Origin of the sequence: Nonomuraea sp. NPDC050153, assembly GCF_044460125.1 — a bacterium.
Taxonomy (GTDB): domain Bacteria; phylum Actinomycetota; class Actinomycetes; order Streptosporangiales; family Streptosporangiaceae; genus Nonomuraea.
Window position 1 is genome coordinate 1 of the sequence record NZ_JBITJQ010000054.1, and the last position, 53,493, is coordinate 53,493.

The window sequence follows — 53,493 nt, forward strand, 5'->3', positions numbered from 1 at the left end:
CTCCTTCGAGGGTGGTCAGGTCGACCATGGAGATGGCCAGGTCGATGGCCTGGGCCTTGGCCGTGGTCTTGATCGAACGGGTGCCCAGCATCGCCGCCCGCTGGTCCGCGCCGACCCGGTCAACCCCGGGCAGGCCGTGCAGGAAAGCTCGCAACGCGGCGTCGGACGAAGCGACGTCCGCGAGCGAGGTAGTCAGAGTTGACACCATCACAGCATCGCCGACCAGGGCCGTGAGCTCCAAACCGGACCGCCTTAGACCGCCGGTGGCCGGGGCCTAGGTATGCCGTAGGGGTCCGCGTACCAGAGATAAGGCATCCACCCGATGTGGCAGGCGGGGCCTTAGCCCGAGTCTTAAAGGTGTCAGGAAGAAAGCACGAAATTTCAGGAGAAACACCATGCACCCCGAGATCGAGTACGAGCTCATGAAGAACCACGCGAGCGAGCTCCGCAAGGCCGCCGCCGAGCACCGGCGGGTACGCGAGGCCGAGCGGGCCAACAAGTCCGAGCGCCGCTCGGTCTTCGGCAAGCTCCGTTTCTCATGACCATCCCACGAGAGCCCGGCCACCACCTCCCTCGTGGCCGGGCCTCGAAACCCCCGTAAAGGGACCCCCATAAAAGCGTCGAAAGCAACCGATCGGGCATGACATGCTGGATGACATGCGGGGACGTACTGTCAGTCCCGTCTTCGTCGGGCGGGAAGAGGAACTGGCGGCTCTGTCTGAAAGCTTCGACGAGGCACGAAAAGGCAGGGTGACGGCCGTCCTGCTCGGCGGCGAGGCCGGGGTCGGCAAGACCAGGCTCGTCCAGCGCTTCGCCGAGCAGTGCCAGATGTCCGGCGCCCACGTGCTGTTCGGCGGCTGCGTGGAGCTGTCCACGGAGGGCCTGGCGTACGCGCCGTTCACCGCCGCGCTCAGACAGCTCGTCAGGGAGCAGGGCCCCGCCGCCGTCGCCGGGCTGCTGCCGGACGGCGCGGAGCGCGATCTCGCGCGGCTGCTGCCCGAGTTCGGCGAGCCGAGCGGCGACGGCGAGACCGACACCGGCCGCGCCCGGCTCTTCGAGCAGTTCCTCACCCTCCTCGAACGCCTGGCCGTCCCTCGTCCCACCGTCCTCGTCATCGAGGACATCCACTGGGCCGACAGGTCCAGCCGCGACCTCATCGCCTTCCTCAGCCGCAACCTGCACGCCCCGCAGGTGCTGATCGTCATGACCTACCGCTCCGACGACCTGCACCGCCAGCATCCGCTCCGGCCGGTGCTGGCCGAGCTGGGCCGGGTCAACGGCGTCCACCGGCTCGACCTGCCCCGCCTGTCGCGGGACGAGGTCGCCCAGCAGATGGCCGGCATCCTCGGAGAGGTCCCCCAGTACGTCAAGGTCGAGAAGGTCTACGAGCGCAGCGAGGGCATCCCGCTGTTCGTGGAGGCCATGCTGGAGGGCGGCGAGGACTGCACGTTCCCCGAGTCCATGCAGGACCTCATCCTCAACTCCGTCGAGCGGCTGCCCGAGGAGACCCAGCGCCTGCTGCGCGTCGCCGCCGCCGGCGGCATCCGGGTCAGCCACAAGCTGCTGGCCGCCGTGAGCGGCCTGTCCGACGTCGAGCTGGAGACCGCGCTGCGCCCCGCCATCGCGGGCAACGTCCTGCAGATCGCCGACAACCGCGCCTACGTCTTCAGGCACTCGCTCATCCGCGAGGCGGTGCACGACGAGCTGCTGCCCGGTGAGCACCAGCGCCTGCACGCCAGGTACGCCGAGGAGATCTCCAAGGACCGCGGGCTGGTCCCGCCCGGGCGCGCCGCCGTCGAGCTGGCACACCACTGGTACGGCGCCCGCAACGACACCTGGGCCCTGATCTCCGCCTGGGAGGCGGCCCGCAAGTCCTTCACGGCGTTCGCCTACACCGAGGCCGTCCCGCTGCTCGAACGCGTGCTCATGCTCTGGGACCGGGTGCCCGACGCGGCCCAGCTCATCGGCGCCGACCACACCGCCGTGCTCGAACGGGCCTCCGAGGCCGCCAACTCGGGCGGCGACGTGGACAAGGGCATGAAGTTCGTCAAGGCCGCCCTGTCCGAGCTCGACGAGAACGAGCAGCCGGCGCGCGTGGCGCAGCTCATCGTGCGCCGGGCCGCGTTCCTCAACTCCAAGGGCCAGCTCGGCGTCATCGACGATCTCAGGCACGCCCTGCGGCTCGTGCCCGGCGACAGCCTCGACCGGGCGGAGGTCGTCACGCCGCTGAGCCGCCACCTCATGCTGCGCGGCGAGATCGCCGAGGCGAACGAGCTCATCGCCAAGGGCCTGCGCCTGGTCAGGGAGCTCGGCGACCGGTGCCTGGAGGCCGACCTGCTGCTCAACCTGGCCCTCGGTCACTCTCTCGACGGCGAGAACGAGTCCACGATCATCGTCAACGAGCAGGCACTCGAGCTCGGCACCGCGGAGAGCTCGGGCCGGCTGATCACCAGGGCGATCGGCAACAACATCGACGCGCTGATGGACATGGGCCGCCACGACGAGGCGCTGCGCCTGGCCGCGCACGGCTGGGAGCTGGCCAAGAAGTACGGCAGGCTGCGCGGCGGCGGCCTGTTCATCAAGAACAACTGGGCCGAGGTGCTGGAGGCGGTCGGCTGCTGGGACGAGGCCATCGAGATCATCGAGGGTGCGCTCAGCCACGGTCCCGTCCTGCGCCACAAGTACGCCCTGCTGCGCACGCGTGCCGACATCGCGCTGGCGAGGGGCGAGGTGCAACTGGTCGAGGGCATCCTGTCCGAGATCGGCGTGCTGAAGGACCGCCCCGAGGAGTTCGTCCAGGACATCATCAGCAACTCCCGGCTGCACATCGGCTGGCACCTGCTCCGGGGCGAGCCCGGGGCCGCGCTGGCCGTGGCCGAGCGCGTGCTCGCCCATCCGCAGCAGCCGAGCAAGGCCATGCTGAGCTGGCGGCTGCTCGCCCTGCTCCGCGTCGTCTGCGACGCCGCCGCGACCACGGAGCCCGGCAGGGCGGCGGCGGTACGCGAGCAGGCCGCCGAGGTGGCGGCCGAGCTGTCGGTCATCGGGCCGGTCGCGGAGGCGTACCGGCTGTCCTACAGCGGCGACTTCGACGCCGCCGCCGCGGCCTGGGAGCGGCTCAACCGCCCGCACAACCAGGCCAAGGCCCTGCTGCGGGCGGCCCTGGCGGCCGCTCACGGAGGCGACCGCGAGGGGGCGGCGACCCGGCTGCGGGTGGCGCTCCCGCCGGCCGAGGCCCTGCGGGCCACTCCGCTGATCGAGGAGATCGAGACGCTGTCGCGCCGGGTGGGCGGGGTTCAGCCCGCCCAGGAGTCTTCCGAACTGCTGACGCCGCGCGAGCTGGAGGTGCTGCGCCTGGTGACCCAGGGCAGGACCAACAGGGACATCGCGACCGAGCTGTTCATCTCGGCCAAGACGGTGAGCGTGCACGTGTCCAACATCCTGGCCAAGCTCGGCGTCACCACCCGCGGCGAGGCCGCCGCCGCGGCCCACCGCCTGTCGCTGCTGTCCCCGTGATCAGATAAGCGCTTCGGCCAGGAGGACGACGCCGAACACCGCGAACGCCGCCGCGGCGCCATACCGGATGACCTTCTCCGGCAGGTGCCTGCCCATCAGCCGTCCCACCAGGATCGCCAGCGCGTCCGCCGCCACCATGCCGACGGTCGAGCCGATCCAGGTGCCGAACCAGCCGTGCTGCGTCGCCAGCGTGATCGTGGCCAGCATCGTCTTGTCGCCCAGCTCGCTCAGGAAGAACGCCACGGTCACCGCGATCAGGGCGTTCCTGGTGGTGCGCTGGGCCTTCTTCGACTCGTCCTCGGTCAGCTCGTCCCCGCGCAGCGTCCACGCGGCGAACCCGAGGAAGGCCAGCCCCGCCACCACCGAGATGGCCGTCGTCGGCAACGCGTCACCGATCAGCCCGCCCACGGCGACGCTGACCAGGTGCACGACGGCTGTGGCGATCGTGATGCCCGCGAGCACGGGCCAGGTCTTGAAACGGGTCGCGAACGTCATCGCCATGAGCTGGCTCTTGTCGCCGAGTTCGGCCACGAAGATGACGGCGAGACTGATCCAGAACGCTTCCAACGGTCCCCTTCCGCGCGACCGAGCCGGAAGCGGCGACCCGGGGAGTTTCGGGCACGACTTCGGCCCGGCAGCGTCTCATTGCACAACTGCCAGGCCGAAGGTCTCGTCCGCCCGTATGAGGCCCGCGCGACCGGGCGCGAAGAAGCGCCAGTGTGTCGATCACGCGATTGGGACTACTCCCCTTCGGTAATTCCAAATCACCATAACAGCCCGCGAACAGGACCTATTCCCCGAGGGCACACCCGACGAGCACGGGCTCGTTGACCAGCGTGACCCCGAACTTCTCCCGCACCCCGTCCCGGACCTCCCTGGCCAGCGCGAGCAGGTCGCCGGTGGTGCCGGCGCCATCGGGGTTGGTCAGCGCCAGCGTGTGCTTGGTGGAGATGCGTACGGGCCCGCGCGCGTACCCCTTCGGGTAGCCCGCCTGCTCGATCAGCCACGCGGCGGGCACCTTGACCGACCCGTCTGGCTGCTGCCAGCGCGGATGCCCCGGGGCGCGGGAGGCCAGCTCCTCGGCCTCCCCTGGCGTGAGGATCGGATTGGTGAAGAACGAGCCGGCGCTGCGGGTGTCGGGATCGTCCGGGTCGAGCACCATGCCCTTGCCGCGCCGCAGTGCCAGCACCGCCTCGCGGGCCCGCGCGAGCGGCACTTTCCCACCGACCTTGGCCTGGAGCCTGCCGGCCAGCTCCTCGTACGCCAGCGGGCCGGACATTTCCGAAATATCCAGCGCGTACGTCACCGCGAGCACCACGTGCCGCGTCAGGTCGCGCTTGAAGGCGCTGTCACGGTAGGAGAACCCGCACTGCCGTGCCTCCAGATCCACCACCTGCCTGGTGAGGCGGTCGTAGGCACGCACGCACCGGATGGTCTGGGACACCTCCTGGCCGTACGCGCCGACGTTCTGGATGGGGGTCGAGCCGACCAGGCCGGGGATGCCCGACATGCACTCGATGCCCGACCAGCCCTCGACCACGGCGCGGGCGACCAGCGAATCCCAGTCCTCCCCCGCCTCGACCGTGAGCAGCACCTGCTCGCCGTCGCGCGAGACCGCCACGCCCTGGGTCGAGACCTTGACGACCAGCCCGTCGAACCCCTCGTCGGACACCACGACGTTGCTGCCCCCGCCGAGAACCAGCGTGGACAGCCCCTTCACGTCGGCCTCGGCCACCAGGGACACGAGGTGCTCCGCCGTGGTCGCTTCGGCGAAGTCACGGGCAGGGCCGCCTAGGCGCAGCGTGGTGTACGGCGCGAGCATCTCCATGGGGCACTAGCTTATGAGGTGCCCAGTATGCGCAGCACGCGGTCGAAGTTCCGCCGCGACTCCCGTACGTCGTAGCCGGGGTGGCGATCCCAGCCGCGGCACGGGCGGCGGCCCCTCCGGGACGACCAGCTCTCCGCACTCGTCGCGCTGCTTCGTTCATGGGCGTCACGCGTACCAGAGAGCCGCCCGAACTATCACCCGGCAGGCCGGCCCCTCAGGAGAGCTGGACCACCGCGCGGGCCTTGGACAGCACCTTCTGGTCGCCCGACCTGGCGGTGAGCCCGATGACCACCCGCTTGTCCTCCAGCTTCTCCTCCACGACCCCGCTGACCGAGACCGTCGCCCCGTGGTCGTCGTCGGGGACGACCACCATCGACGAGAACCGCACCCCGAAGTCCAGCACCGCCCCCGGGTCCCCGGCCCAGTCCGTGACGAACCGCCCGGCCTGCGCCATCGTGAACATCCCGTGCGCGATCACGTCGGGCAGCCCCACCATCTTGGCGAACCGCTCGTTCCAGTGGATCTGGTTGAAGTCCCCGGAAGCCCCGGCGTACATCACCAGGTTGAGCCTGCGCACGTTGTAGTCGGCCTCCGGGATCTCCTGCCCGACCTCGACCTCGTCGTACTTCACCGTGGCGGTCATCTCAGCCGGCCCCTCCGCGCTCGACGATCGTGTTGTAGGTGACGCAGACCGGCTCGCCGTCGACGGTCGTCACGTCGCTCCTGACCGTCAGCAGCTCGTTCCGCCCGGCCGTGCGAATGTCGGTGATCGTCGCGGTCGTGACGAGCCGGTCCCCGGCGCAGACCGGCCGGACGTACTCGAAGCGCTGCTCGCCGTGGACGACCATGGCGAGGTTCAGCCCGAGGTCGGGATCGACGAGCGCCTCACCGCCGCTCTGCAGGCTGAACACGATGGGGAACGTGGGTGGCGCGATCACATCGGGGTATCCGGCGGCCTGGGCGGCCTCCTTGTCCCGGTAGAGCGGGTTGTTGTCACCGATCGCGGTGGCGAACTCCCTGATCTTCACCCGGCTGACCTCGTACGGCGCGTTGGACGGATAGGTCCTGCCCACGAAGTCTCGGTTCAAGGCCATCAGTGCTCCCTCGCGTGTCACCAGCCGAGCGCTGCTGAGGCCGACGGTAACAGAACAAGGTTCGGCTGTCGCCGGTGATTATCTTGATTTTGCCCCGCGAACTTTCCCGGCACACGGGCCTCTCAAAACCCCGTCCATAGACCCGGCATGCGGCACGGGGACGCGGCAGAGCGCTCCAGGACCCGAACCAGGCCGACCGACCCCCGCCACGACACCCGTTCGCGCGGCGGACCCGTCCGGACGGCGACAGCGAGGCGCTTACCGGTGCCTCAGGAGTGCGACGGACACGGGCGCGAAGAGAGAAGCCCGGGATCCTCTGAGGTCTGTGCGAAGCCCTGTGCAGAACGCGACGAACCGGCGCCCTGTGACAGGACGCCGGTTGCGCGATATGACGAAATGTGGGGCCAGAAGCCCCTGCCCGGTTACCCGGAGACCTAGCGGGTCTCGCGGTGCGCGCGGTGGCAGCGGCAGTTGGGGCAGTACTTCTTCAGCTCAAGCCGATCCGGGTCGTTGCGCCGGTTCTTCCGCGTGATGTAGTTGCGGTGCTTGCACTCCTGGCAGGCCAGCGTGATCTTCGGCCTAACGTCGGTGGCAGCCACTTGGGAGTGCCTTTCTACGTTCGGGACATGGACACGCCCGTACCCAGGCCTGTTGACCTGGGGATGGGCAGTAGCGGAGGCCGGACTTGAACCGGCGACACAACGATTATGAGCCGTTTGCTCTGCCTGACTGAGCTACTCCGCCTTTGAGCCGGTAACGACCCCGGCCCGTAGAGGATACCCGAAGCAGCGAGCACATTCGTAACTCGCCCAATCGGGTGGGGTGCTACCCAGTATGCCTCAGGAACCCCCGACAACCGAAATCCATTACCAATCGGCGATGCTCGCCCCCGAACAGCCGACTCCACATGAAGATCAAGCAGTGGAGGAGGCAAGCGTAGCAGCGACCGGCGCGCGGCGCGCAATCCCTTGAGAGCGCCCGGATCACGTCGTGGCGCACAGGCCTCACCCGCCCCCATGACCGCGCGGTCCCCGGGCACGTACCTTGTGAACATGACCTTCGTGGGCACTCCCCGGCCGCGTCCGCGCTGGTACCACGCGCACACGGATCTCGAGGACTTTGCGATCGTGAGCTACCGGGTGGACGCCGACGCGCTCGCCCGGCACCTGCCCGAAGGTTTCGCCCCCATGGAGACGACGTTCGGCGACGGCCCCGGAGCCCTGGTCTCCGCCGTCGCCTTCCGCGACCGGGACTTCCACTTCCGCTTCCTGCCGCAGGTGGCGATCGACTGCGGGCAGATCAACTACCGGGCCTACGTCACCGCGTACGGCCAGGCGGGCGTCTGGTTCTTCGGCACCCGCCTGGACCACCCCGTCGTGGCGATCCCGCAGCACCTGTGGGGCATGCCATGGCGCCGCGACCACATCCGCGTCGAGGCCGACTGGCTCAGCACCCCGGCCCACTGGCGCCTGTCGTCCACCGACGCCCGCTGCGAGGCGGTCGAGCTCCCCCGGCCCCCGATGCCGCTGGACGGCTTCCCGGACGATTCACACTGGCTGGAGCGACTCACCCACCCGACCCAGGGCTGGTACCAGCGCCGGGACGGAAGGGTGGGCGTCTACAGCATCTGGCACCCGATCATGCGCCCCCGGCACCTGGAGGCCACCTTCGCCCGGTTCCCCTTCTTCGAACGCCTGGGCCTGATCACGCCGGACACACCCCCGCACTCGGTCCTGGCCCAGGCCCGCATCCCCTTCGACATCCACACCCCACCCCACCGCTTGCACCCGGAGCCGCAGGCCCAGCGCGCCACCGAAGCGTGAGACGGCCCTCCAACGGCGAGCACGCCTCCGCCGGGTGGTTGCGGGGCGGCGGTTTGTGGGTTGTGGTGGAAATGCGAAACGCCCGGCCCCGCTACCTGGCGGGTCGGGCGTTGTGGTTGATCAGAGCAAGAGCCCCCAAACGGAATCGAACCGTTGACCTTCTCCTTACCATGGAGACGCTCTGCCGACTGAGCTATAGGGGCCTGTCCGGCGCTGCGGACAGGTGTAACCATACACGGCACTCACCGATGATGCGAACTCGTTCGGGCCTCCGCGCGCTCCTCCATCCGCCGCCGCACCGGCAGTTCGATGACTTCGCACAGATCCGCCAGGTCGACGTGTCGGGCCACCTCCACCACAGAGGTGCAGTCGGCGACCACCCACCCGTGCCGGCACACCCGCAGCAGCTGCCGACCGCCGCTCACCACGCCTACGACCTCGTAGCCGTCGAGGCCGACCCATCGCCTGTCCATAGCGGCACAGAGTAGCCTCCGGGTCTCTCAATTTTTGCCACGCCACAGGCGTTACAGGCCATACCGAATCAGTTCAGAGCCGATAGAAGCCCGCGAAGTCCTTACGCCGGGCGATGTCGTCCACGCGCACCATGGCGCCGGTCTCGGGGGCGTTCATCATCTTTCCGTTGCCGAGATAAATGCCCACATGGTGGGTTTTGACGGCTTTTTTCGTGACTTTTCCGAAGAAAACCAGGTCCCCCGGCATGGCCACCTGAACCCGCCGCATCCGCCGCACATGATCATTGGTGTTCCCCGGCCCCAGCACATCCGACCCGCTCGCCAGCGCGTACACCCACCGCGCGAACCCCGAGCAGTCGAGCCCGCGCGTCCGGGCGGCCGGGCAGGGCCTGATCTTCCCCCGGTAGCCCTGGCAGGTGCCGGTCGACGGGCCGGGCTCCTCAGCGTGGCCGCCTCCCCATGAGTAGACGATCCTGCGCTGCTCGATCTCGTACGCGATCCGCACGACGTTCGCCGGCACGTACAGCCCGAGCGGCACGGAGGCCGTGGCGACCAGCAGGAGCAGCGCCGCCACCCCTGCCGCCAACCGCCACCGCCGCCTCATCCTGCCCGCCCCCCGACAAGCTCTATGGCCCTCTGGAGCCATCCTGCCTTATGGCGGTTTGTGGTGCTTTGTGACTCCGAGCGCCCGAGCGCTCCCGCCCAGGCGTCAGCGGGACTTGAGGGTCATTTTCACAGAGCCCACCGCGACGTACAGCCCGACCGTGCCCTTCGACCTGGACGGCTTCGTGGTGATCGTGAACGTCTTCTTCTGCCCCCGCGCCAGCTCCCCGACCCGGCACACCACCGCCGTGCCGCTGAACGTGCACCCGGGCGCCTTCACCACGCGCTGCCCGCCGAACGCCCGCCCCGACACCTTGACGTCCTTGACGGGGTGCGGGCCGGTGTTCGAGACGGTGACCGTGTACGCCTTCCTGCTCCTGGCCGCGCCCGAGACCGTCACCTCGGCCGGCGGGTTGGCCAGCTCCTTGAGCTGGGACTCGGAGCCGTTGAACGAGTTCTGCCCGCCGGCCAGCGTGCCCTTCTCCGCAGACTGCCAGAAGGTGTGCCGCTTCCAGCTCTTCGGCAGCTCACCGGGGTCGTCGCCCCAGCGGGCGATCCAGAGCGGGTTCGACTTGAACTTGTCGGAGTTCCCCGTGCAGGTCCGCCACCAGCTCGTGGTGGTGTAGATGATCGCGCGGCGGCCGGTCGCCTCGTGGTACTTGGTGGTGAAGTCCTTGAGCCAGGTGACCATGTCCTCGACGGACAGGTCATAGCAGTTGTTCTTGCCGTTCTTGTCCTTGTACGGGTTGTCCTCGATATCGAGCACTCCGGGCAGCGTTTGACCATCGCTGATCCAGTTGCCGCCGTTCTGCAGGAAATAGTCGGCCTGGGCCGTCCCATCGGATTCGTGCGGTTGCGCAAAGTGATACGCGCCCCGGATCAGCCCCGCTCCGGCGGCACCGCCGTACTGCGCGTCAAAAACCGGGTTACGGTAGTTCGTACCCTCGGTGGCGTGCACGAACGCGAACTTCCCGCCTCCTGAGGCCACACTTTCCCAGTCGATCTCGCCCGTCCAGTTACTGACGTCGACTCCGGCGACGCCGTCGGCCGCCTCCGCGACTCCGCCCATACCTAAGGCAGCAATTGCCGCAATTACCCACAGACTTTTCACGCGGGAATCATTGCGGAGCCTGACACAACCCCGCAAGTCCCGAAATATCGACTGCTTTTGAGGTATCGACCCAATAGGTCACCCCCAACCCCAGCGGCCGTGTCGGCGCCGGCCAGGGGCTCTCCAGCACCGCGCCCCGCCCGGCGCTCGCCAGCAGCGTCCACATGCTCTCCCCGGCGGCCGCGCCCAGCCGCCTGCTCCACTCGCGCTCGCCCACCCCGGGCGGCCGTTCGAGGACGTCGGCCAGCGTCTCCTTGAGATCGTCCTTGCTGAAGACCGGCAGGCCGAGCTCCCGCCCCAGCGCCCGCGCGAGCGTGCTCTTCCCCGCCCCGGGCAACCCGTTCACCAGCACCACCATCCGGCACACGATCAGCCATGCTGCCAGGCCCGCCGGGAAAAACTTCGCGACACCCGGAAACCCGCACTTCAGCACCCGGAAATCCACCGTCGCAGAGCGTTGCAGAAAACATCGTTTCCGCAGGTGAGAGCCGTTTATGAACATGACATTCGCGTTTGCCAAACCGGATTGAACCTGCACAAACTTGATTCGATCCTCAATCGCGCCCCCGACCAGGGGTTATTTCGCCATGCCCGGAGGAGGGCGACCATGATCCATGCCCGGGGACTGACCCGAGTGTTCAAAGTCAAGAAGGAGCGGGTGGAAGCCGTACGCGGCATCGACCTGAACGTGGAGGCCGGCCAGCTAGTCGCTTTCCTGGGTCCCAACGGGGCCGGCAAATCCACCACCCTGCGGATGCTCACGACCCTCCTGCCGCCCACCTCGGGCACCGCCATGGTGGCGGGCCGCGACGTGGCCAAGGACCCGGCGGGCGTGCGCGCCCGCATCGGCTACGTGGGCCAGCGCAGCAGCGCGGGCGAGAACTACCTCGTCCGCGACGAGCTCGTCACCCAGGGCCGCTGCTACGGCCTCGGCGGCGGGCAGGCGGCCGCCCGCGCCGACGAACTGCTCGACCTGCTCGACCTCAGAGCGCTGGCCAAGCGGCGCCCCGGCACGCTCTCGGGCGGCCAGCGCCGCCGCCTGGACATCGCGCTCGGCCTCATCCACCGCCCCGACCTGCTCTTCCTCGACGAGCCTTCGACCGGTCTCGACCCGAAGAGCCGGGCCGAGGTCTGGCAGCACATCCTCCGGCTGCGGGAGACGTACGGAACGACGCTGTTCCTGACCACCCACTACCTGGAGGAAGCCGACAACATGGCCGAACGCGTGGTGATCATCGACAACGGCCTGATCATCGCGGACGGCACCGCCGAACAGCTCAAGAACGACCTCGCGGGCGACCACATCACGATCGCCACCAGCACGGAGGAGGAGGCGCGCCGGGCCGCGGAGATCGTCGGCGGCGCCGCCGACGGCACCACCGTGCGCCTGCGCGTCCCCAACGCGCCCACCGCGCTCCCCGACTACCTCAGAACCCTGGACGGCTCCGGCATCAAGGTCACCGCCGCCGAGACCGCCCGTCCGACCCTCGACGACGTGTTCCTCGCTCTTACCGGGAGAAGCCTCACCGATGACGACATTCTTTCGTGACACCGCCACCGTCTTCTCGCGCGAGTTCAAGCCGGTCGTGCGCGACTCGGTCGGACTGCTCTTCGAGATGGGACAGCCGCTGCTGTTCCTGTTCCTGTTCGGGTCGCTGCTGGACGGGGCCGTCGGGTCGTCGTGGCAGTGGTTCGTGCCGGGGATCCTGGTCATGATGTGCCTGACGGGCCCCATGTCCTCCGGCTACACCCTGCTGGTCGAGCTGATCGGCGGCTCGCTGGAGCGCCTGATGGTCACCCCGCTCAACCGCACGGCGATGCTGGTGGGCCGGACGCTGAAGACCATGATCGTGCTGCTGGCCCAGGCCGTCCTGATCATCGTGCTGGCCGTCCCCCTGGGCTTCGAGCTGCACCTGGCGGGCGTGCTGGCGGGCCTGGCGCAGCTGGTCGTCTTCGGCGTCGGCCTGGGCTCGCTCTCGTTCGTGCTGGCCATCAAGTCGGCCCCCAGCGGCACGCTCTTCTACGTCGTCAGCCAGTCGGTCCTGTTCCCCCTGCTCCTCCTGTCGGGGGTGCTGCTCCCGATGGAGACGGCCCCGGAGTGGCTGCGGGCGGCCGGGTACGCGAATCCGGTCACGTACATCGTCGAGGCTCAACGAGCCCTCTTCTCCGGAAACCTGACAAACCCCTCGATCCTTTACGGGACCGCGGCGGCGTGCGCCATCGCCGCGATCGGCCTGTATCTGGGCAACCGGGCCATGCGCCGGGGTGTCTGAGACCCTTGAGGAATGACTCATCTGACGGTCCCCTGGATCCCCGTACGCCACCGTCTGGACCTGATCCTGTCCCCGAGTCTCCCGCCTCTGGACAAGACCACGTCGGCGTTCGCGTTCGTCTCGGACCAGACCGGCAGAACCCTCATGACGTGCCTGGACGAGGAGGGCCGCGGGTGGGACATCCCCGGCGGCCACCTCGAACCCGGCGAGACGGCCCTCGACGCCGCGGCCAGGGAGCTGTATGAGGAGACCGGCCTCCGCCTGCCGCCCGCCGCGCTGTCCGCCTTCGCCTGGCAGCGCATCGAGCTCCTGGACGCCGCCCCGGCCGGTTACCGTTACCCGCCGCTGACGTACATGGCGATGTTCAGGGCCCGCCTCCCGCATCCGGGCCGGCCGACCCAGCCGCCGGCCGGCTCGGAGAGCACCAGGGCGGACTGGCTCCCACCGTCGGAGATCGCCCGCGTCTGCCCTGATCGCACCTGGTTGTCCCTCCTGGACGGGCCCAGCCCGCACTAGCTACTTGGACGCCTTCCCGGTGAAGAGATAGCCGCCCACGATCACGAACCCGATCTGGAAGAGCCAGAGCCGCACGTCCGCCACCTCGGGCTTCATCTGGGTCCACGCCTGCTCGGGCAGGAAGCCTGGGCCCAGGATGCTGGCCAGGATGACGGTGATCAGCACGCCTAAATAGACGGTGATGAACCAGCTCCGATGGCGAACCGCGGTCTTCTCCAGCAACTGCACCACCGGCGAGTCCGCGGGCGGCGGGGAGAGATCCACCAGTTCGCTCTTCGGTTCGACGTCCTCGGCCCCCTCGGCCCCGGATCGATCTCCGGCGCCAGACGGCTGACTGGCTCCACTCATGTTTCCTCCATCAGCCCTGTCGTCAGGGCTGACTACGGGGAGGTGCGCTGGACCACCTCAGACTGCGATGGGACCCACCTCGGAGAACGAGCCACGTGTGCATGTCAGATTTCTGCCGCTTCATACGGGATTTCTGCCACGCTGCCCGATCGCGCGTCCTTGCGGGATAAGGCACATCCTAGGGGCCTGTGGGATTCGAGCGCGCCTTTAGCCCACATTTCATGATGACATGACGCGTACTATTTGTGAGAATTACCCGCATATGAGCCCAGGAGTGGATCCTTCCGCACGCGTATAAAGTTCTTACTTCGAGGTGTGGCAGGACAACACTCGGTATGGGCCGGACCCCCTCCCCATGGCAAGCCAGCGTGTATAAAAAACATGCACCTACGATGAGCACCGAGCAGCAGCGAGACGTCGGAGCATCCCCACCCTCTACTCCACGTGCCCCCTAACCCCAAGGGCCAGGAGACATGACCATGACGCGTGAGTCCACCGGCAAGGACACCAGCCTCGATCAGGAGAGGAGCAGCAACAACAACAATTTCGTACGGTTGTCCGTCAACCTGAGCCACGAAACCGCGCAAACGTTCAAGACATTGGCCGAGCGCAAGGGCCTGTCGTTCACCGAGGCGATCCGCCGCGCCATCACCATCTGGAAATTCGTCGAGGACCAGCTCGCGCAGGGCCACGAGCTGGCCATAGTCGAATCCGACGGAAATCCACGGAAAATACTCTTCCTCTGACCGGCCGTTCACCGGACGCCCGCGACGGCGGGACGAGCCCCGCGACCCCGCCCGGGGGTGGTCCCCGCATGCCGTGCACGCCATCGACGCGCCGAAGCGAGCACCCAACCTTTCACCCGTCCCCAGGCGTCGGTACGGGCGAGAGGAGTCATCTTGGACCCCAATGACAGCTTCCGCGAGTTCATGGCCGCCCACCAGCGTTCGCTGATGCGGACGGCGTACCTGCTCACGGGGGACGCCCACCTCGCCGAGGACCTGCTGCAGAGCGTGCTGATCAAGGTGCTCGGGCGCTGGCCCAAGCTGGCGCACGTCGCCAGCCCCCAGGCGTACGCCCGCAAGGCGCTGGTCAACCAGTACATCTCCTGGCGCCGCCGGCTGGTCAGGACGGCCGAGTTACCGAGCGCCGAGCCGCCGGAGCGGCCCTACTCCAGCGAGGAGTCCACGATCGTCCGGCTCGCCGTGCGGCAGGCGCTCGCGCAGCTGCCGCCCAGGCAGCGGGCCGTGATCGTGCTGCGCTACTACGAGGACCTCACCGAGCACGAGACCGCGAAGCTGCTGAGCTGCTCGATCGGCACGGTCAAGAGCCAGGCCCACGCCGCGCTCGCCCGGTTACGGGCGCTCGCGCCGGAGCTGGCGCCGAAGTTCGCCGCGCTGGAGGAGCTGGAGGGGGCACGCCGATGACCTGGCTGCGAGACGTCCTGGACGACCTGGCCGACGACGCGCCCCAGGTGGACCTGACCGAGCGGACGATCAGGGCGCGCGAACGGCGGCGGCGCTGGACCGTACCGATCGTCGCGACCGCCGCCGTCGTCGTCACCGCGCTCATCGTGACGGCTGTCGTACGGCTGCTGCCGTCACAACCGGCCCCCGCCACCGGGCCCGGGACGGTGACCGACCTGCCGGCCCGCGGGGTGCGGCCGCTGAGCCACGCCTACATGACGTTCTGCGAGCCGGAGGACGGCAAGGCGCCGCCCGGGTGCGTGGACGGCGGCTGGCGGGTCGTCACCCGCGACGGCGCGACCTACCGGGTGGCGCAGGCCCTGCGCGGTCCCGAGAGCGGGCTCCGACCCAGCCCTCTGGCCATCAGCCGGGACGGCGGCAAGATCGCCTACTACGACACCGCGGCCGGCACCTTCGCGGTGCGCGACCTCGCCTCCGGAGAAGTGCTGACGGCCCCGACGAGGGTGCCCAAGGCCTGGCTCGGGAGCATCGCCCATCTCCTGCTGTCGGACGACGGCCGTTTCCTGGCCTTCACCAAGAGCCCGCCGCTGAAGGACCCGGCCATGCTGTTCGACATGCGCGAGCGCATGGTCCGCCCGCTGCCCAACGGCTGGAATCCCATCGGCCTGTCCCCCGACGGGAACACGATCACCCTGGCGGAGTACGCGCCCAAGACCCGGCTGCAGACCATCAGCCGCCTCTGGCAGACGTCCACGGCGAGCAACGCGAGAACCGTCGACGTCACCGGGCACTACCTGGTCGGCGGGCTCGGCCTCGACGGGAAGTCCGTCGTCGCGGTGGAGAGCGTGAACGTCCCCGGCACCGACTGTCTGAGAAGCGGCGGGTCTCTCGTGTACCTGGACCGGGACACCGGCAAGGTGCTCCGGAGGGTCCCGGTGCGTGGCCTGTCCATGACGCAGAATTTCGTCCATCTACGCAGCTGGATCGGCCCTCGGGAGATCATCGCCCTGGCCACGCCCTTCGTGTGCGGGGACAAGGACGCCCCCGAGACCCCGAGAGGAGACCCCCCGTACGCTCCCTTCACGGCCTACGCGGTGAACGTCAAGACAGGCACGGCCAGGAAGCTCACCACGTACACCGCCCAGGACTTCTTCCAGCTCGTGCTCCCCGGCTTCCCCGGAACGCTGTGACCGAGGCCGCGGATCTCGTCAGGGCACGCGGGTGAAGCTCGCGCGGTAGGCCGTGGGAGTGAGGCCGACCCGGCCGACCAGGTGTTCGCGGAGGGAGTCGGCGCTGCCCAGGCCGCTCCGCCCGGCCACCTGGTCCATCGGCGGCCCGGTGGTCTCCAGCCGTGAGACCGCCTGCTCGTTGAGGCGGTTGCTGAAGCGGGGTCGCTCACGAGGCGCCGAGCCGGACCTCCGCCACCGGGCGCCAGTCCCAGGCCGGCTCCGGGCCGTCCTGGTTGACGATGTGGATGCTGCGGATGGTCACCTCGCGCTCAGGAAGCCGCTCCCCGAGCGCGTCGATGATGGGCGCCGCCGGGCCGTCCGCGCTGCTGTAGGCCACCGTCACGTGCGGGTGCCACACGTCGTGGGCGAGAACGCCGTCACGGCCCGTCGCCGCCCGCGTGGCGAACCTCGCCGCTTCGAGCAGGGGCCGCAGCCGCTCGGCCGGCCGGGCCTCCAGCGCGACCGCCTCGGGGTGGTAGAGCACCCGCCCCAGCGTGACCGTGATCGGCGCGACCCGCGCGAGCTGGCCGGCCGCCTCCTCGGCCATCACGGTCACCTGGCGCTCGGTGATCTCATGCGAGTAACCGGCCACGAACGTGGTCAGGTGGATGAACCGATGCGGCACCGGATCGAGCCCGGCCAGGCCGGCCAGCCGGTCGTGCGCCTCCTGGACGACGGCCCGCGCCTCCGGGTCCTCCCCCAGCAGGACGTGCCAGTAGAGCCGGCCCTGGCCCGGCGGCAGCATGAGCGCTCGCCGCCGCTCCCAGCGATTCGTCATGCGCGTCGGTAGCGGGCTCACGCATCCTCCTCGGTGAGCGCGGGGAGCTGGTCTACTTACGCAGCGTGGTCACGATATCCGACCGGGTGAGCGGAGGTCACGAGGGGAACCGGCGCGGGCGGCGGGACAGCCGCAGATAGGAGCGGTCGTCGAAGCTCTCGGCACCGGCCGCCACCGCCTTGGTGGCCGCGTGTTCCATGATGCGCAGCCGATCGGCCCGCAGCGACACCTGAAGCTCCGCCTCGGCTCCGGAAAGGGTCCGCGCCGGGCCGAGGTAGCCGTCCGACGCCAGCACCACCTCGCACACGTCGTCCGTCAGCGCGAACGTCTCCACGAACCGCTCCGGGACCGGCCGCCCGTCGAGCAGGCCGTATCCGAACGGACCGGCGTCATCCCGGTTGGCCAGCACCGCCTGGCGCTCCAGCACGGGCCGGATCAGCGCCCGCCCCGGATCGCCGGCCGCCAGATCCTCGGGGCGCTCTCCTTGCAGCAGCAGGCAGTGCAGGTAGGCGGCCCGGGCACCGGCCAGCACCGTGTCGATCAGCTTCCCGCCGGCGTGCCGCCGCCATCCGCCGTCGCGGTGGCCCAAGGCGACATGGACGTCGCCCACGCGCCACACCAGCTTCCGCCGCGGCCACACCACCGCCGCGACGGCCGCCGGCGCGAGAAGATCGTCCTCTGCGACCGACCACTTGCGGCGCAGCTCCATCAGCTCCGCCGAGACGGCCGCGACCGCCTCCGCCACGGAGACGCCGGACGGCAGGGTGGCCAGCGTCTGAGCGACGCGATCGGCGGCCAGGGCTCCGCCGCTCGCCCCGCCGTAGTCGCGGCCGGACTTGTCGGTGACGCCGTCGATCACCGCCGCGCAGTGCACGCCGTCGCCGTCATCGAGGACGACCACCCGGTCCTCGCCGGGCCCCGCGCCTTTCGCACGCGCCGCCCGTTCGGCCACCCGCCAACCCGGCACGAGAACCGCCACCGGCTCAGGTCGTCCTGAGCAGCGAGACGAGGTCGTCCCACCGGGCCATGAGCAGGCCCAGCACGGCGCCGAAGACGCCGACGACCGCGCCGAGGCCCGGGTCGAAGGAGCCGTTCACCAAGGAGGCCGCCAGCCCGAGCAGGGCCACCGCGATGAGGATGCCGTTGCGGACCACGTGCGCCATGCTCAAGGGCGTCCGGGAGGCGCCGAAGCAGCGGCAGGGAACGGCCGCGCCCCTCCTGACCACCATGACGACGGCGACGGTGAGGCAGCCGAGCAGCCCCGCCGCGAGCACGAACGACGCCGATCCGGCCCAGCGAAGGGGGATCGCGGCCAGCACGATGACACCGGCCTCGGACGCCGCCGTCGCCACCGCGGCCGCCGGCGCCTTCGCCCTGTCCATCACCGCCATCGATCTGATCGACTGGACGAACTCGCCCCAGGCCTGGCGGCTGGAGACCTTGCTCGCCAGCGCGAGGACGAACACGGTGAGCAGCAGCAGTCTGCTCGCCACATCGACGTACTGCATAGACGGCAACCTGTCATGGCAGAGCAAATCCGGCAAGAGCGTCGCTGCGTTACTCTCGAAGATCCACGAGCAGGGGGTGGACCGTCGTGCTGATCCGGTTACTCGGCCCGGTGGAGGTGGAGCGCTCGGGGCAGGCCCGGCCCGTGCACCCTCCGCAGGTCGCGCTCGCCCTCGCCGCGCTCGCCTGGGAGGTCCGCCGGGTCGTGCCGGTCGAGACGCTCCTCGCGCGGGTCTGGGGCGAGCAGGTCCCGCCCGGCGCGCGGCGCACCCTTTACACGATCATCACCCGCATCCGGCGCGACGTGCTCGCCGACGACGGCGCCGTCGTGCGGCGGCTCGGGGGTTACCTGCTCGACGTGGACGAGTCCGCGGTGGACGTGCCGCGCTTCCGCGGCCTCGCCGACGAGGCGCTGGCCGTACCGGATCCGGTGCCGCCGCTGGGCGCGGCCCTGGCGCTGTGGCGTGGCGACCCGCTGACCGGGCTGCCCGGCGAATGGGCCGAACGGGCCCGCCACCGCCTGCGCGACGAACGCAGGGAGATCCTGCTGCGCTGGGCGCGGGTGGTGACCGGCCGCGACGCCGCCAGCGCGGTGGCGGCGCTGTCGCCGCTGGCCGAGGAGTACCCGCTGGACGAGTTGGTCGCGGCGGCGCTGGTCGAGGCGCTGCACGCGTGGGGGCGGACCGCCGAGGCGCTGGCGCACTTCGCCCGGGTACGCCGGACGCTCGCCGAGGAGCTGGGCGTCGAGCCGGGCACGGCGCTGCGGCGCGTCCACCGGGCCCTGCTGCGCTCCGGCGACGCGCCCGAGACCGCCCGGCCGATCCCGGCGCAGCTGCCGGTCGGCCTGCGGCACTTCGTCGGCCGCTCGGCCGAGCTGGAACGGCTGGCCACGATCGCGAACGGCGAACGGCCGGCGACCGCGGCGGTCTGCGCGATCTCCGGGCCGCCCGGGGTGGGCAAGTCGTCGCTCGCGTTGTGCTGGGCCCACCTGCACCGCGACCGCTTCCCCGACGGCCAGCTGTACGCCGATCTCGGCACGATCGACCCGGCCGACGCGGCGGCCGTGGTCCTGCCCCGGTTCCTGGGCGCACTCGGGGTCGCGGAGGCGCAGGTGCCGTCGGGCGTGGAGGCGCAGATCGGGCTCTACCGCAGCCTGCTGGACTGCCGCCGGGTGCTGGTCGTGCTCGACGACGCCCGCGGCGCCACCCAGGTCCGGCCGCTGCTGGCCACCGCGCCGGGGTGCCTGACGCTGGTGACCGGCCGCGCCGAGCTGTCCGGCCTCGCGGTCACGGCCGGGGCGCACCTGGTCAGCCTGGACGTCCTGCCGGGCGACGACGCGTACCACCTCCTGGTGGCGTGGCTGGGCGAGGCCCGGCCGGCGGCGGAGCCGGAGGCCACCGCGAACATCATCCGCCGGTGCGGCCGGCTGCCGCTGGCGCTGGCGATCGTCGCGGCGCAGCTGGCGCAGCGCACCGATCTGCCGCTGGCCGAGGTCGCCGCGGACCTCGAACGGGCCGGCGCGGACCTGGAACCGTTCGCGCACAGCGACCCCGCGATCGACCTGCGCCGCGTGTTCGGCCGCTCGTACCGGGACCTGCCCGTGCCGGCGGCCCGGCTGTTCCGGCGGCTCGGGCAGCACCCGGGGCCGCACCTGCCGCTGTCGGCGGCGGCGAGCCTGGCCGCCCTGCCGGTGGACCGCGCACGGGAGCTGGCCGGGCTCCTCGACCGGGCCAACCTGGTCGAGATCCGCGCGCCCGGCCGCCTGCGCCTGCACGACCTGCTGCGCGTGTACGCGTCGGAACAGGGCCGGGCCGCCGACACCCGGACGGTACGGCGCTCCGCGACGCGGCGGCTGCTGGACTACTACCTGCACTCGGCCTGCGCCGCGAACGGGATCTGTTACCCGCACCGCGACGACCTGCCCCTGGACCGGCCGGCGCGGGGCGCCGTGGTGGAGCGGTTCGCCGGCCAGGAGGAGGCCCTGCGCTGGTACGCCGACGCGCTGGTGGTGCTGCCCGCGCTGCTGGCGGAGGCGGCCGAGACCGGGCTCGACACGCACGTGTGGCGGCTGGCGTGGGCGTTCGCGGAGTTCATGCAGCGCCGCGGTCTTTGGGAGGAGAACCTGCGCGCCCAGGCGATGGCGCTGGCCGCGGCCGAACGGCTCGGCGACCGGCTGGCCGAGGCCCGCTGCCACAACAGCATCGCCCGCGCCCACGCCAGGCTCGGCCGCGACGGCGAGGCGGTCGAGCACTTCGAGCGGGCCGTCGAGCTGCACCGGGACCTCGGCGAACCGGTCCTGCGGGCGCACGTCCACCTCGGCCTGACCGTCGCGCTGAGCCCGACGCGACCCGTCGAGGCGCTGAACCGGTCCCTGGAGGCGCTGGAGCTGTTCCGGCAGGCCGGCGACGTCGTCGGAGAGGCGCGGGCACTGAACAACTCCGGCTGGTTGCGGGCCGGGATCGGCGAGTACGACGAGGCGCTGGCCGACTGCCGCCGGTCCCAGCAGCTCCTCGCCGACCTCGGCTACACCCAGGGCGAGGGCCACGCCTGGGACAGCGTCGCCCATGTCCTGCACCTCAAAGGCGACTTCGCGGGGGCGGTGGCGTGCTTCGAGCGGGCGGCAGAGCTGCTGCTCGACTGCGACGACCCGCTCGCCGCCGCCGAGACGCTGGTCCGCCTGGGAGAGACCCACGTGGAGGCGGGTGACATCGCGCCCGCGCTCGACGCCTGGAAGCAGGCGGCGGAGTTCTTCGACGCGCTCGACGACGCGCAGGCGGCGAAGGTCCGCGACCGCATCGTCTCCTTCCACCATCGGTGATCCACACGCCTGCGACCACCGCCCTGAGCTGCCGAGACAGGCCGTTAAGAATTCATTGAGAAATCGCTCAGACCTCTGGCGCACGCTGCGACGGGCGGCGGGACGGCGGCGTGGTCCGGCGGACCGCTTCCGCACGGGCGGGCGCGGGCCCGCCGGTACGACCGAAAGGAAGATTCGATGCGCGTCGTGTCCAAGATGGCCGACCGGCTCCTCGAGCTGATCGCGCCGCACACCGTGGCCAGGGCTGCCGACTGCGGTTACGAGTGCTGCAGTTTCCCGGCGTTCACCGCGAAGTACTGCTGCTACTACCCGAACGGCAGCCGCAGTTGCGGCGGCTGCAAGAGCTACATCTACTGCTCGTGACCGCACGTTGACCGGGCGCCCGGCCGGCGGGCCGGCCGGGCCCTTAGCACGGAAGGTTGTCTCATGTCCTATTTGATCGCCGTCGTGGCCCTCGTCGGCGCATTGTGCCTCGTGGATCTGGTGTTGACCCTCGGCGTGGTCCGGCGGCTTCGGGAGCACACCAAGCTGCTGGACGGACTGTATGAAGCCGTCGACCTGATGGGCGGCCCTTCCGGGCCGGGCGGGGGGCCGACCGTCGGTGACATCGCCGGTGATTTCGAGGCGACGACGGTGGACGGGAGCCCTCTCACCCGGGATCTCCTGCCGGACGGGGCGGTCGTCGCGTTCTTGTCGCCCGATTGCCGCGGCTGCCATGAGAAGCTTCCCGGCTTCGCCTCGTGGGCCGCGGACCAGGACCGCTCGCGGGTGCTGGCGGTGGTCGACAACCGATCGGGTGACCCGGCGGATATGGTCAGCGCTCTGAAGCCCGTGGCACAGGTGATCGTGGACAGCGCTGTGAGCAACGCGTTCGGCGTGCACTCGTTCCCGATGTTCCTCCAGGTGACCGCCGGCGGCAAGCTGATCGCGGTGGCGCCCGAGATCTCCCGGTTGCCGGCCGGGTCGCCTGCGTGAGCGAGCCGGCGCCGACGCCGCGGGAGCTGGTAAGGAGCGCAGCACGTGCCGCCGCGATGGTGTGGCGGTCGGCGCCCGTCCATGTTCTTGCCTACCTGGCGGTCACGCTGGTGGGCTCGGCCACCCCGATCGCCGTGGCCTGGCTGACCAAGGCCGTGCTGGACGGGGTGGCGCTACGGCAGAGCGGCGCGCTGCTCGCCCTGGCGGTGGCCGTCGCCGCCGTCACCACGGCCGCCGCCGCGGCGGCGCACGTGGGACATTACCTGCGTGCCGAGGTGGATCGCAGGACGGCGCTGCACGCGAAGGACGAGCTGTTCGCGGCGGTCTCCGGCTTCACCGGTCTGGCCAGGTTCGAGAGCCCGGCATTCCTTGACCGGCTGCGACTGGCCCAGCAGAGCGCGAGCAACCCCGGCAGGCTGGTGGACACCACGCTCACCGCCGTTCGCAGCGCGGTGACGGTCGCCGGCTTCGTCGTGTCCCTGGCACTCGTCAACTCCACCTTCACCATCCTGGTCGTGCTGTCGGCCCTACCGGCGCTACTCATCGAGCTGCGGATGTCGCGGCAACGGAACACGATGTTGTGGCGGATCGGGCCGGCCGAGCGTCGCGAAATGTTCTACGCGCACCTGCTGTCCACCGCGGAAGCCGCCAAGGAGATCCGCCTGTTCGACCTCGGCGCCTTCTTGCGGCTTCGCATGCTGGCCGAGCTGCGCACCGCGAACGCCGAACGCCGCCGGATGGATCGGCGGGAGCTCCGCATCCACGCGAGTCTGTCAGGCGCCTCGGCGATCGTGGCCGGAGCGGGCCTCGTCTGGGCGATCCTGGCGGCGGGGCAGGGGCGGCTCAGCGTCGGCGACGTGGCCATGTTCGTGGCGGCGGTCGCCGGCGTGCAGGCGGCGCTGGACAGCATGGTGTCGGCCGGCGTGATGGCGTACGAGCACCTGCTGACCCTTCATCACCACGTCGCGATCGTGACCGCCGAGTCCGATCTGCCGGCGCCGGGCGCCCGCCCGGCGCTGCCGCCCCTGCGCCGTGGCATCGAGCTGCGCGACGTCTGGTTCCGCTACAGCCCGGACCATCCGTGGATCCTGCGCGGCGTCAACCTGTTCATCGCGAACGGGCACACCGTCGCGCTGGTCGGGCGCAACGGCGCCGGCAAGAGCACGCTGGTGAAGCTCCTGTGCCGGTTCTACGACCCGACGCGCGGGGCGATCCTGTGGGACGGCGTGGACCTCCGCGACGTGCCGCCGGAGACGCTGCGTGCCCGGATCGGCGCCGTCTTCCAGGACTTCGTGTCGTACGAGCTGACGGCGACCGACAACATCGCGGTGGGCGACCTCGCCGCCGCCCAGGACCCGGCGCGGATCGAGCGGGCGGCGCGGGACGCCGGGATCCACGACGTGGTCACGGCTCTGCCGCGCGGCTACCGCACGCTGCTGAGCCGTGGATTCCCCCAGGACCCGGAGCAGGACGACGCCGACTCCGGAGTGCTGCTCTCCGGCGGGCAGTGGCAGCGGCTGGCGCTGGCCCGGGCGTTCCTGCGCCGCGACCAGGACCTGATGATCCTCGACGAGCCCAGCGCCGGCCTGGACCCCGAGGCCGAGTACGAGGTGCACGGCCGGCTCGCCACACTGAGGTCGGGGCGCACCAGCGTGGTCATCACCCATCGCCTCGGCGCGGTCCGCACGGCCGACCGGATCGTGGTGCTGGTCGACGGCGTCGTCACGGAGCAGGGCACGCATGCCGCCCTGCTGGCCGGGGGCGGCACGTACGCCGAACTGTTCGCCCGGCAGGCGACCGGCTACCGGGACGACGTGGGGCTGTCGCGGTGACAGGCGCGATCGTCGTGCTGGCGGCCGTCGGCGTCGCCCTCGCCGTTCTCTGGGTGCGCCGGCGGTACCTGGTGGCGACCGTCCAGGGGGAAAGCATGCTGCCGGCGTACCGGCCAGGTGAGCGCGTGCTCGTACGGCGGACGCCGCCCGAGTGGCTGCGCCCCGGGCAGGTCGTCGTACTGAGCGGCTTCGCCCACGCCCGGCCGGGCGAGCGCCTGCGGGAAGCGCGGCAGCAGCTGGGCACAGGGCCGGGCTGGATCATCAAGCGCGTCGCGGCCGTCCCGGGCGACCCGATCCCGCGCGACACCGTCCCCGCGCTGCGGACCGCGCCGGGCACGCGGGTACCGGCCGGACACCTGGTCGTGCTGGGTGACAATCCGGACCACTCGCTCGACTCCCGGCAGTCCGGCTACCTGACGGCGGATCGCCTGTTCGGCGTGGTGCTGCGCAAGATCGATCAGCCGACGTCGGCGCCCTCCCGATAGCCGCTGGCCTGGGTGGCGAACAGGTGGGCGTAGCGGCCGCCCAGCGAGATCAGCTCGTCGTGGGTGCCCTGCTCGACGATCCGGCCGTCACCGAGCACCACGATCAGGTCGGCGTCGCGGACCGCTCCGAGCCGGTGCGAGACCAGCAGGCTGGTGTTGCCCGCGCGGTGCTCGCGCAGCCGCCGGTGCACCTCGTACTCGGCCTGCGCGTCCAGGCCGGAGCTGGGCTCGTCGAGGATGAGCAGGTCGCGGCGCTCGCGCACCAGCGCGCGGGCCAGGGCCAGGCGCTGCCACTGGCCTCCGGAGAGGATCACGCCCGCCTGCGGGTCGTCGTCGTCCTCGGGGCCGAAGAAGACGCGGCTCAGCATGGTGTCGTAGCCGCGGGGCAGAGCCCGTACGGTCTCGTGCGCGCCCGCCAGCTCGGCGGCGGCCTGGAGCCGGGCGCGGTCGGACATCGCCTCGACCTCGCCCACTCCGATGTTCTCGGCGGCGGTCAGGTCGTAGCTCATGTAGTCCTGGAAGAGCACGCCCATCCTGGCGCGCAGCTCGGCGGGTGGCACGTCGCGGATGTCGACGCCGTCCCAGAGGATCGCGCCGCGGGAGGGGTCGTAGAAGCGGCACAGCAGCTTGATCAGCGTGCTCTTGCCGGCCCCGTTGAGTCCCACCAGCGCGACCGAGGAGCCGTGCGGGATCGTCAGGTCCACCCCTCGCAGCACCCAGGGATGGCTCTCGTCGTACCGGAACCACACGTCGTGCAGCTCGATGCCGCGGCGCAGCGCGGGCAGCGGCTCCGGTTCCCCGGGGGTCGGCAGGTCGCCGGGCAGCGACATCACCCGTTCGTGGTGGGCGAAGAGGAGCAGCGCCTGGCGCGCGTTCGCGGCGTTCTCCACGGTGGCGATCAGCGCGGCCTGCGTTCCCGCCACGGCGGCGGCGAACGCGGTCACGTCGCCGAGGGTGAGCCGCCCGCCCAGCGCGGAGTACACCGCCCAGAGCAGCCCGGCGCCGCTGACGGCGGCGGACAGCGCCGCGAGCGCCGACTGCGTGAACGCCTCCCGCCGGTCCAGCCGCCGCTCCCCCGCCTGCTGGACGGCCAGCTCGCCGAGCACCCGGCGCTTGAGGAAGTCGCCCAGCCCGAACAGCCGGACCTCCTTGGCGGCCTCCACGTCGGTGATCAGGGAGGAGTAGAAGATCTGCCGCCGGGCCGCGGCGGACTGCCCGGCGATCATCTTGATCCGCCGCTTCTCCAGGGACATCCTCGCCGCGAGCACGGGCAGCGCCGCGAGCGCCACCAGGCCCGCCATGAGCGGGCTCAGCACGGCGAGGGCGGTGAGGAGCCCGGCCAGGGCGATGACGTTGCGCCCGAGGTCGAACAGGCCCGAGGTGATCGGCCCCATCGCGTTGCCCGTCGCCTGCGCGGCCATGCGCAACTCGTCGAGGAACGCCGGATTCTCGAACCGCGACAGGCCGTGGAACGTGTTCACCCGCGTGTACAGGCGATCCTGCAGCAACAGGTCCAGCCGGCGATCCGTCTCGCCCCGCAGATAGCCGGTCAGCTGCGGCAGCACCCCGGCGACCAGCCCCAGCGCGACGAGCCCCGCGACCGGCACGAGCACGCGGTCCTCATGGCCCGTCGCGAGCCCGTCGACGAGCAGCTTGGTCGCCCACACGGTGGCCGACGGCAGCAGCCCGGCCACGACGGTGGTCCCCAACTGGAGCACCGCCGTCACCGGCCCGGCCCGCCAGCACAGCAGCGCCAGGGTGGCGGCGCGGTGCAGCGGGGACCGGGTCACGTCGCCGGCGCCATGGCGGCGAGGTCGGCCAGCTCCGTGTCCGCGGCCACGACCTTGCCGTCCTGGTCGGTCCTCAGGAACGTGGGGAACGCGTGGATGTCGAGAGCCTGCACGATGCGCAGCGCGTCCTCGCCCGTGACGACGCTCGCCACGCCGCCCACCACTTCGACCAGGTCCGCGGTCTCCTCGACGGCGCCGGAGATGACCGCCAGGGCGCTCTGCCCCTCGGCCTCGGCGGCGAACTGCGGCGCGCGCTCGTGGCAGGTGTCGCAGCCGACGTCGAAGAAGCCCACGAGCCGCGGTCCGGCCACGTCCTGCGGCAGCCTGCGGCCGACCAGCACGCGGGGATCGTACGGCATGAGCGTCGACGTCCCCGCGAGGCGTTCCAGCTCGGCGGTGTGCTCGCGGAGCCGGCGCAGCACGCCCAGAGTGAGCACCAGGTTCAGCAGGCACAGCAGGCCGACCAGCACGACGGCGGCGATCAGGAAAGGCATCGGACAACCCCTCTTCAGGCGGTGAACAGCCGGGTTCGGGGCCGGCGGCGGTGGACGCCGCCGGCCCGCGCGTTCTACCTAGCCGCCGCAGACCCGGAAGGCGTAGCAGGACCCGCAGCGGGTCGTGCCGCCGGCGGTCGTGCAGATCTTCCTGAAGTCGGAACGCTCCCTGCAGTAGCAGTGCACGTACCACTCGGCGGCCGCCTTGGCGGACGCCTTCGGCACGAGCCTGTCGAGAATCCTGTCGCCGAGCTTGCCCAAGACAGAAGTCATGTTCGCTCCTTGTATAGCGATGCGGTCAGGCCGAAACGCTATTTGGGGGAGATACAGCGACCGATACAGCCGCGCTACACCTGGGCGGTGAGCAGCCTTTCCAGCACCGGGTTTCGGCGCATCGCCGGATCCGCGAACAGCTCCTCGGCCCTTCGGGCGTCCCCGGCGGCACGCGGGTCGCCCGACGCCGTCCGGGCCCTGGCGAGCTGGCGGGTGCAGGCGGCGTAGCCGTACGCGTCGCCGATCTGGGCGGCCAGCTCCAGGGCCCTGACCAGGTCGCGCTCGGCCGCGGCGAGGGCACCCTGCCGCAGCCGGATCTCGGACCTGCTGAGCAGCACCTCCCACTCGTCCTCCCGGTTGCCGGCCTCCTCACAGCGGGCCAGCGCCTGGTCCATCGCGGCCAGCGCCTCGTCCCGCAGGCCGAGCAGGCAGTAGGCACGGCCGAGCGCCGCCAGCGTGATGCTCTCGCCGTTCAGGTCGCGGTCGGCCCGGCGGACGGCCAGGCACCATTCGAAGCGATCCACCGCCTCGGCGTCCCTGCCCAGCTGGAGCAGGAGCTCGCCCAGGCTGTGGCCGACCAGCCCGACGCGCCTGGACCCGTGCGTCTTGAGCAGCGTCAGGCTCTCGCTGATGTGGCCGAGGGCCGCGTCGAGGTCGCCGGTCTGCATGTTCAGCCAGCCGAGGTTGTGCAGCGCCATCCCCTCCTCCTCGCGATTCCCCAGGTCGCGCCGGAGCTCGAGAGCGCGCCGCAGGTGAGCGTCGGCCGCCTCCCTCCGGTCGGCCCGCCATTCCAGCAGCCCAAGGGTGGGGAGCGTGGACGCCTCCGCGCCGCGGTCGCCGTCGCGCCGCGCCACCTCGATGGCGAGCCGTGCGATGGTCTCCAGCTCGCGCCAGTAGCCGCCCTTCATCACCGTGGCCTTGACCAGGGTCATCAGCTCGATGGCGAAGCGCGCCACGTCCGGCTCCCCGCGCGCGGCCTGGACGGCGGCCGCGACCAGGCAGCGCAGCTCCGTGTCGAGCCACCGCACGGCCGCGGCGGGGTCACGCAGCACCAGGCCGGGATCGCGCCGGCTCTCCCCGCTCCCGCCGCCGCCTCGCAGGTGCGGCTGCAGCAGATCGCGCAGTTGGTGGCAGAGGTCGAGGTACCAGTCCAGGGCCCGCCGTACGACCAGGTCCAGGTCCTCCGGCGAGTCGTGGGAGGCGGCCAGCTCCCCCGCGAAGAGCCGCAGCAGGTCGTGCGTGCGGAACCGGCCCTCGCCGACCGGCTCGATCAGGCGTGCCTCGACCAGCTCGTCGAGCACGGCCTCGGCGGTCTTCAGGTCGGCGTCGACCAGCGCGGCGATGAGCTCGACGCCCACTTCCGGCACCTCCAGCACGCCGAACAGGCGGAAAACGGTCCTCGCGGCGCTCGTCAGGGTCGCGTAGCCGACTTCGAAGCACGAGCGGACGCGCAGATCGGCCGCCTGCAGCTCGTCCAGCCTTCGCCGCTGGTTGCTCAGGCGCTCGTTGAAGCTCGCGAGCGACCAGTCCGGCCGGCCCGCGAGGCGGGCGCCGGCGATCCGCAGCGCCAGCGGATGGTGGCAGCACCAGCGCGCGATCTCGGCCGCCGCCTCCGGCTCGGCGGCCACGCGCGCCTGACCGACCACCAGCGCCAGCATCCGTACCGACTGTTCCTCGCCGAAGAGGTTCACGGCGATCGGTACGGCGTCCAGCGTGGTCAGGGCCGACCGGCTGGTGACCAGTGCCGCGCAGCCGCCGCCCGCCGGCAGCAAGGGAGCCACCTGGGCGGCGCCGACGGCGTTGTCGAGGACGACCAGGACGCGCCGGTCGGCCAGCACCGACTGGTAGAGGGCGGCCGCCTCCGCCGGCGACGCGGGCACCTCGCCGGGGGGCACCCCCAGCGCGCGCAGAAAGCGGCCGAGCACCTCGTCGGGGCGCAACGGCGACAGACTCGGTGTCGATCCCTGGAGGTCGACGTAGAGATGGCCGTCGGGGTACCGCTCGGCCACGCCGTGGGCCGTCTTCAGGGCGAGCGTCGACTTGCCGATCCCGCCGGGGCCGTGCAGCGCCAGCACGGGCGGCCCCGCGCCGCCGCCCAGCACGGCGTGGATCCGGGCGAGCTCGGCCGAGCGGCCCACGAACACGGCCGGCGCGCGCGGCAGCTGGCGCGGCCGGGGCCGCCCGTCGTCGGCGGGGCCCTCCTCCGACAGAAGGGTGGAGTCCCTGCGCAGGATCAGCTGGTGCAGTCTGCGCAGGTCGGGGCCAGGATCGATGCCCAGCTCCTCGGCGAGGACCTTCCGGGCGGCCCCGAACGCGTCCAGCGCGCCGACCACGTCGCCGCTCTGGTACAGGGCCACCATGAGCTGGCCGTGCAGCCGCTCGCGCAGCGGGTACTGCCCGATCACCTCGCGCAGCCGCTTGGCCGCCGGCGCGTGCCTGCCGAGGGCGAGCTGGATCTCCGTGTGCTCCTCCACCACGTTCAGGTAGTGGTCGGTGAGGCGGGCCACCACCTCCCGCAGCGTCGGCCCCAGCGGCACGTCCTCGGCCGCCATCCCCTGCCACAGCGCGAGGGCCCGGGTGTAGGCGTCCAGGGCGGTGCTGAGATCGCGCCTGCCCACCGCCTGGCGGCCGTGCGCGGACAGCGCCTCGAACTGGAAGAGATCGAACTCCTCGGGCTCCACCCGCAGCAGGTAACCGGCGTCCGAGGTGACCAGCCGCTCCACGCCCGGGTCGGCCGCGGGCGGCATCAGCTTGCGCAGCTGCATGAGGTACGTACGCAGGTTCGCCACGGCGGAGCGGGGCGGCTGGTCGTCCCAGACCTCCGCCACCAGCGCCCGGATCGGGACGATGTGACCCGCCCGGGCGAGCAGCATGGCGAGCACCGTCCGCTGCTTGGGCGCGTTGATCCCCGCCCCTCCCGGCGGGGAGTCGGCGCCTTCGATCCGCAGCGGCCCGAGCAGCCGGAACTTCACGTCGCCCGGCCTACAGCGCAGACCCGCCCAGCCGGCGCAGCGCGACCCCGAGCAGGCGATCGGCCGGGAAGAAGCCGCGCTGGCGCGAGTCGACGCTGTGCGGGTTGTCACCGTAGACCACCAGCGCGCCCGCGGGCACGCGCGCCACGGCGCCCGCGGCCGGGCCGTCCACGTCCGGCGGAACCGGGTCACCCGGCAGGGCGACGGCGCGCTTGATGTTCCAGCGCGTGCCGTCCGTCTCCGGCACGAACACCCGCGCGGGGTCGGACGGAGGTTCGAGCACCACGACGTCGCCCCTGGACACCTGGTCGACCCGGCGCCGCCGCACCAGCACCCGGTCTCCGTCACGCAGGGTCGGAGCCATGCTCGTCCCCTCGACGGTGACCACCACGTAGCGCCGGCGGGCCACCAGGGCGCCGGCCGCCGCGACGAGCACACCGGCGAGCAGCCCCATGCTGATCAGCTTCATCCGCTCTTCCACCGTCGGCCCCAGAGAGGTTGATCTTTGTTCGGCTAAAGATCTCCGTTGGCCCGGTGACCTGTCAACCGCGTTCAGCGTGCTTCGGGAAATGCGATGCTCTCCGACTTCCGCTTGGCGTCCTTATGTGGACATCACCATGGACGAGACCACGTACCGGGTCCACAAGAACTGTGCACCCGCTCCCGGTATGCGATCATCGTGCTCATGACGTCGACCAGAAAGGGCCATGCCGCGTAGGCGCCCTTCTGAGGTCCGTACGCGAGGATCGGCGTGCGGGACCCACAGAGCTTTGATCCACCAGGTCCCCGGGCTCGGCCGTCGCCCCATGACGGCGGTGATCGCCCTCGAACACACCCGGATGTGGCCGGGCGCGGTGGCGGCGGCACTGGTGGCGTGGCAGAAGGCGGCCCTCGCCGGGACCGCTGACCGCCGGTTCGGCCGGTGCGAGTGCGAGGAATGCAGCGGGGACGCGCCCCGCCGGCGACTTCAGCAGGCACTCATCGCCTTACCGGCGTGGGCCGGACCGTACCTGTACGCCTTGGTCCTCCCCGTCGATCGGTACTACCTCCGCCGAACCTCGCCGGCCCCTCCTGCATCGCCCGATTCCGATTGGGCATGGTGGCAACGACGACGCCCGTATGAAGATCCATCGCGTCTCCGTGATCAATGGCCCCGATACTGATTCCGGGAAAAGGCGCGAACGCTTGTTCGGTTTCCTCGGCGGCCTGGCGGGCGGCCGGCCTGCCTTGCCGGCTGGATGGCTCCTATCCTGTGGCGATGGACTTGGAGTTCAGCGGTGAGATGTGGTTCTGGAGGGGGCCGGCGCCCTGGCACTTCATCACCGTGCCGGACGAGGAGTGCCGCGATCTGGAAACGACCACGGCCGCGGTGAGTTATGGCTGGGGCATGATTCCGGTCACGGCTCGGATACGGGAAACCCGGTGGAAGACCTCGCTGTTCCCCAAGGACGGGCGCTACATCGTGCCGGTGAAGGCGGGGGTGCGGAAGGCCGAAGAGCTCGACGTGGGGGACGTGGTGACCGTTCGCCTGACCGTTGAGCTCTGACGGACCGGCTGGCACGACGCCTCGTCCGGCAGGCCCGTCAGCTGGACTTCGCGTGCCATCCAGCGGGTGGGTCCTCGCCGACCACCCCGTCGACGGCTTCGCGGAGCAGGTCGGCGTGGCCGGTGTGCCGGCCGTACTCCTCGATCAGGTCGCAGACCAGCCGGCGCAGGCTGACGTGGCGCCCGTCGGGGAAGGCGAGATGGACGAGCTGGTCGAGCCCGCCGGCGGCCAGGGCGGCGTCGAGCCTCGCCCGGGACCGTTCGATGGTGGTGTCCCAGAGCGCGTAGAGGTCTTCGGGGGTGTCGTCGGCGGCCGAGTTGAAGTCCCAGTCGGGGTCGGTGTCCCAGTCCGCGGTGTCCCACGGCGCCCCGAGCGGTGCGCCGCTGAGCTTGGTGCCGAACATCTGGTCTTCGGCGCGTGCGAGGTGCTTGAGCAGACCGCCCAGCGTCAGCGAGGAGGCGCCGATGCGGGTACGCAGCCCGGCCGCGTCGAGACCGTCGGCCTTCCAGCGGAAGGTCGCGCGCAGGCGGTCGAGCGCGCCGAGGAGGTGCTCGGCCTCGGTGCCGGCGGCGGGCGGCTCCCACCAGTAATCACCGTTGGTCATGACGCCACCGTAGACGCCGGGCCTGACCAGCGCTCCACGAGGTGCTCGCGACCCGACGGCGGGTCGTACGGCTCCGGCCAGTAGTCGATGACCCGGCTGATCAGCCCCTGGTCGGACAGCTCGAACCAGACGCACGCGTCCTGCTGCTCGGCGCCGACGCGCGCGTCGACCCATGCCGCGGCCTGGCGGCCGTCAGCGACGATGCGCCGCACCTGAAGGTGCCAATCACCGGGATATTCCATGTTGAACCGGAGAAAGGCCGGCTTCCCACGGATCCGCTCGCGGGTTTGCGGCATCTCGTACACCACGTCTTCTGCGAGCAGGGCGCCGAAACCCTCCCAATCACGCCGCTCGGCGGTCTCGACGTAGGCCTGCGCGGTGCGTCGGGTCCTGGAGGTCTCGTCCATGCGGCGGACCTTACCTTCGAGCACCGACAGATTCTCAGGTGCCGGGCGGGGCGTGTGGCGGGCGGGGATCGGTGGTGATTTGGATGTAACCGGCAGCGGTCGGCGGCTGTGACATCTCCGTAACGCATGTTTCTTACGTTTTGCGCGTTGGATCTGCCCAGTTCGGCTGCGGCGCGCCCGCTGATCGGGAACGTCGTTCAGGCCCTGTCGAAGGGAAGGGCCGATGACGGCGACAGACCCGGACAACGCCGGCGCGCGGGTGAAGACCGTCTGCTCCTACTGCGGGGTCGGCTGCGGGATCGTCCTGGACGTGGCCAAGGACGCGGACGGGCGGCGCCGGGTCGTCAAGGTGTCCGGCGACAAGAGCCACCCGGCCAACGCCGGTCGCCTGTGCACCAAGGGGGCCACCAGCGCCGACCTGCTCGCCGCCCCGGGCCGGCTGGAGCGGGCGCTCGTCAGGCCCGCCAGGGGCGTGCAGCAGGAGGAGAGCGGGGTCGACGCGGCGATCACGGCGACCGCCCGGCGGCTGCGCGCGATCCTGGACGAGCACGGGCCCGACGCGCTGTCGTTCTACGTGTCCGGCCAGATGACGCTGGAGGCCCAGTACCTGGCCAACAAGCTGGCCAAGGGTTTCGTCGGCACCAACCAGATCGAGTCGAACTCGCGGCTGTGCATGGCCAGCGCGGGCAGCGGCTACAAGCTGTCGCTGGGCTCGGACGGCCCGCCCGGCTCGTACGAGGACTTCGACCGCGCCGAGGTGTTCTTCGTCATCGGCGCGAACATGGCCGACTGCCACCCCATCCTGTTCCTGCGCCTGATGGACCGGGTCAAGGCCGGCGCCAAGCTGATCGTGGTGGACCCGCGGCGCACCGCCACCGCCGCCAAGGCCGACCTGTTCCTGCAGATCCGGCCGGGCACGGACCTGGCCCTGCTCAACGGGCTGCTGCACCTGCTGGTGGAGAACGGGCACGTCGACGAGGAGTTCGTCGCCGAGCACACCCGCGGTTGGGAGGCCATGCCGGAGTTCCTGCTCGATTACCCGCCCGCGAAGGTCGCGGAGCTCACCGGCATCCCCGAGGCCGACCTGCGCCAGGCGGCCCGGTGGATCGGCGAGGCCGGCGAGTGGATGAGCTGCTGGACGATGGGGCTCAACCAGAGCACCCACGGCACCTGGAACACCAACGCGCTGTGCAACCTGCACCTGGCCACGGGCGCGATCTGCCGTCCGGGCAGCGGCCCGTTCTCGCTGACCGGCCAGCCCAACGCGATGGGCGGCCGCGAGATGGGCTACATGGGCCCCGGCCTGCCCGGGCAGCGCTCGGTGCTGGTGGCGGAGGACCGCCGGTTCGTCGAGGACCTGTGGGGCATCGCGCCCGGCGCGCTGCGTACCGACGTCGGGCAGGGCACGATCGAGATGTTCTCCCGGATGGCCGAGGGCGAGATCAAGGCGTGCTGGATCATCTGCACCAACCCCGTGGCCAGCGTCGCCAACCGCAAGACCGTGATCGCGGGTCTGGAGGCCGCCGAGTTCGTCGTCGCGCAGGACGTCTTCGCGGCCACCGAGACCAACGCCTACGCCGACGTGGTCCTGCCCGCCGCTCTCTGGGCCGAGACCGAAGGCGTGATGATCAACTCGGAGCGCAACCTCACCCTGCTCCGGCAGGCCGTCGATCCGGCCGGGGAGGCGCTGCCGGACTGGCGGATCATCGCCAGGGTCGCCTGCGAGATGGGGTTCGAGGATGGTTTCTCCTATTCGAGCGCGGAGGAGGTGTTCGAGGAGATCAAGCGGGCGTGGAACCCCGCGACCGGGTACGACCTGCGCGGCGTGACGTACGACCGGCTGCGCGAGACCCCGGTGCAGTGGCCCGCCCCGCCCGGCTCCGGTGAGCGCAACCCGGTCCGCTACCTCAACGACGGCCGCAGCCAGGAGCCACTCACGCGCGAGGACGGCAGCGGCCCGCGGCTGGCCTTCGCCACCCCCGACGGCCGGGCCGTCTTCTTCCCGCGTCCGCACCTGCCCCCCGCCGAGCTGCCCGACGACACCTTCCCGTACGTGCTCAACACCGGGCGGGTCCAGCACCAGTGGCACACGCTCACCAAGACGGCCAAGATCGCGAAGCTGAACAAGCTCAACCCCGGCCCGTTCGTGGAGATCAACCCGGCCGACGCCGCCGGGCACGGCATCGGCGAGGGCGACCTCGTGGCGGTCTCCTCCCGGCGCGGGCGGGCCGTGCTGCCCGCGGTGGTGACGGACCGCGTCATGCCGGGCAACCTGTTCGCGCCGTTCCACTGGAACGACCTGTTCGGCGAGTACCTCAGCGTCAACGCCGTCACCAGCGACGCCGTCGACCCCATCTCCTTCCAGCCCGAGCTGAAGGTGTGCGCGGTCTCCCTCGCCAAGGTCGCCCCGGAGGCGAGCGCGACCACCTCCGCCCCGGCGTCCGGGCAGGTTTCACCGGAAAACCCCACTGGCCCGGCGCGGACGCCGGTCGCCGCGCTGCACGGCCTGTTCGGCCTCGCCGACCTGACCCCGCCGGAGCTCTCGCCGACGGAACGCCGCTATCTGTCCGGGTTCCTGTCCGGCCTGGCGAGCGCGCCGCTCGAAGGAGCCGACGTACCGGTGCTGCCGGGTCATGCCCCCTTCGCGCCGGACCACGCCCTGTGGGTGAACGGGGCGCTGGCCGGCGCCTTCTCCCGCATCGTCCTCCCGGCGCAAGAGCCCGCGCCCGCCGAACCGGAGACCCCGGCCCGCGAGGTCGTCATCCTGTGGGCCTCTCAGACGGGCAACGCCGAGGAGTTCGCCGCGACCAGCGCCGAACGGCTGGCGGGCGCCGGCCGCAGCGCCCGGCTGGTCAGCATGGCCGACTACGCCCCGCAGGCCCTGACGCCGGACGCGGACCTGCTGATCATCTCCAGCACGTTCGGCGACGGCGAGGCCCCCGACAACGGCGCCGCCTTCTGGGACGCCCTCGCCGGGCCCGGAGCGCCGCGGCTCGACGGCGTGCGCTACGCGGTCCTCGCCTTCGGCGACTCCAGTTACGACGACTTCTGCGGCCACGGCCGCCGGCTCGACCGGCGGCTGGAAGAGCTCGGCGCGCTCCGCCTCGCGCCACGCGTGGACTGCGAGCCGGACGAGCACGAGCGCGCCCTGACCTGGCTCAACCAGCTCCTCACCACCCTGGCCGAACCCGGGGCGGAGCGGAGCGAACCGACAACGGCCGCGCCGCCGGCCCCGACCGGCTCCCGTACGGCCCCTTTCACCGCGACACTGACCGGAAACCGGCTGCTCAGCCTGCCGGGCTCGGCCAAAGAGGTTCGCCAGTTCACCTTCGAGACCGGCGGTGAGCTGACCTACCAGGCGGGCGACGCCCTCGGCGTGCTGCCCGCCAACAGCCTCGACCTGGTCATGGAATGGCTGGCCGGCACCGGCCTCAGCCCCGCCGACACCGTCGAGCTCCCCGGCCTGGGCACGCTGCGACTTCGCGAGGCCCTCCACCGCCACCTCGACATCACCAAGATCACCCCCGGCCTGCTGAGGTTCGTCGCCGAACGCACCCACGACCGCGACCTCGCCCGGCTCCTGCGCCCCGGCAACAAGGGCGAGCTGGACAAATGGGTGTGGGGTCGCCAGGCCGTGGACGTGCTCGCCGAGCTCCCCGTGCGCGCCACGGCCCAGGAGTGGGCCGATGTGCTCAAGCGGCTCCAACCCCGCCTGTACTCCATCTCCTCCAGCCCGCTCACCAGCCCCGATCAGGTACGCCTGACGGTCTCGGTGGTGCGCTTCCGCAACCCGCGCGGCACGGCGCGGGGCGGCGCCTGCTCGGCGTACCTGGCCGACAGCCCCGAGAGCACCACCGTCCCCGTGTACGTCCAGCCCACCACGCACTTCCGGCCGCCTTCCGACTCCGGCACCCCCATGGTGATGATCGGCCCGGGCACCGGCGTGGCCCCCTTCCTCGGTTTCCTCGACGAACGCCGGGCCCTCGGCCACCGCGGCCGCAACTGGCTCTTCTTCGGCGAGCAGCGCCGCGCCACCGACTTCTACTACCGCGACGAGCTGGCCACGCTGCACGACGACGGCCTGCTGACCCGCCTGGACCTGGCCTTCTCCCGCGACCAGCGGGCCAAGGTCTACGTACAGGACCGGATGCGCGAGCACGGCCTGCAGCTGTGGGCCTGGCTGCAGGACGGCGCTCACGTGTACGTGTGCGGCGACGCCACCCGGATGGCCAGGGACGTCGACCAGACCCTGCGCGACATCGCGGCCCGCCACGGCGGCCTGGCTCCCGACGACGCCGCCGCCTACGTCAAACAGCTGGCCGCGACGAAACGCTACGTCCGCGACGTGTACTGAAGGCCTCCCCCGCGCGGCCGGCCACGTCGCGCCGGGAGCGCGATCAGCTCACGGACGCCCGACGACCAGCCGCTCTCCCATCGGTTCTAGAGCGTGCGCAACGCGGCGATGATGGCCTGGGCAGGCAGGAGGGTGACGCCGATGCCGGTCATCTCGGTACGCCCGACCTCGTGCAGCCGTGAGGTGGCGTCGCCGGCCAGCACCAGCCGGTAGTCCCGCTCGCTCGCCTCGACCAGCGTCGCCCGCGGGCAGTTGGGGAAGTTGCAGCCGGCCACGACGAGCGTGTCCACGTCCCAGCCGCGCAGCAGCTCGTCCAGGCGCGTGCGGTAGAAGGCGCCCCAGCGCGGCTTGAACAGGGCGATCTCGCGCTCGGCCAGGGGTTGCGGCTCGCCGGACAGCAGCAGGTCGGGCTTCAGCGGCGGCGCGCCCGGCGGCAGCAGCTCGGAGGCGATGGCGCTGCCGGGGCTGTCGGGCGTCACGATGTCGGCACCGCCGGCGAGCAGCGTGCGCCGTACGAGGTCGGCGTCGCGGCCGTCGGGCTGGTAGAGCCGGACGATGTGGACGATCGGCCGCCCGGCGGCGCGGAAGGCGGCGGCCAGCCCGGCCAGCGTGGGCAGCACCTCGGTGGTGCCCGCGACGCCGTACGGCGCCTCGGACAGGAAGTCGCGCTGCACGTCGATGGTCAGCAGCGCCGAGGTGGCCCAGCGAGGTGCCAGGTGGGGATCGGTGATGGCGTTCATGAACGGTCGTCCTCCGCGGGGTCTCACCCGAAATCATCGCATCACGCGCCGAACGACCTCATGGCGGTCCGGGGTCACGAGAGGAAGAGCGCATAAACCCCATCATCATCTCATCTGCCATGGAAATGCCGAAAAGACCTTGCAGATACGTGTGAGCTCGCGCGACGGTGGGCAAGCGAAGGGCAGGCATGACGAGGGCGAGGAGGCGGCCGTGCGGCCAACGTCGATCGATCTCCCTACGGCCGGTCAGCTGTCTCTGTGGGGCGACGTGCGCCGGCCTGCCCTGCTGAGCGTCGCGATGCTCGGCTCGATGCCGCAGCGAGAGGCGGCGGTCAGCTTCGAATGCCGCACGTCCGGGCAGCGACGCCACTACTTCACCGGACCGCTGCTCCTCGATGTGCTCCGGGCCGCCGAACCGCTGTTCGACCCGGCCGAGCGCAAAGACCGGCTGCGCTACCTGATCGCGGTGCTGGGGCGCGACGGCCACCGCGCCGTGCTGTCGTGGGGCGAGATCGACCCCGAGTTCGGCAACACCCCGGCGCTGCTCGCCGTCACCATGGACTGCCAGGACCTGACCGAGTGGGGACCGCACCTGGTGATGCCCGGAGATCGCTGCGGATCGCGGCACATCAGCCGGGTCACCGGCATCAGGGTGTGCGCCGCCGACCGGTTATGGGCATGAACGGAGCGGTGTACGCCGCCGTTCATGCGGGGTAGGCGTGGGTCTCGCCGGCCTTGACCGAGGCCCAGATCTGCTGGCCCGGAGTCAGGTCGAGGTCGGCCAGGGCGGCGGGGGTGATGTCGGCGAAGGCGGTGATCGGCCCGTCGAGGTGGACGCGTATGTTGTCGCCGTGCCGTTCGATGCCGTCGATGCGCGCCTCCCACAGGTTGCGCGGGCTGCCGTCCGGGCGGGTGCGGTAGAGGGCCACGGCGGCGGGGGCGAACGCGACGAACACCGGCCCCGTGAGGTGCTCGGTGGTGCTGATCGGCAGCTCGCCGACCTCGACCCGCGCCCCGTCGGCCACGCCCCGGTACAGGTTGAGCCCGACCAGGCGGGCGACGTAGTCGGTACGCGGATGGCGGGCCACCTCGGCGGGGCTGCCCTGCTGGACGACGGCGCCGTTCTCGATGACGATCAGCCGGTCGGCCAGCACCATGGCGTCCAGCGGGTCGTGGGTGACCAGCACGGTGGCCCCGTCGAAGTCGGCCAGGTGGCGGCGCAGCTGCGAACGGATCTCCAGCCGGGTGTGCGCGTCCAGCGCCGCCAGGGGCTCGTCCAGCAGCAGCAGCCGTGGCTCGACGGCCAGGGCTCGGGCCAGGGCGACCCGCTGGGCCTGCCCGCCGGACAGCTGGCGCGGCCTGGCGGCGGCCCGCTCGGCCAGGCCGACCCGCTCCAGCAGGGCGGCGGCCGCGCGTCGGGCCTCGGCCTTGGAGACGCCCTGGCAGCGCGGCCCGAAGGCCACGTTGTCCAGCGCGGACAGGTGCGGGAAGAGCAGATAGTCCTGGAAGACCATGCCGATCGGGCGCTGCTCGGCGGCCAGGGTGTGCAGGCCCCGGCCGTCCAGGACGATCTCGCCGCCGGACAGCGCGGTGAGCCCGGCCAGGGCGCGCAGCGCGGTGGTCTTGCCCGCGCCGTTGGGACCGAGCAGCGCCACCACCTCACCCGGCGCCACCTCGAACGCGATGTCCAGGGTGAAGGCGGGCCGGCTGACCACCAGCCGGGCCTGGAGCATCATGGCGCGCTCACCCACCGGTCGCGCAGGCTGGCCAGAATGATCACCGAGACGGCCAGCAGCACCAGGCTGAGCACGATGGCCGCCTCCGGCTCGGTCTCCAAGGCCAGGTAGACGGCCAGGGGCATCGTACGGGTGGTGCCGGGAAAGTTGCCCGCGAACGTGATCGTCGCACCGAACTCGCCCAGCGCCCGCGCCCAGCACAACACCGCCCCCGCCACCACACCCGGCATGACCATCGGCAGCGTGACCCGCCGGAACACGGTCCACCGCGAGGCCCCCAGCGTGGCCGCGGCCTCCTCGAAACGCCGGTCGGCTCCCCGCAGCGCGCCCTCCACGCTGATCACCAGGAACGGCATCGCCACGAACGCCTCCGCGACGATCACCCCCGCCGTGGTGAACGGCAGCGTGATCCCCAGCGACGACTCCAGCCACTGCCCGACCAGCCCGCGCCGCCCCAGCACGAGCAGCAACGCCACACCACCCACCACCGGCGGCAGCACCAACGGAACGGTCACCAATGCCCGCACCAGCCGCCGCCCGGGAAACGACACCCGAGCCAGCAGCCACGCCAGCGGCACCCCGAACAGCAGGCACAGCACGGTCGCGACGGTGGCGCACACCAGCGACAACCGCAACGCCTCCAGCACCTGCGGCTCGGCCAGCCGCTCCAGCAGCGTGGACCAAGGGGCGCGGATCAGCAGCCCGGCCAGCGGCAGCACCAGGAACGCCAGCCCGACCAGCGCCGGCAGCACCAGCATCCACGGCAGCCGGCCGGAGGCCCGGCGGCCCGTGAACCCCCGACCGGCGGACCCGTCCATCGGGTCCGCCCGGCCGGCGCGCTCGGGATCGGCCATGCGGATCAAGGGCTCCTCACGGGCTGCTGGTCACGCGCTCGTGACCGGGGATCTCGACGACGACATTCGTGGACTTGATCACGGCGACCGCCACCACCCCTGTCTCCAGGCCCAACTCGTCGGCGGCCTGGCGGCTCATCAGCGACACCACCCGGAACGGCCCGGCGGCTATCTCCACCTGGGCCATCACCGAGTCCCTGAGCACCTCGGTCACGATCCCGCGAAAGCGGTTACGCGCCGAGGAACGGCCGCCGCTCTCGATCTCCTCGACCTGAGCACGGGCGAAGGCGGCCAGATCGGCGCCGTTTACCTGCCGATGGCCGTGCTCGTCCCGCTCGGCCGCCAGCCGTCCCGCGTCCACCCAGCGGCGGACGGTGTCGGCACTGACCCCGAGCAGCGCCGCGGCCTCGCTGATCCGAAACGTCGCCACAAGCCTTCACCATACCCTTCGCACTTTCCAGCCCGAATATCGGCCTTACTCGGAAACAGCGACTTCATCTGGCGTTCCACCATGGCATTCACGAGACTGGCGAGAAACGCCCCATGCGGGCTGTGGGCGGTGGGCAGCGCGAGTGGCTCGCAGCCGGTGAAATTCGCAGATCAGGCAATGACGCGGGTCCGTACCGCTGACGCATGACCGTGAGCGCGGTATGCGGTGAGCGGGGCGTTACACCTACAGTGGTGACGTGTCGTCGGGAAACGCCGTTGTGGCGCGTAACATGCGCCTGCTCAGGGAGCAGCGGGGCATGTCGCTGGCCGAGTTGGCTCGGCAGGCGGGGCTGGCCAAGCAGACTCTGTCCACGATCGAGCAGGGGGTGGGCAACCCGACGGTGGACACGCTGTTCTCCATCGCGGACGCGCTGGGCGTGCCGGTCACGCGGCTGGTGGCCGAGCGGGAGCAGGTGATGGTGGTGCAGCGCCGCGACGAGGTGGTGTGGCAACGGCACGGCGGCTACGAGTCCCGCTCGCTCGACCACGTCTACGGCTCCGGCGTGATCGAGAACTACCTGCTGCGCATCGCGCCCGCAGCCGGTGGCGGCCCGGCCGAGCCGTCCGCTCCCCATCCGGTGGGCACGCTGGAGCACCTGTACGTCATCAGCGGCCACGTACGGGTGGGCCCGGTCGAGTCCGCGGTGGAGCTGGGCACCGGAGACTTCGTGCGTTATCCGGGTGATCGTCCCCACGTGTACGAGTCGCTCGACGGTGAGAGCGTGGTGCACGTCGTGGTCAGCGTGCCGCGGGTGCAGCCGGGCACCGGGGCCATGCGGGTGTCCCGCACCCATGGCGAGCGGCCCCATGACGAGCCCGCCCTCTGAAACACCGGGTTCACGCCCGTTGTACGGTCCGGGAGGCCTCGTAGGCGACCCGGACCTCGTCAGCCTCCGCGCGGCATGCCGACCACATAGCCCATGTAACGCCCCTATCGGGAGAACTCCTGCTCCCGGGTTTCGGGCAGGAGGAGCACGCAGGCGAGGCTCACCAGGCAGAGCGTGCCCGTGTAGACGCCGAGCACCAGAGGCGAGGCCCACTGCGTGTTCAGCCAGGTGGCGACGAGCGGGGCGAAGCCGCCGCCCAGGGTGTTGGCCAGGATGAAGGCGGTCGACGCGCCGGTGTAGCGGAGCCGGGCGGGGAACAGCTCCGGCAGGAACGCGGCGATCGGCGCGAAGCTCAACGTGAACAGCAGCAGCCCGAGGGCGAACGCACCGGTGATCAGCAGGCCGTTCCCGGTCCGCAGGGAGCCGAACATGGGCAGCGCCCACAGGACGCAGCCGATGAGGCCGGCCAGCATCACCGGGCGCCGGCCCACCCGGTCGGCCAGGCGGGCGACGGGCACGGTGGCCAGGGCGCCGGCGGCCGCGGCGATGCTGGCGGCGGCGAGCACCGTGTTCTGCGGGATGCCGAGCGCGGCGGGGCCGTACTGCAGGCTGTAGACGGTGGTCAGGTAGTAGACGGACGAGCCTCCGACCGCCGCGCCGATGCCGAGGAGCAACCGGCCGGGGTGCTCCTTGAGCAGCGTGCCGAGCGGGAAGCGAGAGGTGGCCTGGCGGGGCGTGGTGGCGAAGACCGGCGACTCCTCCACCCGGCTGCGCACCCAGATGCCGATGACGATGAGCACGGCGCTGAGCAGGAACGGGACGCGCCACGCCCCGGCGGCGAAGCCGTCACGTCCGGCGATGGCCAGGGTGGGCAGGATCGCCGCGCTGGACAGCAGGAAGCCCAGCGGCGGGCCGGCCTGCGGGATGGAGGCGTACATCGCCCGCCGCCGGGGAGGAGCGTGCTCGGCGGCCAGCAGCACCGCGCCGCCCCATTCGCCGCCCATGCTCACGCCCTGGAGCAGGCGAAGCGCCACCAGCAGCACTGGAGCGAGCAGCCCCGCGTCGGCGTAGGTCGGCAGCAGGCCCACGCCGACCGTCGCCGCGCCCATGAGCAGCAGCGAGACGACCAGCGCGGGCTTGCGGCCCAGCCGGTCGCCGAGGGTGCCGAACAGCACCACGCCCACGGGCCTGGCCAGGAACGCGCCGGCGAAGGTGAGGAACGCGGCCAGGGTCTGCGCCGCCGGGGTCCCGGTCGGGAAGAAGGCGGGGCCCAGGACCAGGGCGGCAGCGGTGCCGTACACGGCGAAGTCGTAGTACTCGATGGTGGTGCCGATGAGGCTCGCGGCGGCGACGCGCGAGACGCCGCGCGTGCTGCTCGCGGCGCCCGCGGATGTTCCGGACGGGACGGCGGTCTCGGACATGGAAGGGGCTCCTCCGCTGAAGACTGGGGGTACAAGAGCATGGAAGGGCCCGCGGAGGAGAAGGGCACGTTCCTGTGCCGCACAGCGGCACGTCACCGCGTGCTTGACCGGCGGTCAGCCCGCAGGCGAGCCGAACTGCCCGGCCTGCGGGATCGTCATCGCGACGTGGGCGAGCATCCGGTCGGACAGGCGCCGGTAGGACCGCGACCCCTGTCACTTATAACTGACGCCCCGTCCATCTTGACAGACATCAACCCATCACCGCATTCTGTCCAACTAAGTGAACGGGTACAGGAGGAGGTTCACCATGAGCACGGCCGCCATCCGTGATGACCGCGCGGCCATCGACAAGGCGGTCAGTCTCCTGGTCTCGCTCGGCGACCAGGCCGGCACGGGGTTGGGCGTCAGCGAGCTGGCTCGGCGCGCCGAGCTGAGCAAGAGCACCGCGTTCCGGGTGCTGGGCATGCTGGAGCGCAACGGCGTGGTGGAGAAGACCGAGGGCAAGTACCGGCTGGGCCGGCGGCTGCACGAGCTCGGCCGGCACGTGTACGTCCCCGACCACGACCACATCCGTGACCTGCTCATCCCCTTCCTCACCGACCTGTACGAGCTGACGCGCGAGACCGTGCACCTCGCCGCCCTGCACGACACCGACGTGGTCTACCTGTCCAAGCTCTACGGCCACCGCCAGGTCCGCTCCCCCTCGCGCATCGGCGGCCGGGTGCCCGCCCACTGCACCGCGGTCGGCAAGGCCTTGCTGGCCTACGACCATGACGCCCTGCACCGCGTGCTCGCGTCCGATCTGCGGGCGTTCACGCCCAACACCATCACCGACCCCGACCGGCTGGCGGCCGAGATCGCGGAGATACGCCGCACCGGAGTCGCCTTCGACGACGAGGAGTCCACGCTGGGGCTGCGCTGCGTCGCGGTGCCGGTCATGGGCCGGGGCGGCAGGGCCGTGGCCGCGATGTCGGTGTCGGGTCCCACCGGCCGCCTGGACACGCGGGCGCAGGCGCCGGCACTGCGGCGGGTGAGCGCGGCGGCGGCGCAGGAGCTGGCCCGCGCCCGCCGCCTGCGCGCGACAGCCTGACCTGACCGCTCAGGCTACCTGGCCCGCTTGTGCGCGACGGCGTGACCGGGCCGCTCAGCTGCCCAGCACGCGGTCGAGGTCCATGTCGGTCCTGGTCACCCACTCCGGCTCGTGCACCAGCAGGCTGAGCTGCTCACCGGGCAGATCGACGTCGACGACGTAGCGGTAGCCGGCGGACTCGGCCGCCGCCATCCGATCGAGGTCGCCTTCCGGCACCGGGCACACCAGGCGGCGGCATCCGGGATCGGTCCTGGTCACGGCCTCGGTGACGCGCTGGAGGAGCCGGGTCATGGCCTTTCCCGTCGCGGTCGGGGAGACCCGGACCTCCACGTCCCGCGCGCCGACGGGGTACGCCCCGCGCAGGCGGCCCGTCACGCACCGCTCCAGACGTACGCCGTCGATGACCGGCAACGAGGCCATCTCAGCCCTCCTCGTCCACCAGGCGGCGGATCACGGTCTTGTCCAGCTTGCCGGAGGCGTTCCTGGGCATGCTCCGGACGATCTTCAGCCTGCGGGGCAGCTTGTAGCGGGCCAGCTGGGCGGCGGCGTACCCGCGGACGTCGTCGAGGGTGAGCGAGGTTCCCCCGGCCAGTGAGACCACCGCCACGACCGTCTCGCCCCACTGCTCGTCGGGGCTGCCGACGACCGCGACGTCCACCACGCCCGGCATGGCGGCCAGGGCGCGCTCGACCTCGGCCGGGTAGACGTTCTCCCCGCCGCTGATGATCATGTCTTTGAGCCGGTCGACGATGAACAGGAAACCGTCCTCGTCCAGGTGACCGACGTCGCCGGAGTGGAACCAGCCCTCGTCGTCGAACGCCGCCCCGGTGGCCTCGGGGTTCTCCCAGTAGCCGGGGGTGACGTTGGGGCCGCGTACGACGATCTCCCCGGCCTCGCCGGGCTTGAGCGGCTGGTTGGTGGCGGCGTCCACGACGCGGACCTCGGTGTGGGGCATGGGGATGCCGGCGGAGCCGAGCTTGCGCAGGGTGTGCTCGGCGGGAAGGTGAGTGGCGAACGGCGCGGTCTCGGTCAGCCCCCATGCCTGCTGCAGCAGGATGCCGTGCGAGGCGTACAGCTCGATCAGGGACGGCGGCACCGGCGCGCCCGCCACGACGATCGAGCGCAGCTGCGACAGATCGGCCTCGAAGACGCCGGGCACGCGGCTGAGCGCGGCGAGCATGGCGGGCACGGCGAACATCGAGTTCACCCGGTGGGCGACCAGGTCGTCGAGAGACCTGACCGGGTCGAACTGGCGGCGCACGACGACGGTGCCGCCGCGCACGATCGTGCGCAGCGCGAAGCTGTTGAGCGCGCCGATGTGGAACAGCGGGGCGGCGGCGTACGTCACGTCGCCCCGGCGGGTGTCGAGCATGGTGTCCACGTTGACCGAGTTCCACCAGGCGTTGCCGTACGTGAGGATGACGCCCTTGGGCAGGCCGGTGGTGCCGGAGGTGAACATCAGGATCGCCGGATCGTCGAACGTCCTGGTCGCCACCGTGGGGAACGGCTGGGCCGCGGCGATCGGGCCGGACCAGGGCTCCCAGCCCGTGACGCCCTCGGTGGCGGGCTCCTCGAAGTCGTCGTCCACGAGGAGGAAGCGCGTGAGCGAGGTCGCGGCGCGTACGTGCTCGGCGCTCGCCCGGTGCCCCTCCTCACACACGATCACGGTGGCACCGCTGCGCTGGAGCACGCTCTCCAGCTCGGGTTCGGCGAGCCGGAAGTTGACCGGGACGAAGATCGCGCCCAGCCTGAACGCGGCCAGCATGGTGACCAGGAAGGAGGCGCTGTTGAGCCCGAGGTACGCGACCCGGTCGCCGTCGCCGGTCCCGCCGTCGGCGAGGACCGTCGCCAGCCGGGCCGCTTTGTCGTCGAGCTGGGCGTAGGTGAGGTCGCCGCCCGCGTAGCGGATCACGGTGGAGTCGCCGAAGTGGCGGGCGTTGCGTGCGACGGCGGAAGCGGGGTTGACGTCGACCTTCGGGGAGTGGGGGTGGGTCATCGGTCGGCTCCTCAGAGGTGGTCGCCGCCGGCGGCACGGGCGAACCCCCGAACCCCGATGCCGCCGTCGGCCGAGATGGCGTGTCCGGTGATGGTGCCACTCTGCTCGCGGGCGGCGAGCAGGACGTACGGTGCGGTGAAGTCGCGCGGGTCGGTGCTGGAGTCGTGCAGCGGGATGGGCGGGCTGCCGTGGCGTTCGGCGAAAGAGGCCGCGATCGAGCGGTCGCCGAGCGCCAGCGTCTCGGGGCCGCGCAGGTCGGTGTTCATGCCGCCGCAGGCGACGCCGTTCACCCGGACCTTGGGGGCCAGCTCGTAGGCGAGCTCGCGCATCAGGCCGAGACAGGCGTGCTTGCTGGCGGTGTAGAGCGGGCCGCCGCCGTTGACGTAGAAGGAGGCGTTGGACAGCGTCATGACGATGCTGCCACGCGTCTTGACCAGCTCCGGCCAGGCGGCCTCGGCGGCCAGCAGGTAGCCCTTGACGTTGATGGAGAAGATCTCGTCGAAGGCGGCGTCGATCTGCTTGCCGGTCAGGCGGGTGAGCTGGCGCTGGTAGTCCCACACGCCGGCGTTGGCGACGAGGGTGTCGAGCTTGCCGAAGCGCTCGACGGTCTCGGCGACGGCGGCGTGCAGCGCATCGGAGTCGCGCACGTCGGCGGTCACCCTGTGCACCCTGGTCGGGTCCCCGGCGACCTGGTCGAGTTGTGCCGGGTCGCGGCCGAGGACGGTCACGCGGGCTCCTTCGGCCAGGAAGCGCTCAGCGACGGCGCGGCCGATGCCGGAGCCGCCGCCGGTGATCAGGGCGGCGTAGCCGTCGAGCCAGCCGCTCATGCCAGGAACCCCGTGACGAGGTTCTCGAACTCGCTCTGCCGCTCCAGCTGCACCCAGTGCCCGCACCGGCCGAAGACGTGCAGCCGCACGTCGCGGATCTGCTTCAGCATGAGCTGCGCGCCGTCGAGGGTGATCGTACGGTCGTCACGCCCCCACAGCAGCAGCGTCGGGGCCTTGATCCGGTGCAGGTCCTTCCACAGCGGGTCCATGCCACCGCGCCTGGCGAAGGCGGCGTTGTAGCGGTGGTAGAAGGCGATATGGCTGTCGTCGAGCGAGGCCTCGTAGCGGGCTTTGACGACGTCCTCGCCGAACTGCTTGTGGTCGAAGACCATGGTGCGGATGAACGCGGCCATCTTCTTCTCGCTGGGCCCGGTGCCGTTGTAGTAGCGGAACATCTCCTTCTGCCCCTCGGTCGGGGTGGGCCCGAACGGCAGCCAGCCGCCGCCGGGGGCCATGAGCACGAGCCTGGTCACGCGGTCGGGGCGTTCCTGGGCCATGGCGAGGGCGGCGGCGCCGCCGAGGCTGTTGCCGAGGAGGTGGAAGGTCTCGATGCCGAGGGCGTCGAACGCCTGGAAGAGGGCGTCCACGGTGATCTCGGTGATGGACCGCTTGTCGAGGTCCTCCTCTGTCGGGCGGTAGCTGCCGCCGAAGCCGGGCTGGTCGGGCAGGACGACGCGGAAGCGGCGGGACAGCGCGGGCAGGTTCTGGTGGTAGTTGCCGACGCCGGAGGCGCCGGGGCCGCCGCCGTGCAGCATCACCAGCACGGGGCCCTCGCCGGTCTCGGCGACGGCGATCTCGCCGAGCGTGGTGGTCACGCTGTGGTGCTTCACAGGGGCTCCGATCAGAAGAAGGTGGAGATGTTCTTGGCCAGCAGGATGTTCTGGTCGAGCAGGATGGTCCGGCGGGCGACCTGGAGGCCGCCTGGCGTGCGGCGCAGGAGATCGGTACGGCTGCCGGCGAAGACGTTCTCCTCGCGCTCCAGGCGGTTGCGGTAGACCAGGAACACCGAGCGGACGAGCAGGTCGTCGGCGGTGAAGCCGGGGTGCTCGGCAGGGTCGACGTGCCGCGCCAACACGTTGGTGATCAGGTGCCGGGTCCGGGAGGGCGGGTCCTCGGCCCAGGCCATGCCGGAGTCGAAGCGGCGGATGCGCCAGGCCAGGCTCTCCTTGCTCTCGTCGTAGAAGGCGGCCTCGCCCCGGGCGGCGACCGACAGGGCCTGCTGGCGGCGCAGCCGGTTGGTACGGGTGGGCATCCAGTAGTCGAGGTCGTCGGCGAGCAGATCGAGCCAGTCGGCATAGCGGCCGGCGTCGAGGAGGTCGGCCTCCTCGTAGTAGAACTGCTCGACCTCGAAGTGGGTCTCACGGTCGGCGCGCACCCCTGCGGTGCTCACGGTGGTCATGCGTTCCCCTCTAGGCGCGCAGCAGCGTGCGCAGGTTCACGGACGGGTCGGACAGTCGTCCCGGGTCGGCCGGGATCCGGCGGTCGATCATGCGGCGCGCGGCCCGTACGGCATTGGGGTCGTCCACGGCGGCGGCGGCCACCACCAGCCCGTCGCGCAGACCGAACACCGAGAACGCGGGGTCGTCGAAGGACCCGCGGACCACTGTCCGCTCGGCCGCCGCCATGTGGCCGACTGCCTCGACGTGGTGGCCGTGCCGGTCCGTCCAGAACCAGGGGGCGGTGGGCGTGGGAGGCGGCGCGCCGAGAATGGTGGCCGCCGCCCGGGCGCCGTCGTGCTGGGCGGCCTCCCAGTGCCCGTCGCGACTGCGCGCGGAGTCGCCGACAGCGAGGATCGCCGGGTTCGAGGTGACCTGTCCGGTGTCCACGAGGACACGACGATCGACCTTCAGCCCGGCTGCCTCGGCCAGCGCGGTCTCGGGCACCATGCCGACACCGAATACCACGACGTCGAACACGCGGCGTCCACCGGCGAACGTCGCCTCGGCGCCGTCGAGCGACTCCAGTCCGGCCTGGACGGTGGTGATGCCGCGGGTGGCGTGCTGTTCGTGGAGCCAGGCGGCCAGCTCGACGCCGACCGCAGGGGCCAGCGGCGTGGCCACCGGATCAGTGAGCACGACCTCGCAGCCGAGATCGACGGCATTCGATGCCACCTCTGCGCCGATCAGGCCCCCTCCGACCACCAGCGCACGGGCGCCCGGTCTCAGAGCGGCGCGCAGCCGATCGGCGTCCTCGGCCGTGCGGAGCACGTGCGCGCGCTCGCAGCCCGGGATGGGTGGGCGTGCCGCGCCTCCGCCGGTGGCCAGAACCACGCGGTCGGCGGGCAGCGGGGGGCCGTCCTGAAGTTCGACGCGCCCTGAGCGCAGCGCGGTCACGCGGGTCCGGTTGATCAGCCGGATGGACTGCTCGTCGTACCACTGAGGGGGCCGCAAGGCGATCTGCTTCAGGTCTTTGGCCCCGGTCAGGTAGTCCTTCGACAGCGGCGGCCGGTCGTACGGGAGCTCGCCCGCGTCGACCAGCGTGAGGTCGCCGTCGAAGCCACCCTCCCGCAGGGCCGCCGCCGTGCTGACGCCGGCGATCCCGCCGCCGACGATCACGACTCTCATGGCGCCTCGTTCGGGAAGAGGTAGACCTCGCCATCGCGTACCTCGACCCGGTGCGGGCAGGCGTCGCGGGTGGCGGGCAGGCCCTGGACCTCGCCGTTCTTCAGGCAGAACCGGCTGGAGTGCAAGGGGCACTCGACATAGCCGTCCTCGACCCAGCCGTCGGCCAGCGAGGCGTCCTCGTGGGTGCAGGTGTCGTCCAGCGCCCACACGCTGCCGTCGGTGTCGCGCAGCAGTGCGATGTCGTCCGCGGTGCCGGTGATGGCCCTGTCGACGGCGATGCCCTCGCCCTCGGGGATGTCGTCCAGCGCCGCGACCCTGATGCCGTCGCTCATTTGTCCTCCTCGTGCGCCTCATGCCAGGCGGGGGTGGTCATCAGCTCGCGCCAGCGCGCGTAGAAGGCCCGGCCGGCGGCGTCGCTGTAGAGCTCGCTGGTCGTGCCCGGGTGGCGGCCGTCGTCGCGTTCGGAGCCGAGGCCCATCTGGTAGTTGAGCGGCACGCTGTTGGTGACGAAACCGTGTGCGACGGCCTGCACCTCGCTCCAGTTCTCGCCGTCGTCCTGTTCGAAGATGCCGCTGGGGCCGAACGTGCGCAGGTTGTACAGCCGCTGCGCCTCTCGTACCTCGTGCGGCATGGACCTGTCGACGATCGTCCAGGCCCACACCTCCATCCGGTCGGGTCCCTTGGGGTGCCAGACGCGGATGGAGCCGTTGACCGGCAGGTAGGAGAAGTTCGGGAAGACGGTGGCGTGCCCGTTGGTCAGCGGGCCCTCGACGCGGGCCTCGCCGAGGCGTTCGCGCAGCGCGGCGTAGTCCGTCCACCGGTGGACGGTTCTGGCGTCGAATCGGTTCTTCGGGTGCACAGGGAAACCCGCGCCGTGACCGTTGGGGCTCGCGTACTGGCGGCCGGCACGGTGCACGATCTCGTCCTTGGGGCCTTTGCCGGTGGGCGAGAGCAGCATGAGCGCCGAGGCGTGGCTCATGTTGACGTGGTACCAGTCGGTGGCGAACTGCTCGGCCGCCAGCTTCCAGTTACCCTCCAGCACCCACTTGTGCACGCCGCCCACCACGACCGTGCCCTCGTCGTCGTGGTCGAGCATCGCGTCCATGTACCAGGCCATGTCGCCCAGCGACTCCCGCAGCGGCACCGGATCGGGATTCCAGGTGCCGAAGATCAGGCCGCGGTAGCTGTCGACGTGGGGCACCTCGACCAGGCCCCACTCCCCCGTGTCGAACGACTGCGGGTAGCCCGCCTTGTTCGGGACGCTGACGAGCTTGCCGTCCAGGTCGTAGGACCAGCCGTGGTAGGTGCAGGTGAAGTTGCGGGTGGCGCCGTGGTCGGCGCGGCAGACGCGGGCACCGCGGTGCCGGCAGGAGTTCAGGTACGCCCGGATGCGCCGGCTGCGGTCCAGGGTGACGATGACCGGGTCCTCGCCCATGTACGTGGTGAAGAAGTCGCCAGGCTTGTGGAACTGGTCGGCATGCGCCAGGAACAGCCAGCTCGGCGCGAACACGCGGCGCAACTCCTGACGGTAGATCAGCTGGTCGGTGAAGACGGCACGATCCACCAGCCCGCCCTCGCCGTCGACGAGCCCGGAGACGTCGATGGTCGGCGCCAGCTCGGCCGGTCGCCGCAGGGCCCCGCGCGGGGATTCGATGGTCATGGGGCCCAGACAACAGCCACCGAGCGCCGCGTTCCAACGGTCGTTCCGTACGACGGCACACGAGCTGTCATGCGATGGTCGTCGTCGGACACCTTGGCGGCATGCTTGCCGCCACCGCCGTCTCCCAGAGCGCGACCGACCCCCTGTCCGGTCTCGTCCTGGACGACGTCCCCAAGCCCGAGCCCAGGCCCGGCTGGTCGATCGTCCGGGTCGTCTCGTCCTCCTTGAACATGCACGATCTGTGGACACTGCGCGGCGTCGGCCACCCGCCCGAGCGGCTGCCGATCATCCTCGGCTGCGACGCCGCCGGCTACGACGAGGACGGCAACGAGGTCATCGTGCACCCCGTCATAGCGGACCCCGACGCCGGGCGCGGCGACGAGACCCTGGACCCGAACCGGGCCCTGCTGTCCGAGCAGCACGACGGCGCCTTCGCCGAGTACCTGACCGTCCCGACCCGCAACCTGATCCCCAAGCCGTCGTGGCTGTCCTTCGACGAGGCCGCGTGCCTGCCGGTCGCCTGGACGACCGCGTACCGGATGCTGTTCACCCAGGCGCGGATCAAGGCCGGGGACCGCGTGCTGGTGCAGGGCGCGGGCGGCGGCGTCGCCTCGGCCGCGATCAAGCTGGCGCTCGCCGCCGGCGCGATCGTGTACGCCACCAGCCGCAGCGAGGACAAGCGTGCCCAGGCGCTCTCCTGGGGTGCCCGGGCCGCCGTGCCGACCGGCGAGCGGCTGCCCGAGCGCGTGGACGTCGTCATCGAGACCGTCGGCGAGGCCACCTGGTCGCACTCGCTGAAGTCGCTGCGCCCCGGCGGCACCGTCGTCATCGCGGGCGCGACCAGCGGCACCAACCCACCCGCCGACCTCGGCCGGGTCTTCTACCTGCAGCAGCGCATCCTCGGCTCCACCGGCTGCACCCGCGGCGAGCTGGTCGCGCTGCTGAACCTGCTGGACGCCACGGGCCTGCGCCCGGTGATCGACCGCACGCTCCCGCTGGACGAGATCCACAAGGGCTTCCAGCTCATGATCGACGGGCGGCTCACCGGCAAGCTCGTCATAAAGGAGATCACCTCATGACCGCCGTCGCCGTCGGCCTGTCCCATTCCCCGCTCATCGGCAAGAACGACCCTGCTCCCGACGTCATCGCAGCCGTGGACATCGCCCTGGACGGGGCCCGCGCCTTCGTCCGCGCCTTCGACCCCGACCTGGTCGTGCTGTACGCGCCCGACCACTACAACGGCTTCTTCTACAAGGAGATGCCGCCGTTCTGCCTGGCCACCGAGGCCCACGCGGTAGGCGACTTCGGCTCCGCCGCCGGGCCGCTGTCGGTGGACACCGAGGCCGCCCGCGCCATCGCCCTCGGCGTACTGGACCGGGGCGTCGATCTGACGATCTCGGCGCGGATGACCGTGGACCACGGGTTCGTGCAGCCGCTGGAGGTGCTGTTCGGCGGCATCGACCGCGTCCCGGTGGTGCCCGTCTTCGTCAACGGCGTGGCCACCCCGCTCGGGCCGGTGAGCCGCGTCCGCGCGCTCGGCACCGCGATCGGCCAGGCCGCCGCCGAGCTGGACCGGCGCGTACTGTTCCTCGGCTCCGGCGGGTTGTCGCACGACCCACCCGTCCCGGTGCTGGAGGGCGCCCCGCCCCGCGTCGCCGACGCCCTCATCGAGGGCCACCCGCCCACGCCGGAGCAGCGGGCGCGGGGGGAGCAGCGGGTGGTCCAGGCCGGGCGTGACTACGCCGCCGGCTCGACCGCGATGATTCCCATCAATCCGACCTGGGACAACCTCGTGCTCGACACCCTCGCGAGCGGCCGGCTGAAGGATGTGGACGGCTGGAGCGTGGAGTGGATGGGCGCGGAGGGCGGTGGCTCGGCGCACGAGGTGCGGACGTGGATCGCCGCGTTCGCCTCACTGGCCGCCACCGGCAAGTACCGAATGACCTCCCGCTTCTACCGAGCCATCCCCGAATGGATCGCGGGCTTCGCCGTCGCCACCGCGGAGGGCTAGCGACGACCGCCATGGACGAGGCCGTGGACCGACTGGCGGACGCCGGCTCGCCGGCATCACGCTCGACTTGCGGCCGCAGACCCGCGGCGGGCGATGAGGGGAAAGGGGAAAGCTTCCTAATGAGAGTTAACGAATCCGCCCGGGTCATCGGGCAGACTTCGGACTGGTAGCCACCGGCAGGTGAGCACTCGTGCTTCCTGGACGTT

At 71.2% G+C, this 53,493-nt stretch carries 54 protein-coding genes, 2 tRNA genes and 1 pseudogene; 21 read left to right on the top strand and 36 right to left on the bottom strand.

The genetic code is table 11. The features are described 5' to 3' along the window. A pseudogene (locus tag ACIBQ1_RS58445) lies at window positions 1-196 on the bottom strand (deoxyribose-phosphate aldolase); the annotation flags it as partial. Window positions 197-395: 199 nt separating this feature from the next. On the opposite strand from ACIBQ1_RS58445, the gene ACIBQ1_RS58450 reads away from it, so the two are divergent. Both ACIBQ1_RS58450 and ACIBQ1_RS58455 read left to right on the top strand, forming a co-directional pair. Further along, window positions 396-542 (top strand): hypothetical protein, encoded by a 147-nt coding sequence (locus ACIBQ1_RS58450; RefSeq protein WP_192789639.1) that lies wholly within the window; start codon window positions 396-398, stop codon window positions 540-542. 115 nt (window positions 543-657) lie between these two features. Further along, window positions 658-3,513, top strand: coding sequence for an AAA family ATPase (locus ACIBQ1_RS58455; protein ID WP_397291956.1), 2,856 nt, complete (start codon window positions 658-660; stop codon window positions 3,511-3,513). Here the strand turns inward: ACIBQ1_RS58455 and ACIBQ1_RS58460 are convergent, their stop codons facing one another. From ACIBQ1_RS58460 to ACIBQ1_RS58485, 6 genes are all read right to left on the bottom strand, one after another. Beyond that, window positions 3,514-4,080 (bottom strand): TMEM165/GDT1 family protein, encoded by a 567-nt coding sequence (locus ACIBQ1_RS58460; protein WP_397291957.1) that lies wholly within the window; start codon window positions 4,078-4,080, stop codon window positions 3,514-3,516. Between the two features lie 223 nt (window positions 4,081-4,303). Continuing rightward, window positions 4,304-5,341 carry a UDP-N-acetylmuramate dehydrogenase gene (locus tag ACIBQ1_RS58465; protein ID WP_397291958.1) on the bottom strand — a complete coding sequence of 346 codons (1,038 nt, stop codon included), beginning with the start codon at window positions 5,339-5,341 and terminating at the stop codon, window positions 4,304-4,306. Window positions 5,342-5,555: 214 nt separating this feature from the next. Continuing rightward, a complete protein-coding gene (locus ACIBQ1_RS58470; RefSeq protein ID WP_397291960.1) occupies window positions 5,556-5,984 on the bottom strand; it encodes a MaoC family dehydratase in 429 nt (142 codons plus the stop codon). Between the two features lies 1 nt (window position 5,985). Further along, a complete protein-coding gene (locus tag ACIBQ1_RS58475; RefSeq protein WP_397291961.1) occupies window positions 5,986-6,435 on the bottom strand; it encodes a MaoC family dehydratase N-terminal domain-containing protein in 450 nt (149 codons plus the stop codon). A 434-nt stretch (window positions 6,436-6,869) separates the two neighbouring features. Next, the gene (gene rpmG, locus ACIBQ1_RS58480) at window positions 6,870-7,034 is read right to left on the bottom strand and encodes a 50S ribosomal protein L33 (protein ID WP_019632658.1); all 165 of its coding nucleotides are present in this window, start codon (window positions 7,032-7,034) and stop codon (window positions 6,870-6,872) included. A gap of 71 nt (window positions 7,035-7,105) precedes the next feature. After that, window positions 7,106-7,179 (bottom strand) — tRNA-Met (locus ACIBQ1_RS58485). A 308-nt stretch (window positions 7,180-7,487) separates the two neighbouring features. On the opposite strand from ACIBQ1_RS58485, the gene ACIBQ1_RS58490 reads away from it, so the two are divergent. Then, entirely contained in the window at window positions 7,488-8,258 is a 771-nt protein-coding gene (locus tag ACIBQ1_RS58490) for a DUF2071 domain-containing protein (protein ID WP_397291962.1), read from the top strand. 130 nt (window positions 8,259-8,388) lie between these two features. Here the strand turns inward: ACIBQ1_RS58490 and ACIBQ1_RS58495 are convergent. The 5 genes from ACIBQ1_RS58495 to ACIBQ1_RS58515 all read right to left on the bottom strand — a co-directional run bounded on the left by ACIBQ1_RS58495 (window position 8,389) and on the right by ACIBQ1_RS58515 (window position 10,983). Further along, window positions 8,389-8,461 (bottom strand) — tRNA-Thr (locus ACIBQ1_RS58495). A 39-nt stretch (window positions 8,462-8,500) separates the two neighbouring features. Continuing rightward, on the bottom strand, window positions 8,501-8,731 hold the full coding sequence (locus ACIBQ1_RS58500) for a transposase (protein WP_397291964.1): 231 nt from the start codon (window positions 8,729-8,731) through the stop codon (window positions 8,501-8,503). Window positions 8,732-8,804: 73 nt separating this feature from the next. After that, window positions 8,805-9,335 carry a C40 family peptidase gene (locus tag ACIBQ1_RS58505; RefSeq protein WP_397291965.1) on the bottom strand — a complete coding sequence of 177 codons (531 nt, stop codon included), beginning with the start codon at window positions 9,333-9,335 and terminating at the stop codon, window positions 8,805-8,807. A 105-nt stretch (window positions 9,336-9,440) separates the two neighbouring features. Next, complete coding sequence (locus ACIBQ1_RS58510; protein ID WP_397291966.1) at window positions 9,441-10,403, bottom strand: GH25 family lysozyme; 963 nt, start codon at window positions 10,401-10,403, stop codon at window positions 9,441-9,443. A 49-nt stretch (window positions 10,404-10,452) separates the two neighbouring features. Further along, complete coding sequence (locus ACIBQ1_RS58515; RefSeq protein WP_397291968.1) at window positions 10,453-10,983, bottom strand: AAA family ATPase; 531 nt, start codon at window positions 10,981-10,983, stop codon at window positions 10,453-10,455. 69 nt (window positions 10,984-11,052) lie between these two features. Here ACIBQ1_RS58515 and ACIBQ1_RS58520 point away from each other — a divergent pair, with 69 nt between their 5' ends. From ACIBQ1_RS58520 to ACIBQ1_RS58530, 3 genes are read left to right on the top strand one after another with little or no spacing between them, the layout of a single operon-like run. Further along, entirely contained in the window at window positions 11,053-11,994 is a 942-nt protein-coding gene (locus tag ACIBQ1_RS58520) for an ATP-binding cassette domain-containing protein (protein WP_397291969.1), read from the top strand. Next, complete coding sequence (locus ACIBQ1_RS58525; RefSeq protein ID WP_397291971.1) at window positions 11,975-12,718, top strand: ABC transporter permease; 744 nt, start codon at window positions 11,975-11,977, stop codon at window positions 12,716-12,718. Before ACIBQ1_RS58520 ends, ACIBQ1_RS58525 begins: the two co-directional genes overlap by 20 nt. 12 nt (window positions 12,719-12,730) lie before the next feature. Continuing rightward, window positions 12,731-13,234 (top strand): NUDIX hydrolase, encoded by a 504-nt coding sequence (locus ACIBQ1_RS58530; RefSeq protein ID WP_397291972.1) that lies wholly within the window; start codon window positions 12,731-12,733, stop codon window positions 13,232-13,234. Here the strand turns inward: ACIBQ1_RS58530 and ACIBQ1_RS58535 are convergent, their stop codons facing one another. Continuing rightward, window positions 13,235-13,582, bottom strand: a complete 348-nt coding sequence (locus ACIBQ1_RS58535; protein WP_397291973.1) for a hypothetical protein — start codon at window positions 13,580-13,582, stop codon at window positions 13,235-13,237. Between the two features lie 473 nt (window positions 13,583-14,055). On the opposite strand from ACIBQ1_RS58535, the gene ACIBQ1_RS58540 reads away from it, so the two are divergent. The 3 genes from ACIBQ1_RS58540 to ACIBQ1_RS58550 all read left to right on the top strand — a co-directional run bounded on the left by ACIBQ1_RS58540 (window position 14,056) and on the right by ACIBQ1_RS58550 (window position 16,199). Then, entirely contained in the window at window positions 14,056-14,328 is a 273-nt protein-coding gene (locus tag ACIBQ1_RS58540; RefSeq protein WP_397291975.1) for a hypothetical protein, read from the top strand. Window positions 14,329-14,481: 153 nt separating this feature from the next. Continuing rightward, window positions 14,482-15,009, top strand: coding sequence for a SigE family RNA polymerase sigma factor (locus tag ACIBQ1_RS58545; protein WP_397291976.1), 528 nt, complete (start codon window positions 14,482-14,484; stop codon window positions 15,007-15,009). Further along, entirely contained in the window at window positions 15,006-16,199 is a 1,194-nt protein-coding gene (locus ACIBQ1_RS58550) for a hypothetical protein (protein WP_397291977.1), read from the top strand. The genes ACIBQ1_RS58545 and ACIBQ1_RS58550 overlap by 4 nt, the downstream gene beginning before the upstream one ends. A 205-nt stretch (window positions 16,200-16,404) precedes the next feature. Here ACIBQ1_RS58550 and ACIBQ1_RS58555 read toward each other — a convergent pair whose 3' ends face one another. The 3 genes from ACIBQ1_RS58555 to ACIBQ1_RS58565 all read right to left on the bottom strand — a co-directional run bounded on the left by ACIBQ1_RS58555 (window position 16,405) and on the right by ACIBQ1_RS58565 (window position 18,524). Beyond that, window positions 16,405-17,037 carry a 2'-5' RNA ligase family protein gene (locus ACIBQ1_RS58555; RefSeq protein ID WP_397291979.1) on the bottom strand — a complete coding sequence of 211 codons (633 nt, stop codon included), beginning with the start codon at window positions 17,035-17,037 and terminating at the stop codon, window positions 16,405-16,407. 76 nt (window positions 17,038-17,113) lie between these two features. Then, window positions 17,114-17,995, bottom strand: a complete 882-nt coding sequence (locus ACIBQ1_RS58560; protein ID WP_397291980.1) for a hypothetical protein — start codon at window positions 17,993-17,995, stop codon at window positions 17,114-17,116. 4 nt (window positions 17,996-17,999) lie between these two features. Then, window positions 18,000-18,524 (bottom strand): MauE/DoxX family redox-associated membrane protein, encoded by a 525-nt coding sequence (locus tag ACIBQ1_RS58565; protein ID WP_397291981.1) that lies wholly within the window; start codon window positions 18,522-18,524, stop codon window positions 18,000-18,002. An 86-nt stretch (window positions 18,525-18,610) separates the two neighbouring features. Between ACIBQ1_RS58565 and ACIBQ1_RS58570 the strand changes: the two genes are divergently transcribed. The 5 genes from ACIBQ1_RS58570 to ACIBQ1_RS58590 all read left to right on the top strand — a co-directional run bounded on the left by ACIBQ1_RS58570 (window position 18,611) and on the right by ACIBQ1_RS58590 (window position 24,632). Continuing rightward, window positions 18,611-21,340, top strand: a complete 2,730-nt coding sequence (locus ACIBQ1_RS58570) for a BTAD domain-containing putative transcriptional regulator (RefSeq protein WP_397291982.1) — start codon at window positions 18,611-18,613, stop codon at window positions 21,338-21,340. A gap of 177 nt (window positions 21,341-21,517) precedes the next feature. Further along, window positions 21,518-21,703, top strand: a complete 186-nt coding sequence (locus ACIBQ1_RS58575) for a hypothetical protein (protein ID WP_397291984.1) — start codon at window positions 21,518-21,520, stop codon at window positions 21,701-21,703. A 72-nt stretch (window positions 21,704-21,775) separates the two neighbouring features. Next, window positions 21,776-22,315: a TlpA family protein disulfide reductase gene (locus tag ACIBQ1_RS58580; protein ID WP_397291985.1), complete on the top strand. Its 540-nt coding sequence runs from the start codon at window positions 21,776-21,778 to the stop codon at window positions 22,313-22,315. Beyond that, window positions 22,312-24,147 (top strand): ABC transporter ATP-binding protein, encoded by a 1,836-nt coding sequence (locus ACIBQ1_RS58585; RefSeq protein WP_397291986.1) that lies wholly within the window; start codon window positions 22,312-22,314, stop codon window positions 24,145-24,147. Before ACIBQ1_RS58580 ends, ACIBQ1_RS58585 begins: the two co-directional genes overlap by 4 nt. Beyond that, window positions 24,144-24,632, top strand: coding sequence for a S26 family signal peptidase (locus ACIBQ1_RS58590; protein WP_397291988.1), 489 nt, complete (start codon window positions 24,144-24,146; stop codon window positions 24,630-24,632). The genes ACIBQ1_RS58585 and ACIBQ1_RS58590 overlap by 4 nt, the downstream gene beginning before the upstream one ends. Here the strand turns inward: ACIBQ1_RS58590 and ACIBQ1_RS58595 are convergent. The 5 genes from ACIBQ1_RS58595 to lepB all read right to left on the bottom strand — a co-directional run bounded on the left by ACIBQ1_RS58595 (window position 24,605) and on the right by lepB (window position 30,630). Next, window positions 24,605-26,422: an ABC transporter ATP-binding protein gene (locus ACIBQ1_RS58595; protein ID WP_397291989.1), complete on the bottom strand. Its 1,818-nt coding sequence runs from the start codon at window positions 26,420-26,422 to the stop codon at window positions 24,605-24,607. The genes ACIBQ1_RS58590 and ACIBQ1_RS58595 overlap by 28 nt on opposite strands. Further along, entirely contained in the window at window positions 26,419-26,916 is a 498-nt protein-coding gene (locus ACIBQ1_RS58600; RefSeq protein WP_397291990.1) for a hypothetical protein, read from the bottom strand. The genes ACIBQ1_RS58595 and ACIBQ1_RS58600 overlap by 4 nt, the downstream gene beginning before the upstream one ends. 78 nt (window positions 26,917-26,994) lie before the next feature. After that, a complete protein-coding gene (locus tag ACIBQ1_RS58605) occupies window positions 26,995-27,189 on the bottom strand; it encodes a hypothetical protein (protein WP_192789616.1) in 195 nt (64 codons plus the stop codon). Window positions 27,190-27,263: 74 nt separating this feature from the next. After that, entirely contained in the window at window positions 27,264-30,161 is a 2,898-nt protein-coding gene (locus ACIBQ1_RS58610) for a BTAD domain-containing putative transcriptional regulator (RefSeq protein ID WP_397291992.1), read from the bottom strand. A 10-nt stretch (window positions 30,162-30,171) separates the two neighbouring features. Beyond that, window positions 30,172-30,630 (bottom strand): signal peptidase I, encoded by a 459-nt coding sequence (lepB, locus tag ACIBQ1_RS58615; protein ID WP_397291993.1) that lies wholly within the window; start codon window positions 30,628-30,630, stop codon window positions 30,172-30,174. Between the two features lie 678 nt (window positions 30,631-31,308). Between lepB and ACIBQ1_RS58620 the strand changes: the two genes are divergently transcribed. Continuing rightward, a complete protein-coding gene (locus ACIBQ1_RS58620) occupies window positions 31,309-31,707 on the top strand; it encodes a DUF1905 domain-containing protein (protein ID WP_397291994.1) in 399 nt (132 codons plus the stop codon). A 37-nt stretch (window positions 31,708-31,744) separates the two neighbouring features. Here the strand turns inward: ACIBQ1_RS58620 and ACIBQ1_RS58625 are convergent, their stop codons facing one another. After that, window positions 31,745-32,311 carry a DUF664 domain-containing protein gene (locus ACIBQ1_RS58625; RefSeq protein ID WP_397291996.1) on the bottom strand — a complete coding sequence of 189 codons (567 nt, stop codon included), beginning with the start codon at window positions 32,309-32,311 and terminating at the stop codon, window positions 31,745-31,747. Beyond that, complete coding sequence (locus ACIBQ1_RS58630; protein ID WP_397291997.1) at window positions 32,308-32,718, bottom strand: nuclear transport factor 2 family protein; 411 nt, start codon at window positions 32,716-32,718, stop codon at window positions 32,308-32,310. The genes ACIBQ1_RS58625 and ACIBQ1_RS58630 overlap by 4 nt, the downstream gene beginning before the upstream one ends. Before the next feature lie 223 nt (window positions 32,719-32,941). Here ACIBQ1_RS58630 and ACIBQ1_RS58635 point away from each other — a divergent pair, with 223 nt between their 5' ends. Further along, window positions 32,942-37,072, top strand: a complete 4,131-nt coding sequence (locus ACIBQ1_RS58635) for a molybdopterin-dependent oxidoreductase (RefSeq protein WP_397291998.1) — start codon at window positions 32,942-32,944, stop codon at window positions 37,070-37,072. A gap of 86 nt (window positions 37,073-37,158) precedes the next feature. Here the strand turns inward: ACIBQ1_RS58635 and ACIBQ1_RS58640 are convergent, their stop codons facing one another. Then, complete coding sequence (locus ACIBQ1_RS58640) at window positions 37,159-37,812, bottom strand: cysteine hydrolase family protein (protein WP_397292000.1); 654 nt, start codon at window positions 37,810-37,812, stop codon at window positions 37,159-37,161. A gap of 211 nt (window positions 37,813-38,023) precedes the next feature. Between ACIBQ1_RS58640 and ACIBQ1_RS58645 the strand changes: the two genes are divergently transcribed. Continuing rightward, window positions 38,024-38,494 (top strand): hypothetical protein, encoded by a 471-nt coding sequence (locus ACIBQ1_RS58645; protein ID WP_397292001.1) that lies wholly within the window; start codon window positions 38,024-38,026, stop codon window positions 38,492-38,494. 22 nt (window positions 38,495-38,516) lie between these two features. Here the strand turns inward: ACIBQ1_RS58645 and ACIBQ1_RS58650 are convergent, their stop codons facing one another. From ACIBQ1_RS58650 to ACIBQ1_RS58660, 3 genes are read right to left on the bottom strand one after another with little or no spacing between them, the layout of a single operon-like run. Next, entirely contained in the window at window positions 38,517-39,548 is a 1,032-nt protein-coding gene (locus ACIBQ1_RS58650) for an ABC transporter ATP-binding protein (RefSeq protein WP_397292002.1), read from the bottom strand. Further along, window positions 39,545-40,366 carry an ABC transporter permease gene (locus ACIBQ1_RS58655; RefSeq protein ID WP_397292024.1) on the bottom strand — a complete coding sequence of 274 codons (822 nt, stop codon included), beginning with the start codon at window positions 40,364-40,366 and terminating at the stop codon, window positions 39,545-39,547. The genes ACIBQ1_RS58650 and ACIBQ1_RS58655 overlap by 4 nt, the downstream gene beginning before the upstream one ends. A gap of 52 nt (window positions 40,367-40,418) precedes the next feature. Continuing rightward, window positions 40,419-40,832, bottom strand: a complete 414-nt coding sequence (locus ACIBQ1_RS58660; protein ID WP_397292004.1) for a molybdopterin-binding protein — start codon at window positions 40,830-40,832, stop codon at window positions 40,419-40,421. A gap of 256 nt (window positions 40,833-41,088) precedes the next feature. Between ACIBQ1_RS58660 and ACIBQ1_RS58665 the strand changes: the two genes are divergently transcribed. After that, on the top strand, window positions 41,089-41,718 hold the full coding sequence (locus ACIBQ1_RS58665; RefSeq protein ID WP_397292005.1) for a helix-turn-helix domain-containing protein: 630 nt from the start codon (window positions 41,089-41,091) through the stop codon (window positions 41,716-41,718). 104 nt (window positions 41,719-41,822) lie between these two features. Here ACIBQ1_RS58665 and ACIBQ1_RS58670 read toward each other — a convergent pair whose 3' ends face one another. Beyond that, on the bottom strand, window positions 41,823-43,139 hold the full coding sequence (locus ACIBQ1_RS58670) for an MFS transporter (RefSeq protein WP_397292007.1): 1,317 nt from the start codon (window positions 43,137-43,139) through the stop codon (window positions 41,823-41,825). Between the two features lie 307 nt (window positions 43,140-43,446). Here ACIBQ1_RS58670 and ACIBQ1_RS58675 point away from each other — a divergent pair, with 307 nt between their 5' ends. Beyond that, window positions 43,447-44,229: an IclR family transcriptional regulator gene (locus tag ACIBQ1_RS58675; protein WP_397292008.1), complete on the top strand. Its 783-nt coding sequence runs from the start codon at window positions 43,447-43,449 to the stop codon at window positions 44,227-44,229. A 54-nt stretch (window positions 44,230-44,283) separates the two neighbouring features. Here ACIBQ1_RS58675 and ACIBQ1_RS58680 read toward each other — a convergent pair whose 3' ends face one another. Genes ACIBQ1_RS58680 through ACIBQ1_RS58715 form a run of 8 tightly spaced genes read right to left on the bottom strand, consistent with a single transcriptional unit; the run spans window position 44,284 to window position 51,276 of the window. Continuing rightward, window positions 44,284-44,649, bottom strand: a complete 366-nt coding sequence (locus ACIBQ1_RS58680) for a hypothetical protein (protein WP_397292009.1) — start codon at window positions 44,647-44,649, stop codon at window positions 44,284-44,286. A gap of 1 nt (window position 44,650) precedes the next feature. Next, window positions 44,651-46,225 (bottom strand): long-chain fatty acid--CoA ligase, encoded by a 1,575-nt coding sequence (locus tag ACIBQ1_RS58685; protein ID WP_397292011.1) that lies wholly within the window; start codon window positions 46,223-46,225, stop codon window positions 44,651-44,653. A gap of 11 nt (window positions 46,226-46,236) precedes the next feature. After that, the gene (hcaB, locus tag ACIBQ1_RS58690) at window positions 46,237-47,052 is read right to left on the bottom strand and encodes a 3-(cis-5,6-dihydroxycyclohexa-1,3-dien-1-yl)propanoate dehydrogenase (RefSeq protein WP_397292012.1); all 816 of its coding nucleotides are present in this window, start codon (window positions 47,050-47,052) and stop codon (window positions 46,237-46,239) included. Continuing rightward, the gene (locus ACIBQ1_RS58695) at window positions 47,049-47,882 is read right to left on the bottom strand and encodes an alpha/beta fold hydrolase (RefSeq protein ID WP_397292013.1); all 834 of its coding nucleotides are present in this window, start codon (window positions 47,880-47,882) and stop codon (window positions 47,049-47,051) included. Before ACIBQ1_RS58695 ends, hcaB begins: the two co-directional genes overlap by 4 nt. Window positions 47,883-47,893: 11 nt before the next feature. Continuing rightward, entirely contained in the window at window positions 47,894-48,451 is a 558-nt protein-coding gene (locus ACIBQ1_RS58700; RefSeq protein ID WP_397292015.1) for a 3-phenylpropionate/cinnamic acid dioxygenase subunit beta, read from the bottom strand. A 10-nt stretch (window positions 48,452-48,461) separates the two neighbouring features. Further along, window positions 48,462-49,616 (bottom strand): NAD(P)/FAD-dependent oxidoreductase, encoded by a 1,155-nt coding sequence (locus ACIBQ1_RS58705; RefSeq protein WP_397292016.1) that lies wholly within the window; start codon window positions 49,614-49,616, stop codon window positions 48,462-48,464. Next, window positions 49,613-49,948 (bottom strand): non-heme iron oxygenase ferredoxin subunit, encoded by a 336-nt coding sequence (locus ACIBQ1_RS58710; protein ID WP_397292017.1) that lies wholly within the window; start codon window positions 49,946-49,948, stop codon window positions 49,613-49,615. Before ACIBQ1_RS58710 ends, ACIBQ1_RS58705 begins: the two co-directional genes overlap by 4 nt. Next, a complete protein-coding gene (locus ACIBQ1_RS58715) occupies window positions 49,945-51,276 on the bottom strand; it encodes an SRPBCC family protein (RefSeq protein ID WP_397292019.1) in 1,332 nt (443 codons plus the stop codon). Before ACIBQ1_RS58715 ends, ACIBQ1_RS58710 begins: the two co-directional genes overlap by 4 nt. 101 nt (window positions 51,277-51,377) lie before the next feature. Between ACIBQ1_RS58715 and ACIBQ1_RS58720 the strand changes: the two genes are divergently transcribed. Together ACIBQ1_RS58720 and ACIBQ1_RS58725 are read left to right on the top strand one after the other, a co-directional pair. Next, complete coding sequence (locus ACIBQ1_RS58720) at window positions 51,378-52,355, top strand: zinc-binding dehydrogenase (RefSeq protein WP_397292020.1); 978 nt, start codon at window positions 51,378-51,380, stop codon at window positions 52,353-52,355. Continuing rightward, window positions 52,352-53,287, top strand: a complete 936-nt coding sequence (locus tag ACIBQ1_RS58725) for a 3-carboxyethylcatechol 2,3-dioxygenase (protein WP_397292022.1) — start codon at window positions 52,352-52,354, stop codon at window positions 53,285-53,287. Before ACIBQ1_RS58720 ends, ACIBQ1_RS58725 begins: the two co-directional genes overlap by 4 nt. Window positions 53,288-53,493: the final 206 nt, after the last annotated feature.

Excerpts from the sequence above, each read along its gene's own strand:
- ACIBQ1_RS58450 (WP_192789639.1), top strand. The coding sequence starts at position 396 with ATGCACCCCGAGATCGAGTACGAGCTCATGAAGAACCACGCGAGCGAG.
- ACIBQ1_RS58455 (WP_397291956.1), top strand. The coding sequence starts at position 658 with ATGCGGGGACGTACTGTCAGTCCCGTCTTCGTCGGGCGGGAAGAGGAA.
- ACIBQ1_RS58465 (WP_397291958.1), bottom strand. The coding sequence starts at position 5,341 with ATGGAGATGCTCGCGCCGTACACCACGCTGCGCCTAGGCGGCCCTGCC.
- ACIBQ1_RS58470 (WP_397291960.1), bottom strand. The coding sequence starts at position 5,984 with ATGACCGCCACGGTGAAGTACGACGAGGTCGAGGTCGGGCAGGAGATC.
- ACIBQ1_RS58475 (WP_397291961.1), bottom strand. The coding sequence starts at position 6,435 with ATGGCCTTGAACCGAGACTTCGTGGGCAGGACCTATCCGTCCAACGCG.
- ACIBQ1_RS58490 (WP_397291962.1), top strand. The coding sequence starts at position 7,488 with ATGACCTTCGTGGGCACTCCCCGGCCGCGTCCGCGCTGGTACCACGCG.
- ACIBQ1_RS58500 (WP_397291964.1), bottom strand. The coding sequence starts at position 8,731 with ATGGACAGGCGATGGGTCGGCCTCGACGGCTACGAGGTCGTAGGCGTG.
- ACIBQ1_RS58505 (WP_397291965.1), bottom strand. The coding sequence starts at position 9,335 with ATGAGGCGGCGGTGGCGGTTGGCGGCAGGGGTGGCGGCGCTGCTCCTG.
- ACIBQ1_RS58510 (WP_397291966.1), bottom strand. The coding sequence starts at position 10,403 with ATGGGCGGAGTCGCGGAGGCGGCCGACGGCGTCGCCGGAGTCGACGTC.
- ACIBQ1_RS58520 (WP_397291969.1), top strand. The coding sequence starts at position 11,053 with ATGATCCATGCCCGGGGACTGACCCGAGTGTTCAAAGTCAAGAAGGAG.
- ACIBQ1_RS58525 (WP_397291971.1), top strand. The coding sequence starts at position 11,975 with ATGACGACATTCTTTCGTGACACCGCCACCGTCTTCTCGCGCGAGTTC.
- ACIBQ1_RS58530 (WP_397291972.1), top strand. The coding sequence starts at position 12,731 with ATGACTCATCTGACGGTCCCCTGGATCCCCGTACGCCACCGTCTGGAC.
- ACIBQ1_RS58535 (WP_397291973.1), bottom strand. The coding sequence starts at position 13,582 with ATGAGTGGAGCCAGTCAGCCGTCTGGCGCCGGAGATCGATCCGGGGCC.
- ACIBQ1_RS58540 (WP_397291975.1), top strand. The coding sequence starts at position 14,056 with ATGACCATGACGCGTGAGTCCACCGGCAAGGACACCAGCCTCGATCAG.
- ACIBQ1_RS58550 (WP_397291977.1), top strand. The coding sequence starts at position 15,006 with ATGACCTGGCTGCGAGACGTCCTGGACGACCTGGCCGACGACGCGCCC.
- ACIBQ1_RS58565 (WP_397291981.1), bottom strand. The coding sequence starts at position 18,524 with ATGCAGTACGTCGATGTGGCGAGCAGACTGCTGCTGCTCACCGTGTTC.
- ACIBQ1_RS58575 (WP_397291984.1), top strand. The coding sequence starts at position 21,518 with ATGCGCGTCGTGTCCAAGATGGCCGACCGGCTCCTCGAGCTGATCGCG.
- ACIBQ1_RS58600 (WP_397291990.1), bottom strand. The coding sequence starts at position 26,916 with ATGCCTTTCCTGATCGCCGCCGTCGTGCTGGTCGGCCTGCTGTGCCTG.
- ACIBQ1_RS58605 (WP_192789616.1), bottom strand. The coding sequence starts at position 27,189 with ATGACTTCTGTCTTGGGCAAGCTCGGCGACAGGATTCTCGACAGGCTC.
- lepB (WP_397291993.1), bottom strand. The coding sequence starts at position 30,630 with ATGAAGCTGATCAGCATGGGGCTGCTCGCCGGTGTGCTCGTCGCGGCG.
- ACIBQ1_RS58620 (WP_397291994.1), top strand. The coding sequence starts at position 31,309 with ATGGCCCCGATACTGATTCCGGGAAAAGGCGCGAACGCTTGTTCGGTT.
- ACIBQ1_RS58625 (WP_397291996.1), bottom strand. The coding sequence starts at position 32,311 with ATGACCAACGGTGATTACTGGTGGGAGCCGCCCGCCGCCGGCACCGAG.
- ACIBQ1_RS58630 (WP_397291997.1), bottom strand. The coding sequence starts at position 32,718 with ATGGACGAGACCTCCAGGACCCGACGCACCGCGCAGGCCTACGTCGAG.
- ACIBQ1_RS58635 (WP_397291998.1), top strand. The coding sequence starts at position 32,942 with ATGACGGCGACAGACCCGGACAACGCCGGCGCGCGGGTGAAGACCGTC.
- ACIBQ1_RS58640 (WP_397292000.1), bottom strand. The coding sequence starts at position 37,812 with ATGAACGCCATCACCGATCCCCACCTGGCACCTCGCTGGGCCACCTCG.
- ACIBQ1_RS58650 (WP_397292002.1), bottom strand. The coding sequence starts at position 39,548 with ATGATGCTCCAGGCCCGGCTGGTGGTCAGCCGGCCCGCCTTCACCCTG.
- ACIBQ1_RS58655 (WP_397292024.1), bottom strand. The coding sequence starts at position 40,366 with ATGGACGGGTCCGCCGGTCGGGGGTTCACGGGCCGCCGGGCCTCCGGC.
- ACIBQ1_RS58670 (WP_397292007.1), bottom strand. The coding sequence starts at position 43,139 with ATGTCCGAGACCGCCGTCCCGTCCGGAACATCCGCGGGCGCCGCGAGC.
- ACIBQ1_RS58675 (WP_397292008.1), top strand. The coding sequence starts at position 43,447 with ATGAGCACGGCCGCCATCCGTGATGACCGCGCGGCCATCGACAAGGCG.
- ACIBQ1_RS58680 (WP_397292009.1), bottom strand. The coding sequence starts at position 44,649 with ATGGCCTCGTTGCCGGTCATCGACGGCGTACGTCTGGAGCGGTGCGTG.
- ACIBQ1_RS58685 (WP_397292011.1), bottom strand. The coding sequence starts at position 46,225 with ATGACCCACCCCCACTCCCCGAAGGTCGACGTCAACCCCGCTTCCGCC.
- hcaB (WP_397292012.1), bottom strand. The coding sequence starts at position 47,052 with ATGAGCGGCTGGCTCGACGGCTACGCCGCCCTGATCACCGGCGGCGGC.
- ACIBQ1_RS58700 (WP_397292015.1), bottom strand. The coding sequence starts at position 48,451 with ATGACCACCGTGAGCACCGCAGGGGTGCGCGCCGACCGTGAGACCCAC.
- ACIBQ1_RS58705 (WP_397292016.1), bottom strand. The coding sequence starts at position 49,616 with ATGAGAGTCGTGATCGTCGGCGGCGGGATCGCCGGCGTCAGCACGGCG.
- ACIBQ1_RS58710 (WP_397292017.1), bottom strand. The coding sequence starts at position 49,948 with ATGAGCGACGGCATCAGGGTCGCGGCGCTGGACGACATCCCCGAGGGC.
- ACIBQ1_RS58715 (WP_397292019.1), bottom strand. The coding sequence starts at position 51,276 with ATGACCATCGAATCCCCGCGCGGGGCCCTGCGGCGACCGGCCGAGCTG.
- ACIBQ1_RS58720 (WP_397292020.1), top strand. The coding sequence starts at position 51,378 with ATGCTTGCCGCCACCGCCGTCTCCCAGAGCGCGACCGACCCCCTGTCC.
- ACIBQ1_RS58725 (WP_397292022.1), top strand. The coding sequence starts at position 52,352 with ATGACCGCCGTCGCCGTCGGCCTGTCCCATTCCCCGCTCATCGGCAAG.